This is a genomic window from Arthrobacter sp. MAHUQ-56 (assembly GCF_019710585.1).
GTDB lineage: Bacteria > Actinomycetota > Actinomycetes > Actinomycetales > Micrococcaceae > Arthrobacter.
Genome location: NZ_JAIFZQ010000022.1, coordinates 1 through 57,671 on the forward strand (window position 1 = coordinate 1; position 57,671 = coordinate 57,671).

General features: G+C 61.8%; 45 protein-coding genes and 2 pseudogenes. 31 read left to right on the forward strand and 16 right to left on the reverse strand.

Annotated features, from left to right (window positions below; all coding sequences use genetic code 11):
- Nucleotides 1-290 precede the first annotated feature (290 nt).
- Nucleotides 291-767: pseudogene (locus tag K4G53_RS18760) on the forward strand (6-phosphofructokinase); the annotation flags it as partial.
- Nucleotides 768-1,567: 800 nt separating this feature from the next.
- On the opposite strand, the gene K4G53_RS21570 reads toward K4G53_RS18760, so the two are convergent.
- Nucleotides 1,568-1,951: an HIT family protein gene (locus K4G53_RS21570; RefSeq protein ID WP_374226188.1), complete on the reverse strand. Its 384-nt coding sequence runs from the start codon at nt 1,949-1,951 to the stop codon at nt 1,568-1,570.
- On the opposite strand from K4G53_RS21570, the gene K4G53_RS21385 reads away from it, so the two are divergent.
- Nucleotides 1,844-2,128, forward strand: a complete 285-nt coding sequence (locus K4G53_RS21385; protein WP_260323845.1) for a hypothetical protein — start codon at nt 1,844-1,846, stop codon at nt 2,126-2,128. The two genes, K4G53_RS21570 and K4G53_RS21385, sit on opposite strands and share 108 nt — an antisense overlap.
- Here K4G53_RS21385 and K4G53_RS18770 read toward each other — a convergent pair.
- Nucleotides 2,114-3,157, reverse strand: coding sequence for an ROK family protein (locus K4G53_RS18770; protein WP_260323865.1), 1,044 nt, complete (start codon nt 3,155-3,157; stop codon nt 2,114-2,116). The genes K4G53_RS21385 and K4G53_RS18770 overlap by 15 nt on opposite strands.
- 315 nt (nt 3,158-3,472) lie before the next feature.
- On the opposite strand from K4G53_RS18770, the gene K4G53_RS18775 reads away from it, so the two are divergent.
- The gene (locus tag K4G53_RS18775; protein ID WP_260323846.1) at nt 3,473-6,628 is read left to right on the forward strand and encodes a glucan 1,4-alpha-glucosidase; all 3,156 of its coding nucleotides are present in this window, start codon (nt 3,473-3,475) and stop codon (nt 6,626-6,628) included.
- 121 nt (nt 6,629-6,749) lie between these two features.
- Complete coding sequence (locus K4G53_RS18780; RefSeq protein ID WP_221387205.1) at nt 6,750-8,612, forward strand: family 49 glycosyl hydrolase; 1,863 nt, start codon at nt 6,750-6,752, stop codon at nt 8,610-8,612.
- Between the two features lie 62 nt (nt 8,613-8,674).
- Here the strand turns inward: K4G53_RS18780 and K4G53_RS18785 are convergent, their stop codons facing one another.
- Complete coding sequence (locus K4G53_RS18785) at nt 8,675-9,907, reverse strand: ROK family transcriptional regulator (protein ID WP_308287934.1); 1,233 nt, start codon at nt 9,905-9,907, stop codon at nt 8,675-8,677.
- 71 nt (nt 9,908-9,978) lie between these two features.
- On the opposite strand from K4G53_RS18785, the gene K4G53_RS18790 reads away from it, so the two are divergent.
- From K4G53_RS18790 to K4G53_RS18830, 9 genes are all read left to right on the forward strand, one after another.
- Entirely contained in the window at nt 9,979-11,277 is a 1,299-nt protein-coding gene (locus tag K4G53_RS18790) for an ABC transporter substrate-binding protein (RefSeq protein WP_221387207.1), read from the forward strand.
- 67 nt (nt 11,278-11,344) lie between these two features.
- Nucleotides 11,345-12,319, forward strand: coding sequence for a carbohydrate ABC transporter permease (locus K4G53_RS18795; protein ID WP_221387208.1), 975 nt, complete (start codon nt 11,345-11,347; stop codon nt 12,317-12,319).
- Complete coding sequence (locus K4G53_RS18800) at nt 12,316-13,227, forward strand: carbohydrate ABC transporter permease (protein WP_221387209.1); 912 nt, start codon at nt 12,316-12,318, stop codon at nt 13,225-13,227. The genes K4G53_RS18795 and K4G53_RS18800 overlap by 4 nt, the downstream gene beginning before the upstream one ends.
- Nucleotides 13,224-14,981: an alpha-glucosidase gene (locus K4G53_RS18805; RefSeq protein ID WP_221387210.1), complete on the forward strand. Its 1,758-nt coding sequence runs from the start codon at nt 13,224-13,226 to the stop codon at nt 14,979-14,981. The genes K4G53_RS18800 and K4G53_RS18805 overlap by 4 nt, the downstream gene beginning before the upstream one ends.
- A 118-nt stretch (nt 14,982-15,099) precedes the next feature.
- The gene (locus tag K4G53_RS18810; RefSeq protein ID WP_374226186.1) at nt 15,100-16,944 is read left to right on the forward strand and encodes a family 49 glycosyl hydrolase; all 1,845 of its coding nucleotides are present in this window, start codon (nt 15,100-15,102) and stop codon (nt 16,942-16,944) included.
- A 272-nt stretch (nt 16,945-17,216) separates the two neighbouring features.
- Nucleotides 17,217-17,492 (forward strand): hypothetical protein, encoded by a 276-nt coding sequence (locus K4G53_RS18815; protein ID WP_260323847.1) that lies wholly within the window; start codon nt 17,217-17,219, stop codon nt 17,490-17,492.
- Nucleotides 17,493-17,585: 93 nt separating this feature from the next.
- On the forward strand, nt 17,586-18,431 hold the full coding sequence (gene ppgK, locus K4G53_RS18820) for a polyphosphate--glucose phosphotransferase (RefSeq protein ID WP_221387212.1): 846 nt from the start codon (nt 17,586-17,588) through the stop codon (nt 18,429-18,431).
- Nucleotides 18,432-19,145: 714 nt separating this feature from the next.
- Nucleotides 19,146-20,843 carry an amidohydrolase gene (locus tag K4G53_RS18825; protein WP_221387213.1) on the forward strand — a complete coding sequence of 566 codons (1,698 nt, stop codon included), beginning with the start codon at nt 19,146-19,148 and terminating at the stop codon, nt 20,841-20,843.
- A 107-nt stretch (nt 20,844-20,950) separates the two neighbouring features.
- The gene (locus tag K4G53_RS18830) at nt 20,951-22,144 is read left to right on the forward strand and encodes an MFS transporter (protein WP_221387214.1); all 1,194 of its coding nucleotides are present in this window, start codon (nt 20,951-20,953) and stop codon (nt 22,142-22,144) included.
- 69 nt (nt 22,145-22,213) lie between these two features.
- On the opposite strand, the gene K4G53_RS18835 is transcribed toward K4G53_RS18830, so the two are convergent.
- From K4G53_RS18835 to K4G53_RS18850, 4 genes are all read right to left on the reverse strand, one after another.
- Nucleotides 22,214-22,948, reverse strand: coding sequence for a DUF2071 domain-containing protein (locus K4G53_RS18835; protein ID WP_308287927.1), 735 nt, complete (start codon nt 22,946-22,948; stop codon nt 22,214-22,216).
- Between the two features lie 271 nt (nt 22,949-23,219).
- Nucleotides 23,220-24,737: a carboxyl transferase domain-containing protein gene (locus K4G53_RS18840; protein ID WP_221387215.1), complete on the reverse strand. Its 1,518-nt coding sequence runs from the start codon at nt 24,735-24,737 to the stop codon at nt 23,220-23,222.
- A 1-nt stretch (nt 24,738) separates the two neighbouring features.
- A complete protein-coding gene (locus tag K4G53_RS18845; RefSeq protein ID WP_221387216.1) occupies nt 24,739-25,962 on the reverse strand; it encodes a CaiB/BaiF CoA-transferase family protein in 1,224 nt (407 codons plus the stop codon).
- 19 nt (nt 25,963-25,981) lie between these two features.
- Nucleotides 25,982-26,872, reverse strand: coding sequence for a fumarylacetoacetate hydrolase family protein (locus tag K4G53_RS18850; RefSeq protein WP_221387217.1), 891 nt, complete (start codon nt 26,870-26,872; stop codon nt 25,982-25,984).
- A gap of 75 nt (nt 26,873-26,947) precedes the next feature.
- On the opposite strand from K4G53_RS18850, the gene K4G53_RS18855 reads away from it, so the two are divergent.
- The 5 genes and pseudogenes from K4G53_RS18855 (at nt 26,948) to K4G53_RS18870 (ending at nt 30,170) form a co-directional block, all read left to right on the forward strand.
- Nucleotides 26,948-27,697 (forward strand): FadR/GntR family transcriptional regulator, encoded by a 750-nt coding sequence (locus K4G53_RS18855; protein ID WP_221387218.1) that lies wholly within the window; start codon nt 26,948-26,950, stop codon nt 27,695-27,697.
- A gap of 22 nt (nt 27,698-27,719) precedes the next feature.
- Entirely contained in the window at nt 27,720-28,979 is a 1,260-nt protein-coding gene (locus tag K4G53_RS18860; protein WP_221387219.1) for a DUF3500 domain-containing protein, read from the forward strand.
- Nucleotides 28,976-29,377, forward strand: a complete 402-nt coding sequence (locus tag K4G53_RS18865; protein ID WP_221387220.1) for a nuclear transport factor 2 family protein — start codon at nt 28,976-28,978, stop codon at nt 29,375-29,377. The genes K4G53_RS18860 and K4G53_RS18865 overlap by 4 nt, the downstream gene beginning before the upstream one ends.
- Nucleotides 29,378-29,405: 28 nt before the next feature.
- Nucleotides 29,406-29,570, forward strand: a pseudogene (locus tag K4G53_RS21575) (helix-turn-helix domain-containing protein); the annotation flags it as partial.
- A gap of 42 nt (nt 29,571-29,612) precedes the next feature.
- A complete protein-coding gene (locus tag K4G53_RS18870; protein ID WP_260323849.1) occupies nt 29,613-30,170 on the forward strand; it encodes an IclR family transcriptional regulator in 558 nt (185 codons plus the stop codon).
- A gap of 26 nt (nt 30,171-30,196) precedes the next feature.
- Here the strand turns inward: K4G53_RS18870 and K4G53_RS18875 are convergent, their stop codons facing one another.
- Together K4G53_RS18875 and K4G53_RS18880 are read right to left on the reverse strand one after the other, a co-directional pair.
- Nucleotides 30,197-30,931 carry a DAPG hydrolase family protein gene (locus K4G53_RS18875; RefSeq protein ID WP_221387222.1) on the reverse strand — a complete coding sequence of 245 codons (735 nt, stop codon included), beginning with the start codon at nt 30,929-30,931 and terminating at the stop codon, nt 30,197-30,199.
- Complete coding sequence (locus K4G53_RS18880; protein ID WP_221387223.1) at nt 30,928-32,226, reverse strand: MFS transporter; 1,299 nt, start codon at nt 32,224-32,226, stop codon at nt 30,928-30,930. Before K4G53_RS18880 ends, K4G53_RS18875 begins: the two co-directional genes overlap by 4 nt.
- A 228-nt stretch (nt 32,227-32,454) precedes the next feature.
- Between K4G53_RS18880 and K4G53_RS18885 the strand changes: the two genes are divergently transcribed.
- Nucleotides 32,455-34,077: a bifunctional 3-(3-hydroxy-phenyl)propionate/3-hydroxycinnamic acid hydroxylase gene (locus K4G53_RS18885; protein ID WP_374226189.1), complete on the forward strand. Its 1,623-nt coding sequence runs from the start codon at nt 32,455-32,457 to the stop codon at nt 34,075-34,077.
- Between the two features lie 940 nt (nt 34,078-35,017).
- Here K4G53_RS18885 and K4G53_RS18890 read toward each other — a convergent pair.
- The gene (locus K4G53_RS18890) at nt 35,018-36,277 is read right to left on the reverse strand and encodes an MFS transporter (RefSeq protein WP_221387225.1); all 1,260 of its coding nucleotides are present in this window, start codon (nt 36,275-36,277) and stop codon (nt 35,018-35,020) included.
- Nucleotides 36,278-36,604: 327 nt separating this feature from the next.
- On the opposite strand from K4G53_RS18890, the gene K4G53_RS18895 reads away from it, so the two are divergent.
- Nucleotides 36,605-37,870, forward strand: coding sequence for an ROK family protein (locus K4G53_RS18895; protein WP_221387226.1), 1,266 nt, complete (start codon nt 36,605-36,607; stop codon nt 37,868-37,870).
- Between the two features lie 119 nt (nt 37,871-37,989).
- Here K4G53_RS18895 and mgrA read toward each other — a convergent pair whose 3' ends face one another.
- The 3 genes from mgrA to K4G53_RS18910 are packed head-to-tail and all read right to left on the reverse strand — an operon-like array spanning nt 37,990 to nt 41,268.
- Nucleotides 37,990-39,039, reverse strand: a complete 1,050-nt coding sequence (mgrA, locus tag K4G53_RS18900) for an L-glyceraldehyde 3-phosphate reductase (RefSeq protein WP_221387227.1) — start codon at nt 39,037-39,039, stop codon at nt 37,990-37,992.
- Nucleotides 39,040-39,097: 58 nt separating this feature from the next.
- Nucleotides 39,098-40,096 (reverse strand): sugar phosphate isomerase/epimerase, encoded by a 999-nt coding sequence (locus K4G53_RS18905; RefSeq protein WP_221387228.1) that lies wholly within the window; start codon nt 40,094-40,096, stop codon nt 39,098-39,100.
- A gap of 2 nt (nt 40,097-40,098) precedes the next feature.
- Nucleotides 40,099-41,268 carry a Gfo/Idh/MocA family protein gene (locus K4G53_RS18910; RefSeq protein WP_221387229.1) on the reverse strand — a complete coding sequence of 390 codons (1,170 nt, stop codon included), beginning with the start codon at nt 41,266-41,268 and terminating at the stop codon, nt 40,099-40,101.
- A gap of 421 nt (nt 41,269-41,689) precedes the next feature.
- On the opposite strand from K4G53_RS18910, the gene K4G53_RS21580 reads away from it, so the two are divergent.
- Both K4G53_RS21580 and K4G53_RS21390 read left to right on the forward strand, forming a co-directional pair.
- Complete coding sequence (locus K4G53_RS21580) at nt 41,690-42,286, forward strand: aldo/keto reductase family protein (protein WP_374226187.1); 597 nt, start codon at nt 41,690-41,692, stop codon at nt 42,284-42,286.
- Nucleotides 42,287-42,351: 65 nt separating this feature from the next.
- Nucleotides 42,352-42,519 (forward strand): hypothetical protein, encoded by a 168-nt coding sequence (locus K4G53_RS21390; protein WP_308287928.1) that lies wholly within the window; start codon nt 42,352-42,354, stop codon nt 42,517-42,519.
- A 401-nt stretch (nt 42,520-42,920) separates the two neighbouring features.
- Here K4G53_RS21390 and K4G53_RS18920 read toward each other — a convergent pair whose 3' ends face one another.
- Nucleotides 42,921-43,598, reverse strand: a complete 678-nt coding sequence (locus tag K4G53_RS18920; RefSeq protein ID WP_221387230.1) for a DAPG hydrolase family protein — start codon at nt 43,596-43,598, stop codon at nt 42,921-42,923.
- Nucleotides 43,599-43,865: 267 nt separating this feature from the next.
- Between K4G53_RS18920 and K4G53_RS18925 the strand changes: the two genes are divergently transcribed.
- The 3 genes from K4G53_RS18925 (at nt 43,866) to K4G53_RS18935 (ending at nt 48,137) form a co-directional block, all read left to right on the forward strand.
- The gene (locus tag K4G53_RS18925; RefSeq protein ID WP_221387231.1) at nt 43,866-45,524 is read left to right on the forward strand and encodes a CocE/NonD family hydrolase; all 1,659 of its coding nucleotides are present in this window, start codon (nt 43,866-43,868) and stop codon (nt 45,522-45,524) included.
- A 279-nt stretch (nt 45,525-45,803) separates the two neighbouring features.
- The gene (locus K4G53_RS18930) at nt 45,804-46,814 is read left to right on the forward strand and encodes an NADP-dependent oxidoreductase (protein ID WP_221387232.1); all 1,011 of its coding nucleotides are present in this window, start codon (nt 45,804-45,806) and stop codon (nt 46,812-46,814) included.
- 243 nt (nt 46,815-47,057) lie between these two features.
- The gene (locus K4G53_RS18935; protein ID WP_221387233.1) at nt 47,058-48,137 is read left to right on the forward strand and encodes an ROK family protein; all 1,080 of its coding nucleotides are present in this window, start codon (nt 47,058-47,060) and stop codon (nt 48,135-48,137) included.
- Nucleotides 48,138-48,772: 635 nt separating this feature from the next.
- On the opposite strand, the gene K4G53_RS18940 is transcribed toward K4G53_RS18935, so the two are convergent.
- Together K4G53_RS18940 and K4G53_RS18945 are read right to left on the reverse strand one after the other, a co-directional pair.
- Nucleotides 48,773-49,705, reverse strand: coding sequence for an alpha/beta hydrolase (locus tag K4G53_RS18940; RefSeq protein WP_221387234.1), 933 nt, complete (start codon nt 49,703-49,705; stop codon nt 48,773-48,775).
- Nucleotides 49,706-49,847: 142 nt separating this feature from the next.
- Complete coding sequence (locus K4G53_RS18945) at nt 49,848-51,071, reverse strand: MFS transporter (protein ID WP_221387235.1); 1,224 nt, start codon at nt 51,069-51,071, stop codon at nt 49,848-49,850.
- Nucleotides 51,072-51,456: 385 nt separating this feature from the next.
- On the opposite strand from K4G53_RS18945, the gene K4G53_RS18950 reads away from it, so the two are divergent.
- The 6 genes from K4G53_RS18950 (at nt 51,457) to K4G53_RS18975 (ending at nt 56,464) form a co-directional block, all read left to right on the forward strand.
- Nucleotides 51,457-52,764, forward strand: a complete 1,308-nt coding sequence (locus K4G53_RS18950) for an ABC transporter substrate-binding protein (protein WP_221387236.1) — start codon at nt 51,457-51,459, stop codon at nt 52,762-52,764.
- Nucleotides 52,765-52,795: 31 nt separating this feature from the next.
- Nucleotides 52,796-53,752: a carbohydrate ABC transporter permease gene (locus K4G53_RS18955; protein ID WP_221387237.1), complete on the forward strand. Its 957-nt coding sequence runs from the start codon at nt 52,796-52,798 to the stop codon at nt 53,750-53,752.
- Complete coding sequence (locus K4G53_RS18960) at nt 53,752-54,588, forward strand: carbohydrate ABC transporter permease (RefSeq protein WP_221387238.1); 837 nt, start codon at nt 53,752-53,754, stop codon at nt 54,586-54,588. Before K4G53_RS18955 ends, K4G53_RS18960 begins: the two co-directional genes overlap by 1 nt.
- A gap of 102 nt (nt 54,589-54,690) precedes the next feature.
- Nucleotides 54,691-55,686, forward strand: a complete 996-nt coding sequence (locus tag K4G53_RS18965) for a sugar phosphate isomerase/epimerase (RefSeq protein ID WP_221387239.1) — start codon at nt 54,691-54,693, stop codon at nt 55,684-55,686.
- The gene (locus K4G53_RS18970) at nt 55,686-56,078 is read left to right on the forward strand and encodes a DUF6379 domain-containing protein (protein WP_221387240.1); all 393 of its coding nucleotides are present in this window, start codon (nt 55,686-55,688) and stop codon (nt 56,076-56,078) included. The genes K4G53_RS18965 and K4G53_RS18970 overlap by 1 nt, the downstream gene beginning before the upstream one ends.
- The gene (locus K4G53_RS18975) at nt 56,078-56,464 is read left to right on the forward strand and encodes a DUF6379 domain-containing protein (RefSeq protein ID WP_221387241.1); all 387 of its coding nucleotides are present in this window, start codon (nt 56,078-56,080) and stop codon (nt 56,462-56,464) included. The genes K4G53_RS18970 and K4G53_RS18975 overlap by 1 nt, the downstream gene beginning before the upstream one ends.
- The last annotated feature ends 1,207 nt before the right edge of the window (nt 56,465-57,671 follow it).

Consider the following 57,671-nt stretch of genomic DNA (forward strand, 5'->3'; position numbering starts at 1 on the left):
TCCGTTCAGGAGCGAACGGGAATTCCGTGCCGGGGCCGAAGACGTGGCAGTGGGCGTCCACCGCGCCCGCCGGAAGTTTGAAGCGGGGCGTGGACGGGTTGCTGTACCAGTCGAGCCAACCCGGCGTCTTGGTAATGGTCGTTTCCATTGGTTCCTTAGCCATTCGTGCGCTGCACAACGAAGCCGTTTAAGTGAACCAAGTTACATTCAATATTGTCAACAATTTATCGCACATTTCTGTTTGCGTTATGACTGCCCCACATAATGCACTGGAGATACCTCAGCAAGGGTCGGCCGGCGCCCACGCCATCCTGATCCCGAAGCAGAAGGTCAGCATCGAGCAGATCACCGAATGGGTGAAGGAAGCCCACGCCCACGCCGCGCACCCCTGGTGGTGGTGGCTGAAGGCTTCGTGCCCGAGCACATGGAGTCCCCGCACTCAGAACGCGGGCTGGACACCTTCGGCCAGCCCCGGCTGGGCGGCATCGCAGTCAGCTCGCCCCCGAGCTGGAAGCCCGCACCGGCATCGAAACCCGCGCGACGATCCTGGGCCACATCCAGCGCGGCGGCGTCCCGTCCGCATTCGACCAGGTCCTGGCCACGCGCCTGGGCATGGCAGCCATTGACTCGGGGGTGGAAGGCTTCTGGGGAACCAGGGTGGCCCTCAAGGGCACGGGCATCCAGCACGTCGCCTTCGCGGAAGCCCTGGGCCAGCTCAAACCGACCCTCAGCGCCGGCCCTACGAAGCAGCAATCCTGTTCGGCTAGCTTCTTTAAGTAGTTGGTCTGCCAAAGCCATCAGGTCATCTGCACTGGTATGAAGATTTCCGATACGTCTACTCGTCCCGTTCAAACGCCGATAACGGATATTCGGTCAACGGCCCTTTGAGGCATGCCCGAAGGAACAGAAGGCCTAGGAGGGTCCGATACGCGTTGGGCACCTTAACGTCAGCGTCAAAGTAGGGCGAAATCCCGTTTCACTGACAGTCACTCCATAGTGCTCTCAGATTCCACCCTGACAGTAGGGGAGGGCGGGACACCCGGGCGTAGCGAACCGAGAACCATAGAAATATTCCGCAAAATCGGGGGCCCTGATGGAAAACCTCTTGGGACAGAGCTGGCTATGTTACCTCTTTCAGCTCATTAGGCATCTGAGAACGGTCCTGAACGCCGCCGACAGGCGCATCCTCCCTGGCCAGACGTTGATGACGTCAGGTTGAGGTGTAGCCAACTCTGGCTAGCGGGTCCGTGGCAGGGCGCAGCGGCAATGTCCACTACTTCTTGAACGGGCCCGCATGTACCAGGTTTTCAGGCAATATACCGGTTGCGATGGCATTGAGCTGGCGCCGGAGCGGGCTCGGATATGTGAGTCGAAGGCTGTGGTCCTTCCACCAAGGTGGGGCGTAATCAGTGCGTTTGGTGATGCCCATAGTGGATGATTTGCGGGGATGGGTTCCGGGTCGAAGTATCCCGAACAGGGAGCGGCACCCCACGCTGCTAAACCGGCCTTGGGGCGCAGCCATGGATCTAGCTTTGAACCGCGACAATCACTACACAATCCTGCGCCGCTAGTTACTCGCGCTGATCTTGTTTAGTTCGGCCTCGAGACGCTCTCCGGCCGCATGATGCCCGACAACCTTTGAGTCACTTTCGGGCCATGTTTCTACTCCGTCTCCCGTCATACGGGGGACGACGTGCATGTGCCAATGATCGACGGACTGACCGCTACCGGGCCCACAGGCGCTGAGAAGGTTGACGCCCGTTGCCGGCAGCGCGCGAAGGATCCCCTGGGTCACCTGCTGGCAAAGCGCTCCAACAGCATCCAGCGAGGTTGAGTCAGCGTCGTGGACCCCAAGGCAGTGCCGCCTGGGTATGACAACGACGTGACCTGGAGCAAGAGCGGCGGATTCGAGCACGGTAAAGGCCAGCGCTGCGCCGGCGTCGGCGACGATTTGAGCAGGCGCCGTACCCATGGCTATCTCGCAAAATATGCAGTCGGCTGGTGGTGGCATGCAGTCGAGGTTACACCTCCGGATCAGCGCGATCCCGGCAACCTGCCGGTGTTGGTACTCGGCGGCCCGTCAAGTGATGAATACGTCGGGTACAACTTTCCATCATGCGGGGTTTAGGTCGAGCAGGGAAGCAAAGGCCTGGTCCAGTGCGACCCGAACCGCCCCGAGCAGAGGGGCATGGCCAACGAGAATTGAGGCAGCGAGACGTGGATGAGCGGAATTAAGTCCGTCCAATTCTTCGTCAAGTGACGGAATGAGGACGTCCCCCGCCCCGGCGGGACCACCGGAAAGCACGATCATCTGTGGATCCAAGAGGGTGGCGACAACGGCAATAACCCGGGCCGTGCGCTCGGTCACCACCTCCAGAACTTCGTAGGCTGCCGGGTCACCCTTCCGGGCTGCGTTGATCACCATCTCGGCATCCACCGCGGCCGGAATCCCGCCGCAGAGGCGCAGAAGCTCGCTGTCATGTGCAGACCACGGTCGTTCCCCGGCAAGTGTTTCGGCTGCGGCTACGGCGCCCAGTTCGCGGCACATACCGCCGATGGCATCTGTGTTTCCTACGCCCTCCACCAATTCCAGGAATCTCATCTCGCCGGCTGATCCGCCACCGCGGATGAGCTGACCGCCGAGGCAGATTCCGGCACCGAGCCGTTCTCCGGAGAGGAGTACGACGACGTCGTCAACGTCCTGGGCGACACCACGCCAGCGCTCTGCGATGACGGCGAGGTTGGCGTCGTTGTCGACGATCAGCGGCCAGTCGAAGTCCGGGCGGAGGGCCAGACGCAGATCCAAGGCGGCCAGCCCGGGCAGGTATGACTCCAGGGCGACCGCGTGGCCGTCCGGCCGTACTGGTGCAGGTACCGCCATCCCCGCTGCCATGACCGAGGACGCTTCCACCCCCGCCTGGGTCAGGACCTCAAGAGTGGCCTGCCGGGCAATCAGCAGGCGTTCGGGTGCTCCGAGATGCTCATCGCGCCATTGTTCGGCCCGTTCGGCGACGATGGTGCCCGCAAGGTCAGACAGGCAGAGCTGCAGTTTGGTGGCTCCGAGATCGATGCCCAGCACATATCCGGCAGCGGAGTTCAGCGCGAAGCGTCGGGATGGCCGTCCGCTTCTCAGGGCCAGTCCGGAAGGTGACTCCATTTCACTCACCCAGCCAAGCCTGAGCAGTTCATCACAGACTGTCAGGACTGTTGGTCTTGAAAGGCCGGTCGCTTCCATGAGGCCCGTAGCGTCAAGCTTTGCACCGGAAACAAGAGCCCCCATAACCGCAGAGGCCGAGATCCTGCGGAGAACCGGGAGTGTTGCCTCTGTTTTCCCCGAACTGTTTTTCAACGCCAACCCCTTGACCGATGCAACCTCTGCTCAACATACTAGTTGAGCATTTATTAACGGCCTTTATATATTTCTCACCCGTGTTTCCGGGGAGGATCAGAGTGCCTAAATCCCAGGAGAGCAATGAAGCATCACCTTAGAACGACCTGTGCTGCGGCAGCCCTCGCGGTCGCAGCGTCGGCGGCCGCCTTTAGCCCCGCCAGTGCCCAGGCAGAACCGGCGCCGGGCTCGCCGGGAGCTTCTGCAACATGGACGAAAGGCGATAAAGAAGGCGTTGGAACGTCCGTCAGTACGGTGTCGAAAGTCTGGTACACCCTGACAGAGGGCACTCTGAGCGAGGTTTACTACCCGAGAGCAGATACGCCCAACACCCGCGAACTTCAGTTCGCCGTCAGCGACGGTTCCCGTTCCCAGCGTGAAAATGAGGATACGACCCGACGGGTGGAGCTCGCCGACCCACAGGCGCTGAGCTACCGGCAAATCACTGAAGACAGCGCCGGCCGCTGGCGGCTGACAAAGACTTATGTAACGGACCCTCAGCGGTCTGCGGTGATGCTCGGCGTCACTTTTGAGGTACTAGACGGCGGCGACTACCAGCTCTTTGCTCTGTTCGATCCTTCCCTGGCCGGAACTTCTGGCGGAGACTCCGGCCGGACGGTGGGTGATGCCCTGGTGGCAGAGGACCTCTCCATTCCGGATACACCGGTCGCCTCCGCCCTGGTGTCGAGCTCAGGGTTCAGCGCTACCAGCACCGGGTACGTTGGTACCAGCGATGGCGGAGCGGACCTTGCCGCCGACGGGAAACTAGACGGCGCATACCCCGAGGCGGGGCCTGGAAATATTGCCCAGACAGGAAGGATCCCCCTGACGGGGGCGAAGACGGAATTCTCCCTTGCCCTGGGCTTCGGTGCCAACGCGGAGGAAGCGGTCAACACCGCAAATGCAAGCGTGAGCCGTGGTTTCCCCAAGGTTTCCAAGGACTACACCAAGGAGTGGAAGAAGTACCTGCAGTCCCTGGACAAGCCGGCCAAGGCCTTGGATGGTGAACTCCGGACGCAGTATGACGTATCCCTCATGACGGTCAAAGCCCATGAGGACAAGACCTTTCCGGGTGCCTGGATCGCCTCACTGACGACGCCGTGGGGCCAGGTGGCGAACGCTGAGCAGCATCGCGAGGGTTACCACGCGGTGTGGGCGCGTGACATGTACCAGTCGGTCACTGCCCTGCTCGCCGCTGGGGATACTGACGCCGCCCGCCGCGGCGTGGAGTGGCTTTTCAAGTACCAGCAGCAGCCGGACGGGCACTTCCCCCAGACTTCCAAGGTGGACGGCACCGTAGGCCAAAACGGCATCCAGCTGGACGAAACAGCCTTCCCCATCCTGCTCGCGAACCAAATCGGCCGGACGGACGCTGACTTCTACGCGAACGAACTCAAGCCCGCCGCGGACTACCTGGTAGCCGCCGGGCCCAAGACCCCGCAGGAACGCTGGGAAGAAACCGGGGGATACTCAACATCGACCCTCGCTTCACAGATTGCCGCATTGGCAGCTGCCGGAGACATTGCTGAGAAGAACGGTGACGCCGGTTCCGCAGCAATTTATCGGGCCACCGCGGACGAGTGGCAGCGCAACACGGAAAAGTGGATGTTCACGACCAACGGACCGGTCGGTGACGGCAACTACTACTTGCGGATCAGCGGAAGTGGCAACCCGAACGACGGTGCTGCCCGTGACTGGGGCAACGGCGCAGGCGTTCATCCGGAAAACGCTGTGTTGGACGGCGGCTTCCTTGAGTTTGTCCGGCTCGGCGTGAAACCCCCGGCAGACGCCCACGTTGCGGATTCCATTGCCGAAACAGACGCTTCCATCTCGCAGGAAACTCCAGGCGGCCGCATGTGGCACCGTTACACCTACGACGGATACGGCGAGAAGGCCGACGGTTCGCCCTGGGACGGCACCGGCGTCGGACGACTTTGGCCGCTGCTCTCAGGCGAACGGGGTGAATATGCGCTGGCCAACGGCCAGGACGCACTGCCTTACCTGGCAACGATGCATTCCGCGGCGAACCAGGGTTTCATGATCCCCGAACAGGTCTGGGACCAGGATGAACCCACATCTTACGGTCACGAATTGGGCCGCAGCACCGGTTCCGCTTCCCCTCTCTCCTGGGCGATGGCGCAGTATGTCCGGCTCGCTGCGGGCATAAAGAATGGCTCGCCCGTTGAGACACCGAAGAACGTTGCCCAGCGCTACGCCTCAGGCGCCGTCGGAAAACCGGCCCTGACAATCAATTCGCCCGCCCAGCTCACCACCGCAGACTCCGCAAACACCACGGTCTCGGGCACCACGGCGGCAGCCAAGGTCTACGTTTCCGTCAACGGCAATATTGTCGAGGCGCCGCTTACCCCTGCCGGTGACGGCACTTCAACCTTCTCAGTGGACCTCGCCCTTCCGGCAACCAAGAACACAGTGACCGTAGCTGCCGTCGGTTCCGACGGGGGCACGGCCGTCGAGAGCCGGACGGTCCTGCACTACGGCAGCCGGATCGGCGGGCTGCAGGACCCCTCGGGAGACGACAACGGGCCTGGCACCTACACCTATCCGACCAACCCGGTCTATGTGCCCGGAGCCTTCGACCTCACGGGAGTCGACCTCTACGACGCCGGCGATAACTATGCCTTCGTGACCACTATCGCCGGTGACGTCACCAACCCCTGGGGCGGGCAGGGAATCTCCCACCAGCGGATCAATGTCTACCTCAGCAATGGAAAGGCAACCCCCACACCTGCGCTGCCAGGCACAAACGTAAACGTTGAGAATGCCTGGGACTCCGTCATTGTCACCGATGGACGCTTTGACGGTGCAGGCGTCTACAGCCCAGACGGTACCCGCACCTCACCGGTAACACTGTTGACGGTGCCCGAAGCCCACCAGATCGTCACCATGGTGCCCAAGACCGCACTCGGTAACCTTGACCCTGCCTCGGCCAAGCTCGCTGTGGCCATGTTCGGTAACGCCGAGTCAGGTGAAGGCGTCGGCAACGTCCGGCCCGTCTATGACGGCGCCTACTGGGCTGCCGGCGACCCGTCGTGGATCAAAGAGTGGCGCTTCGGCGGCGGTGCCGGTGTCTTCGACGGTGGTATCGCCTCCCGGGACACGGACACCAGCGATCCGAACGCACTCGACGTGATTGTCCGTGACGGCCAAAGCCAGGCAACGGTTCTTGACTGGCACACAGCCTCGCCCGCGGTGATTCCGATGGTTGGACTGAAACCCTAACCCTCAACCCCAAGGCGGGGCCGGAACCTCCGGCCCCGCCTTTCCCATCTATGCCCGCATTGGAACCAGAAAAAAGACCCAAACAGTTACAACCGCAATGATTTCAGAACAGGGGAAAGCAATGAAGCATTACCTCCGTTTATTGGCCTCAGCGTTTGCGCTGCTGCTCCTGCTGCCGGCCGCCGGCCAGGAGCCAGCAGCCGCAACAGAACAGACCGGCTTCACCGCCTCAGGACCCGAGCTGCGGACCTGGTGGCACAACAACTATGAGTACAACCCCACCTCACCCACCCAGAACGGCAACGTGCGCCGGTCATCTTTCTACGAGGTGCAGGTTGCCACAGCTGCGGCGCCTGAAACACGCTACGACTCCTTCGCGTATATGAGCATTCCCCGCAGCGGGAAGGGGAAGATTGGCTACACAGAACCGGACGGCGCAAAATTTTCTTCCTCAGCGAACCTCTCCATGAGCTGGTCCAGCTTCGAGTACTCCACTGCCGTTTGGGTGGACGTGAAGCTGACAACCGGCCAGACAATTACATCGGTGGACCAGGTTTCGATCCGTCCCAGCAAATACACCTTCGAGAAACACCTTGTCGACGCGAACACGGTCCGGATCAAGGTTCCCTATTCGCTATCGGGCTACCGCTTCTCAGTCGAATTCGAGCCGCAAAATTTCACCGCCTACAACGACATGTCAGGAACTGCGGGGGTGTTAACTGAAAGCGGAGGCGGGGACCACCGTGCCATCCATACCGAGCCCCGGAACTCCATGATGATCTTCGCCGAGCCAACCCTGGGCGGCGGCGAGGCGGACCGATTGATTCCCACCGCCGCGTCCGGAACCATCAACTACCCGCAGGAAGGCCTGGTCGACAACCTGGGCTCGGTCACCGAGGAAATCATCTACTTCAGGCCCGGGACCTACTACATGGGATCGGGCCACCGTGCCTCCATGCCGCCCAACGTCAAGTGGATCTACCTGGCCCCCGGGGCATATGTCAAAGGTGCCTTCTATTTCCCCAGCTCGACACAGGGCGTCTACAAAGTCACCGGGCGCGGGGTGCTCTCCGGCGAACAATATGTCTATGAGGCCGACACCACCATCAGCGGGTATCCGCACTCAACCGGTGCCAACTGCCACAATACCTGCGTGAAGATGCTCGAATTCAGTTCGTCGTCCACCATGCAGCAGTACTTGGACGTCGAGGGAATCACCATCAGCGAGCCGCCCTACCACTCCTTCGTCATCTATGGGCCCCAGAACGCCTATGACATGGAAATGCGGGTGGACAACTACAAGCAGGTGGGCAGCTGGTACTGGCAGACCGACGGCATGGAACTCTACAAGGGCGGGCGGATGAACAATACCTTTTTCCACTCCAATGACGACGTCCTGAAGCTCTACCACAGCAACGTGACGGTGGATAACACGGTGATCTGGAAGAACGAGAACGGCCCGGTCATCCAGTGGGGCTGGGCGCCGCACAACATCGACAATGTGGTCGTAACCAACACTGACGTCATCCACAACCGCATGTATTGGAAGGACGTCAAATACAACACCTGCATTATCAACTCCTCCTCCCACTACGCGGACATGGGATCCAGCACCACAGCAGACACCGCCAAAACCATCAGCAACTTCCGGCTGGAGAACATCACCGTGGAGGGCATGACCAACTGCGCCGTCAGGATCTATGCGCTCTCCAACACCGAGAACATCCACATCAAGAACCTGAACATTGGCGGCTGGAACGGGCTGGACTACGGCTCCCAAGTGAGCCACCTGAAGCGTTATTCGGACACCGCCAACAACAAGGTCTGGCTGGGCAACGAAACGATTGACAGCAGGGGCATCAAGCTCGAGAACTACACCGTCGGCGGGGTCAAGATCGACAAGACCACAACTAACTGGAATGACACGCAGTTGGGCCGTCTGGGGTTCGACCCGGAAAACTGGGATAACTGGAACGCATGGTGACTCTGGGGTCTTCGTGACCGAAGCGCCTCCATAACGGGCCGGGGAGCTGACGCTCCAAGGGCTTACACCCCGGGCAGTGTGCCGTGCACAAACGCCTGGATGGCCAGGACAGCGGCGCCACGGCACCAATCAACGTTGTTCTTGGTTCCGAGGACGATAGGAGGCGTCGAGGCGCGCGGGTCGCGGTCCTTGGCAATACCTTCCCGCATGGCGTCGGCGACAATGTACGCGAGCCGCACGCCTTCACCGGCGATGATGATCCGCTGTGGAAGCGTCAGGTTACACACGGCGGCGATGAGCCGGCCAAGTCCCCGACCTGCGTCCTCCGTCACACGTCTGGCCGCGGCGTCACCGGCTTCCGCGAGGTCCAGTGCCTGCTCGTAATCCACCCGGTGTCCGAGTGCATCTGAGACGTGGCGGGCGATGGAATCTGAATTCAGGACGCTGGTAGCGCAACCGCGGTGACCAGCGAAACACAGAGGCCCTGCCGGATCCAGCGGCCAATGCCCCACTAACCCGATGCCATAGTCCTCGCCGGTAACGATTGCGCCGTTGGCCACCAGGCCGAATCCCGTACCGGCTCCCAGCGTAATGACAGCGAACCGGTCGTCATCACGCCCCTCGCCGAACCAATGCTCATACTCCGTGAAAGCAACAAGATCATTGTCCACCAGCGTCGGGATGCCGGTGGCCTCACCCACCAGCTTGGCAAGAGGAACTTCGCTCCAGCCCAGGAACGTCGCATCCACCACGTACTCACGGTCCCGAATCAGTCCGCCGATACCGATACCAATACCGTTGATCGACGCGCCTGCACCCAGTTCCTCCGCCAGTTCGGCAATTTGCCGGACCACTTCCGCCGGTTTCTGATCACCAATACTCACGGACTTGTGTCGCTGGATCTCCCCGCGCAGATTCGTTCGGGCCGCGATGATCTCGTGCTCGCGGAGTTTCATGCCTACAAAGTGCTTCGAATCGATGTCTACGTCCAGCAGCCGTGTAGGCCGGCCGACGCGGCCGTCGTTGTGCTCGCCAACCTCCCGGAGCAGGCCACCCTCCAACAGTGGGGCACTGAGCCGGGTCAACGAGCCGGCCGAAAGCTGAAGCCGACGGGCTATCGCCGCCCGGGAAATAGGACCCCTCCGGAGAACTTCGATAGCCACCGGCAGGGAAGCATTTGTCGGAGCAACCGACCACGTTGAGGGGCTCTTCACCGCTCCATCATGGCATGCATAGATATTTTTGTCACAAAAGATATTTTTTGTCTCGCGCTTGCTTAAAGTGACGTTCAGCACTTTCAATAGTTCCGCATCAGAATAAATTGCAGCCCCTAGACGGGGCTTTCTAAGATCAACGGAGCTCACCGATGTTCAACCACGACAAACTCTCGCGGCGGGCCTTCACGGCCCTGGCAACAACTGCGGCCGCCGCACTGGCCCTGTCCGCATGTTCTGCCCCGCAAGCCGCGCCCGAGGCAAAAACCCTCAAGGTCTGGTGGTGGGAAAACGACGACAGCGCACTGGCCACTGGTTGGAACCGGGCGATTGAGATCTTCAAGGAAAAGCACCCGGACGTCACCGTCCAATTCGAACTGAAGACCTATGAGCAGATGCAGCAGTCAGGCCAGCTCCTGCTCGACTCCAACGACGCACCGGACGTGCTGGAGTACCTCAAAGGCAACGCCACCGCCGGCGCCGTCTCGCAGGCCGGCCTCCTGACGGATCTAACCGACGTGGCCAAGGACCGCGGCTGGAAGCTGGACAGCACCGCGCAGGACGTGGGCCTGTACAAGGACGGGGTGATGGGCTCCGGTCGGCGGTACGGCCTCACCAACTACGGCGAATACGTTTCGGTCTGGTACAACAAGGACCTCTTTGCCAAGCAGAACGTGGAGGTGCCTACTACTCTGCAGGAACTGGAACAGGCCATGGATAAGTTCGCGGGCGCTGGAGTCACCCCGCTGGCCCTGGGTTCGCAGGATTACCCGGGCACCCACCTCCTGTACGAACTCGCGCTGGCCAATATGGATAAGAATGCCTGGTCGGCCTACCAGAAGTTCGACGGCGATGTGGACTGGAGTGCGTGGGAAAAGGCTGCGCAGACAGTGCAGGAATGGACGAAGAAGGGCTACATCGCCAAGGACTCCACCGGTATAGCAGCACAGGACGCCGGAAATGCCTTCATCGCCGGGAAATACCCCATTTTCGTTTCTGGTACTTGGTGGGCAGGCAGCTTCGCCGACAAGATCAAGAACTTCAAGTTCGACCAGATCCTCTTCCCGGGCAATGACCTGCACCCCGGTTCCGGCGGAAACCTCTGGGTAGTGCCCGAGAAGGCACATAACAAGGAACTTGCTTACGACTTCATGGAAATCACCATGAGCCCGGAAATCCAGAACCTGCTCGGCAACAAGGGTGCCGTGCCGGTGGCTGCCGACGAGGGCGCCATCACCACCCCTATCGGAAAACTCACCACGCCGCGGTTCAACGAACTGCTCAACAGCAACAACGGCGGTGGCCTGGGCTGGTACCCCGACTGGCCCGTTGCCGGACTCAATGACGTCCTGGTAGCCCAGAGCAGCGACCTCGTCCAGGGCAACGTCACCCCTGAGAAGGCCGTAGCGAACATCAAGGCCGCCTACGAACAGGGCAAACCCAGCAAGTAGGCCCCGCACCAAACACCGCTGGCGGCGCATCCAGGAGATGTGCCGCCAGCCCTTAAGGACACACATCATGACCGCAGTCACCCCGTCCCCACCAGGCACCGCCGCCCGAAAGCTGCAACGTAGATCAGGAACCGCGCGGCGAAATGCGCAGGAGAGCTCCCGCGGATACTGGATTTACCTCCTCCCCGGAGCCCTCGGATTCATCGCCATCGTCGCCATCCCTTTCGGAATGAATCTCTACTACAGCCTCACCAGCTGGCGCGGTGTGGGCACCCCCAAGTTCGTGGGCCTGGACAATTACGTACGGCTGGTGGCAGACCCTGCATTCTGGGCGTCCTTCCTGCACAGCACCGCTTTCATCCTGGCCATGGCCGTCGTTCCCACCGCACTGGGCGTCTTCGTGGCGGCTGTCCTCTTCGACTACATCGCGCCTAAGTTCGGTTCTCGCGCTGCGAGCATCCTCCGCGCCACCTTCTACCTCCCACAAATCCTCCCCATCGCCGTGGCCGGCGTCCTGTGGAAATGGCTCTACCAACCCCAGTACGGAATCATCAACACCGTTCTGGACGGGCTGGGCCTGGGCTGGCTGCAGCAGAACTGGCTGGGTGATGCGGACACCGCCATGCTCGCCGTCATGAACGTCCTGATCTGGCTGCAGATCGGCTACACCGTCGTGGTGTTCATGGCAGGACTCTCCCGCGTGGACCCTGCCCTCTATGAAGCCGCAGAGATCGACGGGGCCGGCTGGTTCCAGCGCTTCTGGAGCATTACGATTCCACAGCTTCGCCCGGAGATCGCCGTCGTGCTCATCACCACATCCGTGGCCGCGCTAAAGGTCTTTGCCCCCATCTACGTCCTCACGAAGGGCGGTCCGGGCACCAGCACCATCGTCCCCGCCTACTTCTCGTACTCAAACTTCTTCACCACCACACAGGTAGGCTACGGCGCCGCCGTCGCCTCATTCCTGGCGCTGCTCGTCACCATCATCGCGATAGTGCTGCTGCGCTACCAGACCCGCAACGCCGAGGGATTCGAAAAGTGACCACCACCGCCCCTGCCACAGATCCGACGCAGGTTGCCCCGGCACCACCGCAGAAAACTGCTTCCGGCACCCGGAGTGCCCGATCCCGGCGCGGCGTCACCGGCTGGACCGTGCTGGTCCTGCTGGCCGCAGCCGCCGTCCTGATGGTCTTTCCGTTTTGGCTGGCCCTGATCAACGCCTTCAAACCGTCCGCGGAATACATCTCTGATGGACCCATCGGCGTACCGACCCAGCTCGACTTCACCGCGATCATAGATTTCTGGATCGGCGTGAACTTCAACCAGAAGCTGCTGAACAGCGTCATTCTCTCCGGCAGCGTTGCCCTGATCGCCGCCACCTTGGGCCTGCTCAGCGCCTTCGCCATCGGCATCGGCCGCATCAAGGGCAGGGTGTGGATCCTCGCCGTCTTCATGCTCGCGTTCACCATCCCGCAGGAGGCCCTGGTCTACCCGCTCTTCGTCCTCGCCCGGGAACTGGACCTCTACGACACCCTAGCCGGTGTAACAATCATCCTCGCCGTCCTGCAAAGCGCGTTCGGCACCTACATGCTCGCCTCCGTACTGGGATCCTTCCCGATGGAAGTCCTGGAAGCGGCGCGCCTGGACGGTGCCAGCAGATTCCAAATCCTTCGAATGATTGTCCTGCCCCTCACCCGGTCGACACTGGCGGTGCTGGTGACGTTCTTCTTCATCTGGACCTGGAACGACTTTTTCCTTCCCCTTGTCCTGCTGCCGTCCGCAGCCAACCAGACCGTGTCCGTCTCGCTGGGCGCGCTCAGCGGCCAATACACCAGTGACCCCACGGCGCTGGCTGCGGCTTCCATGGCCGGTATCCTTCCCGCCCTGATCTTCTTCCTTCTCTTCCAGCGCACCCTCATGCGCGGCGTAAACATCGGAGCCATCAAGTGACCCTCCAGCCGCTTCTACGGCACCCCAGCCTCCGGCCCACCGACGAATGGTGGAAGGCGGCCGTCGTCTATCAGGTGTACCCGCGCAGTTTCGCGGACTCCAACGGCGACGGCATCGGCGACATCCGCGGCATCATCAACCGGCTCGACCACCTCGAGAACCTGGGCATCGACGTCGTCTGGCTCTCGCCCGTGTACACCTCACCCCAGGATGACAATGGCTACGACATCAGCGACTACTACGCCGTGGATCCCACCTTCGGGACCCTGGAGGACCTTGACGAGCTCATTGCGGCAATGCATGCCCGCGGGATGAAGCTGGTCATGGACCTGGTCGTCAACCATACCTCCGACGAACACGCCTGGTTCCAGGAATCCCGTGCCAGCAGAACCAGCGCCAAACGGGACTGGTACATCTGGCGCGACCCCCGCACCAGCCAGGAGCACGAGGCCGGCAATGAGCCGAACAATTGGGGCTCCTTCTTCTCCGGCTCCGCCTGGGAACTGGACGAGGGAACGGGGCAGTACTTCCTCCACTTGTTCTCGAGGAAACAGCCAGACCTCAACTGGGACAACCCGGAAGTCCGCGCCGCCATCTACAAGATGATGAACTGGTGGCTTGACCGGGGCATCGACGGCTTCCGGATGGATGTCATCAGCTTCATCTCCAAGCACCCCGGCCTCCCCGACGGACCCGTGGAGAACGGCACAACCTGGGGCAACGGCATTCCTTTCTACGGATCCGGCCCCCATGTTCACGAATACCTGCAGGAGATGCACCGCGAGGTCTTCAGAGGCAGGGAGACGGAGCTGATGACCGTGGGCGAAATGGTCGATGCGACGCCGGAACTGGCCCGCCTGTACACCGACCCGGACCGCAAGGAACTGGACATGGTGTTCCACTTCGAACATGTCGGCCTGGACCACGGGCCCGGTGGGAAATTCACCCGCAAGGCTCTGGACCTGGTGGAAGTCAAGCGATCCTTCGCCCGTTGGCAGGAAGCACTGGCCGATGTCGGATGGAACAGCCTCTACTGGAACAACCACGACCAGCCCCGTGTAGTCTCCCGCTTCGGCAACGACACCGGGTACTGGTACGAGTCAGCCACCGCGCTGGCCACGGTGCTGCACCTCATGCGCGGCACCCCCTACATCTATCAGGGCGAAGAACTGGGCATGACCAACATGCCGTTCGAAGGCATTGAAGACTTCCGGGACCTGGAAAGCCTCAACTATTACTACGAAGCCCTCACCGGGAACGACGGAAGCGAGGCAGCAGCCGAACTGTTGGCGGGGATAGCCACCGGCGGCCGGGACAACGCCCGTACCCCGGTCCAGTGGGACGCCACACCCAATGCGGGGTTCACCACCGGAGATCCCTGGATACCGGTCAACCCAAACCACCTTTGGCTCAACGCAGCAGCCCAGAGAACGGACCCGGGTTCCGTCTTCAGCTGGTACCGCTCCCTGGTCCGCCTCCGGCACGAAGAACCGGTCGTCATCGACGGGCGGTTTACCCTCTTGTGCCCCGAGGACCCCCAGCTGTTCGTATACACACGTACAAGCGAAACGACCAGCCTGATGGTTCTGGCGAACTGCTCAACGACACCCAGGGCGCTTAACCTGCAGCTTGCCCGCGAGTTGGCCATGAGATGGGTGTCGGCGGAAGTTCTTCTCCATAACCACCCCGAAAAGTCCTGGGACCGACAGGAGCTACGGCCGTGGGAAGTGGTGGTTCTCCGCCGTTCCGCATAGCGACTCCGCAAGCACCAGTCCATCGACGAGAGGAACCATCATGCCCGGAACAGGGCTAGGCCGACTGGCCAAACACGTAACAGCGGCAGCTGCAGTTTTCCTTATCAGCACTGGCGCCGTGCTTCCGGCACAGGCCGCCACGGCACCGGCGGCCGCCCCATCCGGGTTACCTGCCACTCCCAACGCCGAACGGCCCATAACTACCGTCGACAATGGAAACCTCCACACTTGGTGGCACGACAACGGCGTTTTCAGCCCAGCCGCCCCAACGCAAAGCGACCAGGTTCGCCGGTCGTCCTTCTACGATGTGCAGGTGGCCCAGGCCAATCAGCCACAGAAGGCGTATGACGCTTTCACCCACATGAGCATTCCCCGTAGTGGAAAGGGGAAGATCGGCTACACAAAGGAAGACGGCGCTGAATTCTCCTCAGAGGCCGGCCTTACAATGAGCTGGTCCAGCTTCGAGTATGCCAAGGACGTCTGGGTGGAAGTGAGCCTGCGCACTGGCCAGACCATCTCTTCAACCGACCAGGTCCACATCAGGCCGAGCAGCTACAACTTCGAAAAGCAGCTCGTGGATGCAGACACTGTCAAGATCAAGGTGCCATACTCTGACGCGGGCTACAGGTTTTCGGTCGAATTTGAGCCACAGCTGTACACCGCCTACAACGACATGAGCGGCGACAGCGGCAAGCTGACCACCGAAGCCGAGGGCAACCGGCCCATCCACACGGAGCCGCGCAATTCAATGATGGTCTTCGCCGAACCGAAGCTTCGGGGCGAGCAGAAGGAGCGCCTTGTTCCCACCCAGGAATCAGGCAGCATCCATTATCCGGAGCCCGGCGAGGTGCGGGACCTGAACTCGGTGACCGAGGAAATCATCTACTTCCGGCCCGGCACCTACAGCATGGGCTCGGACTACCATGCAGTCCTGCCGTCCAACGTGAAATGGGTCTATCTGGCACCAGGAGCCTACGTAAAGGGGGCCTTCCGGTTCCTCCACGACACGCAAAGCCAGTACAAGGTCACCGGTTACGGCGTCCTCTCCGGCGAGCAGTACGTCTACGAGGCGGACACGAACAACAACTACAACCACCTCAGCGGGGCGTCCAACTGTCACTCGTCCTGTGTGAAGATGCTGCAGTTCGCTTCCGCTGACGCGGAGCAGAAGCTGGACTTGCAAGGCGTTACTGTCGCCGAGCCGCCCTACCACTCCTTCGTGGTTTACGGGAACGAGCAAACGTTCCATATGAACGTGGAGAACTACAAGCAGGTGGGCAGCTGGTACTGGCAGACCGACGGCATCGAGCTGTACAAGGGCAGCACCATGAAGAACACGTTCTTCAACGCTAACGACGACGTGCTGAAGATGTACCACAGCGACGTCACCATCGATAACACCGTGATCTGGAAGAACGAGAACGGACCCGTCATCCAGTGGGGCTGGACCCCGCGGAACATCGACAACGTGAACGTCACCAACACCGCCGTCATCCACAACCGGATGTACTGGAAGGACGTCAAGTACAACACCTGCATCTTCAACTCTTCCTCGCACTGGGAGGACATGGGTTCCACCACAAAAGCGGACCCGAACACCACGGTGAAGAACATGCGGTTCGAAAACACGACAGTCGAAGGGATGACCAACTGCGCCATCCGTGTCTACGCCCTGTCTGACACCGAAAACATCCACATCAAGAACTTCAACATCGGCAGCTGGAACGGACTGGATTGGACTTCCCAGGTCAGCCATCTCAAGCGCTACACCAACTCCGCCGGCGAGAAGGTCACCATCGGTAACGAGCTTCCCGACGGCAATGGGCTCGCCCTTGAAAACTACTCGGTCGGCAGCCAGGTCATCGAGAAGAGCGGCGGAAACTGGTCGGACTATCAGCTCGGCCGACTTGGCTTTGACGGAGAAAACTGGGACAGCTGGAACGCCTGGAAGTCAGCGCCTTAGGGGGTCTGGCAGACCCCAAATGGGTGAAAGTGGGCAGCGGCTTTCCTTGACGCTGCCCACATTCACCCTAAGAAGAACGAGGCCAATCAAACGCCCGGGCGCGCCCCCTGAGCATGAATCACCAGTGGCCGCCAGGCACATATTCGCACGGGAATGCCTCAGCAGTCCGGCCCTGCCGTACAGGACCGAAGACCCGGAGAACGGGTGTACCCCTTGAGATCTATCGGCTTCACCCATTCATCAGGGCTTGTTTCAACACCCAAGGAGGACTCATGTCTGAGCATGTCCATCCACAAGTCAATCCAGACGGCACCATACTCGTGCAAGATCCGCCCCAGGGCCACACCACGCTGTTGGTATCCCTGGATTTTACGACGGACGATCCCGTCACACGGGACAACCAGCTCAGTAAAGCCGTCGACCAGCTAATACCTGCCGCGCTGGAGCGCCGGCACGGAATACTCGTAACGCAACGAAGCTGGGACAGGTACACCATCCAAGTTGATCCCGGCGTGCCCTGCGGCAACATCCACGAAAAGCGATGCTGAATGCGGTTCCGAACATAAGCCACCACCCCAGGGAACCTGTCCGCGGGCTCCCTTCCCCCCGCCTGTCGACCATTGACACGAACGGAAATCGCATTGGACGGAAACCTGGAACGGAATTCTGCGCTGATCGGCATTGATATCGGTGGCACCGGGATTAAAGGAGCCATCGTCAATCCAGCCACCGGGGCACTTCTCTGTGAACCCATCCGCATACCGACACCGCGCCCCGCCACGCCCGACGCCGTCGCCGCGGCGGTGGCACTGATCGAGGAGGAACTTTCGACATTCCCCGGTTGCCCGAAAGCCGGGTCCCCTCTAGGTGTGACATTTCCCGGCATCATTCAACACGGTATTGTGCGCTCGGCTGCCAACGTCGACAAGACTTGGCTCGAGACGCATATCGATGCGCTCCTAACCGCCCGGCTGGACCGGCCCGTAAAGGTCATGAACGATGCTGATGCCGCCGGTCTTGCAGAAGCACGTTACGGCGCCGGTGAAGGCGTGTCAGGCAGCGTGCTGGTGATCACCCTGGGGACCGGAATTGGCTCGGCCTTCATCTTCGATGGCAAACTCGTCCCGAATGCGGAACTGGGCCACCTGGAAATTGACGGATTCGACGCCGAGACGAAAGCTTCCGCTGTGGCCCGTGAGCGGGACCGCCTGTCGTGGGCGGACTACGGCGTGAAGCTGCAAAGATACTTCTCCCACCTGGAGTTCCTGTTCTCCCCGGAGCTCTTCATTGTTGGCGGCGGCATCTCGATAAGAACCGACGAATACCTCCCCAGCCTGAAGCTCCGCACACCTATCGTTCCCGCGGTCTTCCGTAACGAAGCAGGCATAGTGGGCGCAGCGCTGCACATGAGCCAAATGCACAACACGGCCGGCTATCACCGTCCGCGATCCATGGAAACCCCGGTCAGAAAGGCGGCTCTCAGATAACCATGAGAATCGGACTTCTTACCAGCGGCGGCGACTGCCCCGGTCTGAACGCGGTGATTCGGGGGGCCGCTACACAGCCGCGCCCAACAAGGTTTCTCGAGATTTACTCACCGCCGAGCTTCCGTGGACCGGTGGGGGCCCGGCCTGCCCAACTTGCGGGTGCCGGTCTGCCGTCCTCCTCTGGCACAGGACAATCGACGCGACGGCTTGAATCGGCGTCAGAATTGCGCGAAATTGCGTTTTCTTGACGGCGACTCAATGCTCCTCTTAGATCCCACCCTGACAGTGAAGGGGCAGGAAACCGAAGACGGGCAGACCGCGAATTATCTAAGAAGTCCCGAAAATTCGCGGCTTAATGGAAATCGCATGGCGAAGGGCCGGCGGTGTCGCCTCGAGCGGCTCGGGAGGTATTTGAGAACAAGACCAAAGCCCGCCGGTAAACGATTCCTTCCTGGTCAGGCGGCCCTGACGTCAGGTTGGGGTGTACCTGACCTGGTCAGTTTGGCCACGAGCGTGATGCCCCACTGGCACCAGCTGTGCTTGTTGGTCGTTTGGCGTTTTCAATGATGGCATCGGGGATGCCTTCTGTCTCGCGTGGCCATCTTGTGCGAGCGGCATGCAGGAATCTGCAAGAGCTGTGCACGGATAGTCAAAATCCCAGGAAACCGCACACTCTAGTGTTGTCCCATCAACTCACCGCAAGGGACTGGTGCTATGAACAATCAGGCTGATCTTCTTTTGATCAACGGCGTTATCGACACCTTGGACTCTGCGCATGCCCGGGTGGCGACATTGGCTGTCGAAGGCGGAAAGGTGCACTCTGTAGGTGTGGCTGCTGAGGCCGCCGCCGGTCCGGAGACTACCATTATCGACCTTGGCCGCCGCTATGTGATGCCGAGCCTGCTGGATGTGCACAACCACCACATGATTGCTGGCCAAATGGACTTGTTTGAACTGAACGAGCCCCCTACCAAGACACTCACGGAGCTGCTTAGCGCTGTCGCAGAACAGGCGAAACGTCTGGCGCAGGACGAGTGGGTGGTCGGCGGAAGCTGGGGTTCGGGGCTGTTGGCCGAACTGAATTCTGCGGACGCACTTGCCCGCTTTGACGCCGCCACCGGTGGACGGCCAGCTCTGTTGAAGGATGACAGCAAGCACAACCGGTGGGCTAACTCCCGTGCGCTGGAACTGGCCGGTATCAGCGATGGAACACCCGATCCCGAAGGCGGTCAAATCATGCGGGATGGTTCGGGTCGCGTTACGGGTGTTCTGATCGAGGCCGGAGGCGTCTTGGTGGAACGAGCCTTGGCCCGGCTACGGCCAACATCCACGAAGGATCTCGCGCGAGCGGCCGCGCGCGGAATTGAGATCCTCCACTCCTACGGGGTGACAGGATTCCAGGATGCCGCAGCCTCCCTCCAGCTAATGCAGGCGCTGAAGGAACTCGACGACGCGGGCAATCTGCACGCCTGGGTGGTTACCTCCATGCAGGCCAACGACTTCATCTTCGGCACCACCCCCCTTGGTGAGGGCATCATCGCCCACCGGGACGAATTGCGGTCCGAACATCACCGCCCGGATTTCATCAAGATCTTCCTGGACGGCGTCCCCCCGGCAGGAACCGCCGCCTTCATCGAGCCATACCTTTCAGGCGTCGGCTTCCCCGAGTGTCACTGCGGCGGCACCACCATGCCCCCGGAGGAGCTTGAGCGGTGGCTGATGAGCACGGCTGAACGCGGCATCTCCGCCAAAATCCACTGCACCGGAGACGCATCGGTCCGGCTCGTGCTGGATACCGTCGCTAAAGTCCGCCGTGCCGGACACACGGAACCGAAATACCACATCGCCCATGGCCAGTTCATCCATGAGCAGGACATCGATCGTTTCGCCGAGTTGGACGTCACCGCTGACATTTCCCCTTCCCTGTGGTTTCCCGGGGTCATTGCTGAAGCCATCGCCACAGTACTTCCCGCCGACAGGGCCTCAAAGATGCAGCCCAACCGATCCCTGCTCGACACCGGCGCCCGCATTGCCGGGGGCTCGGACTGGCCTGTCAGCGTGTCCCCCAACGCTTGGGAAGGCATTTACGGGCTCGTGACCCGCAAGGACCCGACCGGACAATTCCCCGGTACGCTGTGGCCTGAGCAGGCCATCACCCTCCCAGAAGCCATCAGGATCTACACCACCAATTGCGCCGAAGCTATGGGCGTGGACGACGTCACAGGATCCCTGTCGCCAGGAAAATCAGCAGACTTCATTGTCCTCAGCGACAATCCGCACGAAATTAACATCGAGGACGTTCCGCGCATAACCACGCAGCAGACCTGGTTCGCCGGCCGCAAAGTCTTCGATGCAAAGCTCTCGGAACGCACCGGGGGCGCGCCCGAACGACTTGCCCCGCAGCGAGTCTGACCGCTTCATCTACCCCAGCTCTGAAGCTTCCGGACCGCAGGCACCATTACCCCCTCCCCTCTGACGGCGGCACCGCGCCGCTTCGTCCTGCCCGAAAGAACATGACCATGACCACTGCCATAAAAGCCTCTCCGGGGATCAACGCCTCCGACAGGGGAACGTACACGTATATCGCCGTTTTCAGCGCTGTCCTTTATACCGTGCTGCTAATCGCCCCGGTGATCGCGGGCAAACTGATCCAACAGTTCGGCCTAAGCCCGGTCCAGGTCGGGACGCTCTTTTCGCTGGAACTTGGCGCCTTCAGCCTGGCAACAGTGCCGGCATATCTGTGGCTCCGCCGGATCAACCTGAGAACAGCAAGCTACATTTTCACTGCCGTCGTCATCGCAGGGAACGTCGTTTCAGGATTTTTGGACGATTTCGGCCTCCTGATCGTGGCCCGGGGAGTGACCAGCCTCGCGGCCGGCTCTATCACCGTGATCATCCTGACCCTCAGCGGAAAGACATCGAACCCCAGCCGCGCGTTCGGAATTTTCGTCGTATTCCAGTTGGCCATGGGCGCCCTGATCTTGGCTGTCTTCCCATCATTGTTCGCCGGTGCAGGTGTGGCAGCGATCTACTGGACCCTCGCCGGTCTGGCTGTGTTGTGCCTCCTCGTGGTCAACCGGATCGACGGGGAAGTACTGCGATCATCCTCCCCCGTCGCAGCGTCAACTCCTTCGCGGGTGCCGATCTCCAAGGCAGCCGCCGGAATGGCCGCCGTCCTGCTCTTCTATGTAGCACTAAGCGGCGTCTGGTCATTCATGGCCCAGATCTCCGCCGGCTCCGGAATTGACCTTTCCGCCAGTAGCCTCATCCTTTCCCTGGCCACCGTAGCCGGGATTCTGTCAGCCGTCACGGCGACGGCCCTCGGAGACACTCCGCGACGGAGGATCTACCTGATCGCTGGCTACGTAGGCATGGCACTCAGCATCGCATTGCTTTTTGGCTCACCGGCCCTTATTCGCTTTGCCATCGCTGCGGTGATCTTCAAGTTCGCTTGGACTTTCATCCTGCCCTACCTGCTGTCCACACTGTCCGACCTCTCAAACGGCGGACACCTCATGAACACCACTAATCTGATGATCGGTAGCGGCTTCTCCATCGGTCCCATCGCCAGCGGGGCGATGCTCCAGTCGGGCGCGGGTTCATTCACCGGCATGCTCGCCTTCGCCCTAACGGGCGTTTTAGCGTCATGCGCACTCGTCATGGTCGCACAGCGCCGAACGCAGGCGAACGTAGCGCCCGCCTCGGAGGGCTGATACCTCGCGGAGGGGACGAGTTTCTGTCGGCCTCTCAGTGGAAGAATCCCGAAACAACGCTTCGGTGGCCTAAGTGCTGGCCCCAGCATGTTCGGTGCCAACCTGCATACTGACAGACGCACAAACTCCCGCCCCACGCAGTAGGTCCCCCGCCATTTTCGTTCGCCGGTAATTGGGATCGCCAGGGTCAGTCCAGAACCTGGCGGGGCAGCCCGAACTGTGTGCGGACACCGGGGGAATACAACACTGAGTCGGTGGGCGGTGGATTGTGATCCGGCGGCGCTGACCAGTGCGTCTTCCAAGGGGGCATCCGCAGCGTAATACGGTGGCCAGGGCCCGGTGGGCGATGGGCAGGTAAAAGACCCGCCATTCCAAACGGGACATGATCGCGGGAGGCGCCGCGCATCGTCGTGGGGCGGCAATGGGACCGCAAGTACGGCCCTCCGCGGCGCGGGCGGCCAGCACGAACGCGAGCGTGTCGGCGTCCAAAGACCGGAACACCACCCCGTGGCGCCCCGCAGCGTCACGGGAATACAGCCGAACATTGACCTTGGTGAACGTTCCGGCATACGGAACACCCAGTCCAGGCCCCGGATAGGTGCCCGGAACACGGAAACCGATCAGGCCGACCCGGCATACACGTGGCTCCACGCCCCGCGGCATGCAGGGACGCGCTACTGCCAGGGAAATGCTCCAGTGAAGGAATATCACATCAGCCCATGGCTGATGCACCGGCAGCGGCAAAAATCGACGGTCTCCGCTGAGGTCACCTGTCTGGGCGTCAGTATCCGTGCCCCATAGCACTCACAAAACCTGCTGCGACTGGCCCATGTACGCATGCACTCATCGTGCGCGGTTACGCCGCTGGCGGCAAGAGCAGAAGCCGATCCAGATGGTGTAACCGCCACGTGGGCTGCCCGTGATCGCCCCAGCCCAGGAGGAAGAAATTGCTTGGGCGCTGCCGCCAAGATCAGGCTCTCAAGGCGCCAAGTCCCTTCCCTGACGGACGCCGGGTCAGGTCCTGCGTGCCACGTGGAGGTGTGCCTTTGCCCTATGTGGCAGGTCCATCAAGCAGCTAGCTGCCGAGGTTCCGGTACTTGCGTGCCCGCGAGGCCACGAGCTGGGGAACCGGCACGACGGCAACTGACGCGAGTTCGTACTCGATGGCGTGCGCCATTCGGGCGCAGAATTCCCGCGGTTCCAGGGAGGCGTCGTCACGTTCATCGACGATGTGGTCCACGAGCCCATTGGCGTACAGTGACGCCACGTTCACGCCCTGCGCCTGGGCCATCGCCGGGGCGAAGTCGGTGGTGCGGTGGACGATGGCGCTGGCGCCTTCGGGCGGCAGGGGGGACAGCCAGCTGTGCTGAGCGGCGATGGTCCGGTCCGCTGGCAGGAGCGCCAGCGCCGCTCCTCCAGCGCCCTGACCCAGCAGGACTGAAACAGACGGCGATTCCAGCCCGATCAGTTCGTGCAGTGAGCGGGCGATTTCGCCGGCTAGGCCGCCTTCTTCCGCTTCCTGGGAAAGCGCCGCCCCGGCGGTGTCGATGATAGTGAGCAGCGGCAGGCGCAGTTCCTCCGCGAGCTTGGCGCCGCGTCTGGCCTCCCGCAAGGAACCGGGCCCCATGCCGATCGCGCCCTTTCGCAGCGGCCGAGCGTGGCCCAGGACTATGCAGGACTGGGTTCCGAAACGCGCCAGGGCCAGCAGCAGCCCGGGATCCTTCTCGCCCTGCCCCGTCCCGTTCAGCGGAAGGGCGTCCGTGGCACCGTACTTGAGGAGCTGACGGAGGTCGGGACGCTTTGGCTGGCGGGAGATTTCGATGGAGGTCCAGGCATCGACGTCAGCGGGCCGGACTGCCAGCGTCGCTGGCGCTTCCGGCCATGCAGCTGCCCCGGAAGCCCGGCGGGGCATGAGGATGTCCAGTGCCCTGCCCACCAGCGCGGCCAGGTCGCCGTGTCCCACCACGCCGTCGATCAGACCTTTGTTAAACAAGTTTTCGGCTACCTGGACGTTGTCCGGGAACGCTTCGCCTTGCAGTGCCTCGTAGACCCGCGGGCCTAGGAAGCCCAGCAGCGAGCCCGGTTCGGCCACGTTGATGTGGCCGAGGGAACCCCAGGAGGCCATCACGCCGCCAGTGGTGGGATGGCGCAAGTAGACCAGGTAGGGCAGGCCGGCCTGCCGGTGCGCCCGGACGGCTGCGGTGATCTTGACCATCGAAAGGAAGGCCAAGGTGCCTTCCTGCATGCGGGTTCCGCCGGAGGCAGTGCCAGCCAAAAGGGGCAGGCCTTCGGCCGTGGCGCGCTCCACCGCGGCCACGATGCGTTCCGCAGCTGCGTGGCCGATGGATCCGGCCAGGAAGGAGAATTCGCTGACGATTAGCGCCACGCGGCGGCCGCGGATCAGGCCGGCGCCGCTTAGCACGGACTCGTCGGTGCCGCTGCGACCCCGCGCCTTGGCAAGGTCCCCGGTGTACTCTTCGGTCAGGTCGGGCTGCTTCGGCTCGGCGTCCCAGGAGACGAACGAGCCTTCGTCCACCACGGTGTCCAGAAGTTCTGCGGCGCTGAGGTGCCGCACCTTTTCCGTCGCCGGCATGCTATTTCGCCCCCGCGGCGGCGGCAGTACGGGCGGCCGCGGGGCCGAGCCACTCCCGGATGGATCCGCCGTCGGCATTGAGCAGCGGCGGCGCAGTGTGATCTCTGACCGTGGTTTCCGCTGTGTCGCCGGGCGCAAAGAACCGCAGCGGCGGGCCGGGCAGACTGACCGTGCCGAGCAGCGGGTGGTCCACGTCGACGACGAGGCCCTGGGAGGCGACCTGTTCCCAGGCGTAGACCTCGTCAAGCGAGCGGACCTTCCCGGCCGGGATCCCGGCGTCGTTCAGCTTTTCCAGCAGTTCCTCCGCGCCGTAGTCCGCGAAGGCGCGTTCGACGGCGGCGATCACCTCCGCGCGGTTCCGCACCCGTTCGGCGTTGCTGGCGAAGCCCGGGGCGGCTGGGTCCAGGCGGAAGGCGTCGGCGAAGGAGGCCCACAGTTTTTCGCTGCCGACGCTGATCTGGACGCTACCGTCCTTGCAGTTGAACAGTCCGTAGGGGGCGATGGAGGGGTGGTGGTTGCCTTGGGCCTGCGGGACTTCGCCGGCAATGGTAGTGCGGGTGCCTTGGAATGCGTGGACACCGATCAGCGACGCCAACAGGGACGTGCGGACCACCTTGCCGCGGCCCGAACGGACACGTTCAATCAGCGCCGCGAGTACACCAGTGGCCCCGTTCATGCCGGCCAGCAGATCGGCGATAGGGACGCCCACCCGCTGGGGATCGTCGGGGCCGGAGCCGGTGAGGGACATCAGGCCCGCCTCGCCCTGGAGGATCTGGTCGTAGCCGCTGCGCTGGGACTCGGGCCCGTCGTGGCCGAAGCCGGTGATGGAGAGGATGACCAGGCGCTGGTTGAGTTCGTGCATGGCTGCAGTGGAGAAGCCCAACCGGTCCATGACGCCGGGCCGGAAGTTCTCGATCACCACATCCGCGCGCTCCAGCAGACCACGGAGCACGGCCTGCCCGTCGCCGCTCTTCAGGTCCAGGCTGATGGATTCCTTGTTGCGGTTGCAGGACATGAAATAGGTGGACTGCAGGTCGTCCTCGGGGCCGACGAAGGGCGGGCCCCAGCCGCGGGTGTCGTCACCCGTTCCGGGGTTTTCCACCTTGATAACGCGGGCGCCGAGGTCTGCCAGCATCATGCCGGCGTGCGGGCCGGCCAGGGCACGGCTCAGGTCGATGACCGTGTGCCCGGCAAGCGGGCCTTGGGGATGGTCGGCTCTGCTCAATGTGCTGGTTCCTTAACTTCTAGCGAGATGCTGGGAGGGGCAGGGCTTGCACTTCTCGGGCACGGGCATGCCGGGCTTCATTGCTAACAATGGAGTTGCGCAGCGTTCCGATTTTTTCGACTACAACCTCGACTACATCTCCGGGTTGGAGGAGCCATTGGGGTGTGCGGGCGTAGCCGACCCCCGACGGGGTGCCCGTGGCGAGCAGGTCACCGGGGCGAAGCGTGAAGGTCTTGGAGATGTGCGCCAGCGTCTCGCCAACGGTGTAAACCATCTCGGCGGTGTTCCCGTCCTGCACGATCTCACCGTTCACGCGAGTCTGCACCTGAAGGCCATCGCGGAGATCGCCGACTTCCGCGGCCGGGACCATCGGCCCGACAGGGCCGGACAGATCAGCGTTCTTACCCAGAATCCACTGGGATGTAAGCTTCTGTGCCCGGCGGGCAGTGAGGTCGTTAAAGACCGAGTATCCGACGACCGAGGCAAGAGCCTCATCGGAGGTAGCGTCCACGAGTGTCTCACCGACCCAGGCCACAATTTCCCCCTCCCAATCCAGGCCATCTTCTCCGGTCGGGACCGGCACGGCCGCCCCGTCAACGGTCAATGACTGCGACCACCGGGCGAAGAGGGTCGGATACTCGGGAAGTTCCTGATCCTTGAACGAACCCTCGGCCACATGCTTGAGGTAGTTCAGCCCGATGCAGATCACCCTCGCACCAGGTAGTACGGGCGGGACGAACTCAACACTGCCCACGGGCAGCGATTCCTCTGAGGCGGCCGATGCCAGATGCCGGGCCGGTTCGGCCCAGAACTGCTCAAGTCCTGCCAGGACGGACACTGTCTGCCCGTCCTCGGAAAGCGCTGCGACCTCGACGTCACCGGCGCTGCGGCGAATACCAACAATTTTCATGAGTTTCCCTTCATCCTTCGACTATCCTGTCGAAAAGAGCTAAAACATTCGCACCTTTTATGCTTCAATAGGAGCATGACACAGTTCCCTGGCGACGTACAGCCTCCTGTTCAGGATTCCGGGACAGCTCCCGCCCCCATGGATTCGGGCCTGAAGCTGGCCGCGCCGCGTTCGCGGGCCGAGCACCTCGCCGCCGCGCTGGAAGAGCGCATTCGTAACCGCGCACTTGAACCGGGAGCCCTGGTGGGAACCCTCCCCTCGCTGCGGGAAGAGACCGGATATGCCCGGGCCACGGTCAGCGAAGCCGTCCGGCTGCTGCGCGAGCGGGGAGTTCTGGAGATCCGCCCCGGCCGGACCGGAGGCCTGTTCGTTACCGAACCCAGTCCTGTTGTGCGCCTGCGCCATACGCTGCTGACAGTAGGGGAACAGCCCTCGGCGGTCATGGACGCCATTGAACTGCGGGATCACCTTGAGGGGCTGATCGACATCGGCGCCGCGCGGTGCCGCACCCCCGATGACGTCGCTGAGCTGCGCGAACTGGTGCGCAGGATGGAAAACTCCACGGACTGGGACGGCTTCATGCGGGCCAACTGGGCCCTGCATGAGCGGATCGCCGCGATCTGTCCCAACGCCATGGCGCGGGCCGTATACATCGGAACTCTCGGACACCTGTCGTCAACTGCTTCGTCACGCTTCGACGAGGACGAAGCAGCAGCCGCCGCGTACCGGGCGGACCGTCTGCGCGTTCACGCCGAACTCGTCGAGGCGATCGCCAAGGGGGACCTGGCCGCGGTCTGGCACGCCGTCACCAAACACAACAACTAATCCGAGCACGAAGGAGTGCACCATGAGCACCGCAGAATTCCGCCAGTACCTCTTCCCCGAAGGCCATCGCCGCATCGAGGAAGTCAAAGGTCTCGACGCCTACGCCTACCGCCAGGCGGCCCGGAAAGAGGGAACCTTCACCGGCGAACTCATTAAAGGCTGGACCCCGCTGTACCTGAACGAATTCCGTGGCGTCACAGAAAACGGCACCCTGCGGCAAGGGCTGTTCCCCTTCGAACCAGCACTGCCCGGTGAGCATGCTCCCGTCACAGCCATGGTCGCGGCGGCCGAGGCGCTGCTGGCCACAGTCACCGCTGAAGACCGCGAAAAGCTCACCTACCCGGTAGACGCCACCGAATGGCAGACCTGGGCCAATCCTGAATTCATGCAGTTCGACACCGGACTCAGGCTTGAATTCCAGCCCAGACGGGTCCGGGAAAAGGCGCTGGCCCTGGTGGAGGCGTCGCTGAGCCCCGAAGGCTACCAACTGGCGCGCGGCATGATGCTGATCAACGGGTTCCTGGGCGAGGTCGTCGGCCTCGAAAGCGTCCTGAACGAGTTCAGCTACAACTTCGCCATGTACGGGACGCCGGACCTGACCGCACCCTGGGGATGGCAGCTCTACGGACACCACTGCGCGGTCAACTGCCTCGTGGTCGACGGCCGCATGTCCCTAAGCCCGGTCTTCTTTGGAGCCGAACCCAATGAGATCGACGCCGGCCCGCACACGGGCGTCTCCGCCTTCGAAGAGCGCATCAAGCTCGGCACGGACCTCATGGCAGCCCTCTCGGCCGACCAGCGAGCCGCCGCAATAACTTACGAACAGATGGTCGATCCCGCCATGCCGGAAGGACGGGTGCACCCCGGAGACGAGAGGCACCTCGCCGGTGCCTTCCAGGACAACCGGGTCATCCCCTTCGAAGGCATCAAGGTAGCAGACCTCCCCGCCCCAGCTCAGGAGATCGCACTCTCGATCGTCAAACAGTTCGTGCTTCCGCTGCCAGCCGGACCCCGCGCGGCACGGATGCGGGAAGTCCGCGAGCACTTGGACGAGACCTGGTTCTCCTGGATCGGCGGCCACGAACCGGGCGATGTCTTCTATTACCGCATCCAGTCACCGGTGATCATCGTCGAACTGGACCACCACTGCGGCGTCTTCCTTAATTACAGAACACCCAAACAGTTCCATGTCCACACCGTCCTGCGAACCCCGCACGGCAACGACTACGGCCGGTCCTGGGTACGTCAGTGGCAGGCGGCACATTCGGAACTGGCCCGATGAGCAGTCCCGCGGCCGAGGCCAGACACCGGATCGCGAATCTGCTGCACACCTACGTCGCCATCGCGGACCGAAAAGATGTCAACGCCGTCGTGGACCTGCTTGGCAGAGCCAATGTGCAGTTTCCGACGGCAGAGTCCTCTAATCCAGTCGCCGCAAGGGAACTGTTCACCAGACTATGGAGCGCGCCCGAAGGGCACCGGCACGACGTCAGCAACCTGATCGTGCACCCGGGCCCGGAGGATGGGCAGTGGCTGGCCACCGCCCATTACACCCGCTGGCTGCTGGCCGGTGACGCCCCGCTGCTGCATACGCTGGGCGCGTATCAGCTCCTGGTCAACGACGGAGACTGGTCTATTCAGCTGCTGAAGGTCAACCGTGTCTGGACGGCTGGAAGCTGAGGGGTAAAGATGATCCGGTGATGAACCCGTGACGACCCTTTCCCGCGTCAGCCTGGTCCTGGACGCCCTCGCCGAAAGTCGGGGGCGTCTTAGCCTGTCTGAACTTGCCGTCCGCACAGGTCTTCCACGTTCCTCCGTGCACCGGACCATCCAGGATCTGGAGGAAGAGCTTTACGTCGTCAGGACCCCGGGAAGGCCAGGCTATGCTTTGGGCCCAGGGATACTGAAATTCGGGATGGCCGGTCACCTTCATCTGCTCAGCGCCAACCGAGGCAGGCTTGTCTCCTTGGCGCGGGCCACGAATGAAAACGCCGAACTGGCCATTTTCAACGGCCGCGAAGTCGTCATCGTGGACCAGGTCGCCTCTCCGGCAAGGCTCAGGGGCGTCACGAAGGTCGGCAAGAGCTTTTCCCTTCATGCCAGCTGCATCGGCAAGGCCCTGCTCGCGGCACTTCCGCCGGCCCGCGCCGATGAGCTCCTTTCCCCCGAACTTGAAAGGTTCACGGACACCACCATCACCGAAAGGCCGGAGCTGCAGGCCGAACTGGACGTCATTCGTAGGGTTCAGGTCGCCGTCGATATCGAAGAACACGACCGCGGCATCTGCGCCCTTGCCACAGCGATGACCGGCCCGACCGGTGCGCTGCAGGCGATCGCCATCGTCATGCCGACGGCGCGGTTCGCGGCCAAAAGCACGGCAGCACTGGATGGTTTGACAGTGCTGAATCCTGCCATTGATGTGGTGGGTGCGAGGGAGCATTTAGAGCAAAAGAAGCGGGCCGGACTCGGCTGAGTCCGGCCCGCTTCTTTGGGGGGGTGCTACCAGGGGCGGGGGATGGTGAGTTTGCCGCGGTTTTCGGCCACATGGAGGGGCGGCAGGATGCGGGAGAGGAACGTGAATTCGTCGTACGCGTGCTGGAGGAGGTTGGGGGCCAGGGCCTGGTCGACTTCGGCGCTGACCTGTTCGGGAGTCAGGCCGGCGTCGGGAAGGTCGTAGCCGAGCAGGAAGTGGCTGCGCATTACCAGGCCCCATTCGGTGTCCCGTCCGATGTGCAGCAGCCGACCGCCCAGGACTGAACCGTCTGCCCGGCGTGGGGCGGCGTGGCCGAATCCCACGTGGCCGGTGATCGCTGTGGTCACTGCGCCGCTGCTGAGGGCGTTGGAGTAGGCGGAGGCGGTGAAGAACTCTGTGGGGTCGTGGAATTCGATCAGGAGGTCCTGGTCGGGCAGGCCAGTGAGTTTTTCGGTGACGATGTGGGTTGAGCCCGCGGCTTCGCCGGGGATTCCGCCGTTCCAGGCACTGGCGCCGTGATCGATGGGGTGCCACCAGCCGTACTCGCGCGGCCCGGGGCGGCTGCCGAACCACCAGGTGAACATCTCTCCCGTGCATCCGTGCATGTCCGTGCGTGCGGCGACGTGCAGAACGCCGGAGTCCAAGCGTTGGTAGCCGGTTTCGATGGGCATCGGGGACGGGTCAAGAAGCCGGTCGAAGTTGAACAAGCGGTCCTCCAAGGTGGTGAAGGAAAAAGTGGGGTTTTGCTGAATCAGTGTCATGCGGGTACCTCCGAGGCGACAAGCGGCTCGCCCTTGCGGCCGTGAGGATGACGGAACGAAGCGTGAGTGGTCTTCCGGTCGGCGATGTACAGCCCCGTCACAGCAGCAAGGCACACCGCCGCAGCAGCCGCGAAGGTACCGAAGGCATCGTGGAATTCGCCGGCGGCGATGGCAGCCCCGCCGAGGGTAGGACCGAGGAACGCCCCGATGAAGGACGTGCCGTTCGACCAGCCGAGCGCGGTTGCACGGGCCGGAAGCGGATAAATGTCGGACGTGGCGGTGTGGACGAGATTCATTGTGGAGTGCCCGCCGATGCCCATGAGCGAAATGCAGGCTACGGCTAGTGGCGCCGAGAACGGCACGGCCAGGATGCCGACGAGCCCCAGGAGCGTGCACCCTCCGGTGATAACTGCCGCGAGAGCTGCTCCCCAGCGGTCTGCGATCCATGCGGTGGCGAAGGAACCGATCACTGCTGCGCCGGTGAGGACGAAGCTGAACAACAGTGCCACCTGCAGGTTTAGTCCGAGCCCGATCATGGCTTCAACAACCCAAACATTCAGGCCCTGCCAGGCGACCATGTTGGCCACCGCGCATACTGCGATGATCAGCGCGACCATCGCACCCCGGCCTGAGAAGAGGGCCGCCAGCTTATGCCGTGTCGTCCAGGCACCGCCGGCCACCTCAGGCTCGGTGCTGACCGGGAATTTCGTCAGAAGGACGGCAAGCAGAATCGCCAAGGTAACAGCCGTGCCGATGAAGAACATCGGGCGCCAACCGACCGCCGGCAGTACCGGAACGGCGATCAGGGCGGCGACGACGCCGCCGAGCGGAATTCCCGCCATGGTGATGGTAACGACCAGGGACCCGCGCCGGGCAGGAGCATTGTTCCGGGCCACTGTCATGGCGGTGGTCAGCGCCGCACCGAGGCCGCAGCCCGCCAGAAAACGGGCCAGTCCCATGACAACGCCGTCGGGGGAGAGCCCGGTGAGAGCGGATGCTGCCGCGAACACTGTAATCGCTCCGGCAAGGACGGCTTTGCGGCCGAACCGTTGGCCCAACAGCGGTGCCACGAGCGAACCCAGGATGGCCCCGATATACACAACGCCGCCGATAAGGCCGATTGCCTGGTCTGTGATGCCCATGGACTGATCTCTCAGAATGAGTGGGACAACCTGACCGAACACGATCAGGTTGTAGCCTTCGATCACGGTAATAATCATGCACAGCGCGATGATCGCCGAATTCGACTTCCCCGTCTTTGGAGCGTCGGCAGCGGCAGCAGATGGTGAAAACATTCGTGCTCCTCTAATTGGGCCGCACCTCCTCGGGCGGCTCTCCATTGCCATGGTCGAGACATTGTGTGATCCAAACAACAATCCTGTCCCGGGATTCGGGACGGATGATTCCGTGGAACAACCGCTGTCCCGTGGATCGGGACAGTGTGTGAGACGAGTCACGTCAAGATCCGTACGGTGGGATGCAGTGATGCCTCAAGTAGAGGCGTGAGATTGAAAGGCATGTCAATGAAGACCACCGGCGGACCAGGCCTACACAGCGCAGACGTGACCATCGTCGGGTTCGGGCCCGTGGGAAAGCTGCTGGCCCTCCAGCTCGGGCGCCGCGGGCACAGAGTGCTCGTTGTCGACCGCAAGGAGACCGGCTACCCGCTGCCCCGTGCAGTGACCCATTGCTCTGATTTCGCCCGCATCCTGCAATCCGTCGGATTGTCGCCGGACAGGATTCCGGAGGTGACCGAGCCTTACGACGACATGTACGTGTGGCGGAACGGGCAAGGTCAGACACTCGTCGAGGTCGACTGGAGCGGACGTGGGGAATCGGGGTGGTACAACACCTACTTCTTCAACCAGCCTGCTCTGGAGGACCGCCTGGACGCTTTGGTTGAGGATCTGCCCACCGTCACCGTTCTTCGCGGCTGGGAAGCCGGCGACGTGTCCCAGGACAAGGACAGCATCCGCGTCAACCTAAACAGGACCAGCAGCGGCGAACAGATCACGGCCGTCTCCAGCTGGCTCATCGGAGCTGACGGGGCGAACAGTGCAGTGCGCCAGCTGGCCGGCATCGAATGGCATGACGAGGGCTTCTTCTACGACTGGCTTGTCGTGGACGTCAAACCCGGTCCCGGCCTCGATTTCCCCCATGTCGCCTCCCAGCTGTGCGACACCTCCCGTCCGGCCACGATGGTTCCCGGCGGACCAGGACGACGCCGGTGGGAATTCATGCGACTGCCCGGAGAAACCAAGGAAGAGCTGAACCGCACGGAGAAAGCCTGGGAACTACTGGCCCCCTACGGGGTCACCGCCGACAACGCGGAACTGGAACGGCACTCGGTGTACACCTTCCAGGCCTGCTGGGCGACCGAGTGGCGCCACGGACGGATTCTGCTCGCCGGTGACGCGGCGCATCTGATGCCTCCCTTCGCCGGACAAGGACTGGGAGCCGGCGTCCGCGACGCCATGAACCTAGCGTGGAAACTCGGAGCAGTCCTCGACGGCCTCGCCGACGACTCACTCCTGGACACCTATGGTCCGGAGCGTTCCCAGCATGCCATCGCCTTCGTGAAATTCTCCGTGAACCTCGGCCAGGTCATTTGCCTCACCGACCACGAGGAAGCAGCCGAACGTGACGAACGGATGATCGCCGAATGGGCAAGCACCCGCACAGCACCGGCCCCGCCCCGCCCCGGCCTGGGTCACGGACTTCACACCGGCCCGCACGGCGGGGAACTTGCCATCCAAGGGCGAGTCACCAGCTCCGGGAAAACAGCGGTCCTGCTGGATGACCTGTTGGGCGGACCCGGTGTCCTCCTTACCCGGCGCAGCTCCATGCTCACCGACATCTCCGGGGAAGACCAGAAGCGCCTCGGGCTCCTGGAGATCCGGATGGCCAGCCTCGAAGACAACGGCGACGTACCCGCCGGCGTTGAAATTGTTCACGACACTGACGGAACCTATCGCCGCTGGCTGGATTCGCTGGGAACCCCGCATGCCCCGGTCGACGCCGTCCTCATCAGGCCGGACTTCCACCTCTACGGCACCGCCGCCGGCAATGACGCCAAGGATCTCGCCAGGGGCTTCCTCGCAGGACTTCACACCTGCCACCTCGCGGCCGCATCCCAGGAGGCATGATGCGCCCCGTACGGGACTGCAACGCGTTGCCAGGAGCACAGTTCATGTCCGCTACAACGGGTGCACGTATCCAGCGGGACGGTCGATGCCGCTATTCCGAATGGAAACATTCTGTGGGTCCGGCAACACGGCGGTAGCAGCCGGCTCTACGACACGTCATCACGTTACTAGGCGCGGACCCGGGGAACGCGGGCAGGGTTCCTCTACCGGACGGCAGCCAGCTGCATAGCCATCTCGATGGGAACCTGTCCGCCAGCTCACTGAGGGGGCGGGTCAGTATGGCGGCCACCCGGTCCGCCTACGAACCGCAATGACAACTACCCCAGCCGCTTCTTTTTGCAGTGGGATGTTTCCACGGTCTGGTGATATCCAATCTGCCCCCGTTCTCAGCTTCGTAGAGAATCGGGAGTATCCCGAGGGGAACCTAAATCCGTCGTAGCAATGCTGAAGAAGCTTTAGTCCAAGGACGTCCGGAATTGCGTGTTGCACTTCTGCGCCGAAGGCACAGCCTCAGGCAGGTCGTAGCCCACGAGAAAATGGCTTCGAAGCACCACCCCATGGGTGTCTCTGCCGAGATGGATCACGCGGCCGCCAACTACTTCTCCAACTGGCGTGCCGGGCTACGTCATGTCAGTCTCCCGTTCGTCCCCTGACCGCCGCAGAGACCCAACCCTTGGACTGTGCGCCCCTAACAGTTCGGCTGTGACAGCGTCTTCGGATCGTCGAACTGGACCGAAAGGTCGGCCTCGTCGAGCCGGGTCATCTTCTCGGTGACTTTGGGTATTGAAGAATGGCTGTGCGGTCCACCTCATCAAGGGTGCCTAACGCTCCCGCTTTCACGTCCGCCAGGCTACTTCCAGAACGTCGACGTTTGCCAAGCCTTTGCACTACGGTGCAGGTGGGGTGATCTTTTGTCGCTGGTCCGGAGACCAGCTGCCAGTCAGTGGTGTTCCGATTCTAGAACGAACGCTTCAACCGCGGGTAGGGCCGAATCAGAAAGGCGCCGATGCATAAAGCATGCGACGACGAAGAGGACTGTCGCAACAGCCATAGCAGCGCCCGCAAGGACCAGAGATCCACGTGGGCCCACGGTGTGGGTCAAGAAGCCAAACACGGGGCCGCCGACGGGTCCGCCGGCCATGAAGATGGCCATGTATGTCCCCGTGACGCGGCCACGATATTTTGGCGCCGTGTTGAGCTGAACAAATGTGTTGACAGTGGTCACCACTATCATGAGGCCCGCGCCAATGAGGCTGCACAGGGCTGCAAACAACCACAGAGTGGGCATCCAGGCAGCACCGATACATGTCGCAGCAACACCTGCAGTCCCTGCGATCATCACTCCGTAGGATGGCCGGGGGAGTGCCGCGGTTGCCAAAGAGCCAATCATGGCGCCGAAACCAATCGACGATGTGAGAATCCCAAAGCCGTCGGGGCCCGCATGCAGTTCCGAACTGGCCATGGTCGCTGCGAAGATGGCCGAGTTCAGGCCAAAGCAGTTGACGAGAAAGACCGCAGCCATGACAATCAGCGTCGGCTTTTTTCTCCACAGATACGCGAAGCCTGTTGTGAGCCCTCTGCCCTCGTGGCGGATGGGGTGGGCGTTGGTAAGGTTCCGTCGCTTGATCGCGAGTATCGCGACAATGACTCCTAAGAAGCTGCCAGCGTTTAGAAGAAATACCGAGCCGGAGCCTACGGAGGCGATGGCGACGCCAGCAATGGCTGGTCCGACCAATCTGCCAAAGTTGAAAGCCGCAGAGCTCAAGGCAATCCCGTTGGCGAGGCTTGCTCCCGGAACCAGTTCATGAACGAAGGTCTGCCGCGCCGGTCCGTCTACGGCGCCAACGCACCCGAGCAGGAAAGCCAAAACGAAGACGTGCCACAACTTGGCAATATGCATCAAAATAAGCATTCCGAGAATTAGAGCGAGCACGAGTTGGACTGTTTGGGCCCCCAGGAGCAACCTCCTGCGGTCAAAGCGGTCCACTAGGACGCCTGCGATGGGCGACAGGATCAGCTGCGGAATGAATTGAAGTGCGACGACTACGCCCAGGGCGGTCGCGTCATGATCGGTCAACTCGGTCAAGACAACCCAGTCCTGGCCGGTCATCTGCATCCACGAGCCCACCGATGAGACAAACAGTCCGAGGATCCATAGCCGAAAATCGCGGATGGCTAAAGACCGAAAAGTAGTTTTCACGTGCTCGCCGGCTTTTGCTTGTAACCCGGACCTGACACGGGTCCCCGCTTTTGGCCATGCGAATAGGACGCTGGTCTGGCAACTTCGTGAATAACAAGAGCTTCCAGTGAGCACAGGGGGGTTGGGGTTCGATGGATAATCGCTTCGGATGAACTGTCGTCCATACGACTCAGCCTAGCTCCGCAGGGCGTCTTTTGCATATTTGCGGCAATAGATGTCGAAAACCGCAGGATTATTGGCACTTCCCAGCTAAAATGGCTACTAGGGTTTGGTGCTACGAAGTCTTTTGGCCAACACAGAAAGAACCGAGGGTTGGAGCGATAGATCATGGCGAACCACACCCAAACGCTCTCCGCAGTTATCGGTCTCGTACGCTCAGGGACGTCAGTCACCCGCCCAGAGCTCATGCGTCAAACCGGCCTCGGACGAACCGTCATTTCGCAACGAGTAGATGATGCACTGCGGGCGGGAATTATCCGGGAAGAGGAGGACGGTGTTTCCACTGGGGGCCGACCATCTAAAGTCCTTCGGATCGCCCAGGACCGGGGATATCTTTTGGCCGCTGTCTTCGGAGCATCGCGGGCTCATATCGCCATAACCGATCTCGCGGGCGGCATCGTCCACGACCGCGCCATCAACTGGGACATCGCTGCGGGACCGGAGGAGTCGTTGCATAAGTTCTCCGGTCTTGTAGACGAACTGATGAGTCCAGGCATCCGTGAAAACCTGTGGGCCGTTGGGATCGGCCTCCCGGGGCCAGTCAACTTCGCTTCGGGAATTCCGGTCTCGCCACCCATAATGCCTGGTTGGGGCGGGTTTCCTGTTCGGGAAAGACTGGAGGCAGCATTCGGCGTTCCGGTTTGGGTGGACAACGATTGTAATCTGATGGCATTGGGAACGTGGACAAGGACTCACCAAACAGCAGGGGACAACGTTCTTTTCATCAAGGCCGGAACAGGCATAGGAGCGGGTCTGATTAGCCGGCGACAGCTGCATCGGGGGGCTAAAGGTGCTGCCGGTGACATAGGTCACCTGATTATTGCCGAGGAATCTCGAGTGCAGTGCCGATGCGGAAAGTTCGGCTGCCTTGAATCCTTCGCCAGCGGGTGGGCGCTGGCGCGGGATGGATATTCCGCCGCGATTGCAGGCAGAAGCCCATATCTGGCTAAGGCGCTCGAAAACGGAAAATCTCTCTCAGTGATGGACGTAATCTACGGGAGCAATGAAGACGATGCTGCCTGCAGAGAATTAATTCTCCGAGCTGGCCACCTCATTGGTGCCCAAGTAGCGGGTCTGGTTAACGTATTTAACCCGTCCACGGTATACTTGGGCGGGTCGCTGGCACTGACGGGCTCGATCTATCGGGACATCGTCAGGGATGCGGTCATACGGCGCTCTCTGCCCTTGGCTGTCGACGACCTTGTGTTAGCGGAGGTGGCTCTTCAGCACAACGAGGGCGTCTTTGGAGCTGCCGAGCTCGCGCTAGGCGAGCTGTTCCAGCCAGACATGCTGGGCAGATGGCTTCACCAAAAGACTCCGCAGGGCCTGAGCGCTGCAGTCACGAAGGCGCGCGAGCCACGACTGGCTGGCTGAGCCCTAAGACCCTTGAAAAAGACTGCCACTGGGGCGGCCCCTGGGCCCCGTCAGTCGGAACCCAAAACCCTCAACAACAGCTCGCACTTTTGCTTGTTTTGAGCATAAACAGCAGCTCTTTAGCGCGGCTCCGGCGGAACCCTTCTAACGCTGATATCGGATTCGACTGCAAACTCGTCAATGGAGGCAAGCTCTTCCGGGGTGAATTCGAGGTTGTTGATGGCACTCAGGGTGTCCTCTAGCTGTGCGACGCTGGATGCTCCCACCAGTGCGGAAGTGACCGGCGATCCCTTGGGCTGCTCGCGCAGGATCCAGGCGATCGCCATTTGCGCCAGAGACTGCCCGCGACCTTCGGCGATGGCATTCAGCCCGCGAATACGATCCAGCTTTTCTTCCGTCAGGGACGCCTGCGACAGAAAGCGTTCCTTGGCCGCGCGCGAGTCTGCCGGGACACCATTGAGGTACCGGTTGGTCAGCATGCCTTGGGCGAGCGGTGAATAAGCTATGGAACCGGCGCCCACCTGGTCCAGGATTTCGTAGAGGTTCGGCGAACGATCCTCGGTCCATCGGTTCAGCATCGAATACCTGGGCTGGTGGATCAGCAGCGGAGTCCCGAGTTCCTTCAGGATGCCAGCGGCCTCAAGAGTCTGCTCCGGTGTGTAGGAGGAGATGCCCGCATACAGTGCCTTGCCGGAACGCACCGCATAGTCCAAGGCGCTCATGGTTTCCTCAAGCGGCGTCTCGGGGTCCGGGCGATGGCTGTAGAAGATGTCCACGTAATCCAAGCCCATGCGCTGCAGGGACTGGTCGAGGCTGGAAATGAGGTACTTGCGGGAGCCCCATTCGCCGTACGGACCGGGCCACATGTAGTGGCCGGCCTTGGTAGAGATGATGAGTTCGTCGCGGTAGGGTTTGAAGTCGTCCTTCAGGTGCCGGCCGAAGTTCGTCTCGGCGGAGCCATCCGGCGGTCCGTAGTTGTTGGCGAGGTCGAAGTGGTTGACGCCAAGGTCGAATGCCCGACGCAGGATTGCGCGCTGCTCGTCGAACCGCTTATCGTCGCCGAAATTGTGCCAGAGGCCCAGCGAGATGGCGGGAAGCTTGAGTCCGCTGCGTCCTACCCGGCGGTAGGGCATGGTCTCGTAGCGCTTCTCCGAGGCCGAGTAAGTCATGGCTGCCTTTCTGCCGACTGCGCACACACGGTCGGTCCAGAGTTGCTGAAAGAAGCCGTCAGTCTTGGCTGAAGGCGGCGTCGAAGCTGGTTTGGGAGGCGGGGAAGTCGTATTTTTTGAGGGCTGCGAGGGCTTCAGGGGCGCCGTGGAGGCGGTCCATGCCGGCGTCTTCCCATTCGATGCTGATGGGTCCGTTGTAGCCGATGGCGGCCAGAGCACGGAAGGAGGCTTCCCAGGGGACGTCGCCGCGGCCTGCGGAGACGAAGTCCCAGCCGCGGCGGGGGTCGCCCCAGGGCAGGTGGGAGCCGAGGACGGTGTTGCGTCCGGTCTGGCGGATCTTGGTGTCCTTGCAGTCCACGTGGTAGATCCGGTCCTTGAAGTCCCAGATGAAGGAGACGGGGTCGATGCCCTGCCACATCATGTGCGAGGGATCCCAGTTCAGGCCGAACGCTTCGCGGTGGCCGATGGCCTCAAGGGTGCGGACGGTGGTCCAGTAGTCGTAGGCGATTTCGGAGGGGTGGACTTCGTGGGCGAAGCGGACGCCGTTTTCGTCGAAGACGTCCAGGATGGGGTTCCAGCGGTCCGCGAAGTCCTGGTAGCCGGCGTCGATGACCTTTTCGGGGACGGGCGGGAACATGGCGACGTACTGCCAGATGGAGGAGCCGGTGAACCCGACGACGGTGTCAACGCCGAGGGCTTTGGCGAGCCGGGCGGTGTGCTTCATTTCCTCGGCGGCGCGTTGGCGGACGCCTTCGGGGTCGCCGTCGCCCCAGACCTTGGAGCGGACGATGGCCTGGTGGCGGAAGTCGATGGGGTCATCGCAGACGGCCTGGCCGGTGAGGTGGTTGGAGATGGCCCAGACTTTGAGGTTGTACTTGTCCAGGAGCTCGAGTTTGGACTCGACGTAGCCGGGTTCGTCCCAGCGCCAGGCGTCCAGGTGGTCGCCGGAGACGGCGATTTCGAGGCCGTCGTAGCCCCAGCCGGACGCGAGCCTGGCGACTTCCTCGAAGGGCAGGTCGGCCCACTGGCCGGTGAACAGGGTAAACGGGCGGGACATGGTCAGGCTCCTTCGGTTGCGAGGGACTCGCTGCTCACCGCAGTGATAGTGCTCTTATTGTTAGCCGATTCCTCCACGGCGGCCAGGACACGTTGGATTTGGAGACCGTCTTCGAACGAGGGCGACGGTGCCTTGCCTGAGCCGATGGCGGTCAGGAAGTCCCGGATCTGGTGGGTGAATGTGTGTTCCCAGCCGATGATGTGGCCCTGCGGCCACCAGGCATCCAGGTAGGGGTGTTCCGGTTCGTTGACCAGGATGCGGCGGAAACCCTGCTCGCGCACCGGAACGGTGGCATCCAGGAATTGCAGCTCGTTGAGGTCCTCCAAGTTGAAAGTCAGTGCCCCATTTGTGCCGTAGATCTCGATGCGAAGGCTGTTCTTCTGACCTGTCGCCACACGGGATGCTTCGACCGAGGCCCCCATATCGCCGGTGAGCCAGAAAGTTCCCCACGCCATGTCGTCAACGGTCACATTCTCGGGGCCGCTGCGCCCTGGGCGTTCGGCGACGAACGTTTTCAATACGCCGGACGCCTCCAAAATGCTTTGGCCGGTGAGGAACTGGATCTGGTCGATGGCGTGGGAGGCGATGTCCCCGAGGGCGCCGGAGCCTGCGGTTTCCTTCCTCAGGCGCCAGGTCATGGGGGACTGGTCGTCGGCGAGCCAGTCCTGCAGGTAGGCGGCACGGATGTGCCGGACGGTGCCGAGGCGGCCTTCGGAAATGAGTTCCCTGGCGAGGGCCAGGGCGGGGACGCGACGGTAATTGAAGCCGATCATCGACTGCACGTCCCGGGCTCGGGCCTTGGCGGCCGCGGCGGTCATGAGTTCTGCTTCGGCAAGAGTGTTGGCCAGGGGCTTCTCCACCAAGACATGCTTGCCGGCCTCCAGCGCTGCGACGGCAATCTCGGCGTGCATCCAGCCCGGGGCGCAGATGTCCACGATGTCGATGTCGTCCCTGGTGATCACCGTGCGCCAGTCCGTGGCCCATTCTGCCCAACCGTATCTTCCGGCGGCAAAGGCTACCTCGGTGGCGTCCCGCCCCACGAGCACCCTCTGCTCGAAGGCAGGGACATCGAAGAAGCTGGCCACATTACGCCACGCGTTCGAGTGGGCTTTACCCATGAAGGCGTAGCCGATCATGGCTACCCCGAGAACTTTTGGATTTGTTTCGGCCATGAGATTCCTTTTCGCGCGGTGGGTCGATGTAAAGCAAGGGCAGAGGCTCGCCCTGCGCGACTCTCAACGCTAGAGCCGAGAGACACTGAAGACCGTTTCACTCTCTGAAGCATCTTTTGATTCTTCAAGCAAAAGATAGCCTGGTGAAGCGGCTTAGAGCTGATCCACAGGGCCGGTGACCACGTCGAGGCCAGCAGGTCACCCAGAATTTTGATTCAGAAACCCAAGGTAACGATCAAAATACACAAAAGTCAATCAGGTCGCACCTTGCTTCATGTCACCTCCAGCTCGACTTGTTAGCGCACGTCTCGGGCCAACATCGCATGCGTTACAGGAGGGTGGGGAAATCAGGACTGGTCGTCTCGGAGGTCGGACTTGGGGGTAGACGCGGGAGGTGGTGGAGACTGCCCTTGAGCACGGAGTGACCTTCATCGATACCGCAGAATCCTACCGGGGCAATCCCGAGTGCGTCGGAAGCACTACTCGGAGAGGTACTGGAATCCAAGCGCGACCAGGTGATAATCGTCACAAAGTTCGGGCACCACAAAATACGTGCCACCGGCGGCCCGCACTCCGGATCACGTGGGGGTCGTTCGGCAATTCGACTAGCTCTCGAAGGAAGCCTGAGAAGACTCAAACTGACTACATCGACCTCTACCAGTACCACCGGTTCGACCCGGAAACTCCCCTTGAAGAAACTGTTTCAACATTGGCTGAACTCGTACGCGAAGGGAAAATCCCCTATTTCGGACACACGGCCTTCCATGGCTGGCAGATCGCAGAAGCACAAAACCTGGCACGGCTGCATGGGGGCAATGGATTTGTGTCAGGTTCTTATCGCTGGAACAGCGATCGAACGCTGGGCCGAAACCGACATTGTTCCAACAGCGGCCCATTATGGTCTTGGCATATTTCCTTACTTCCCGCTCGCGCAGGGTCTGCTGACCGGAAAAAAATCTCGCCAGACGATACCCAAAGGGTCGCGACTGGGAACGACAACAGAGATGGTCACCGCTGAAACGCTGAAGGTTGTCGGGGGGCTTTGCTGCATGGGCCAAGTCCCGGGGCCTCTCTGTCCTAAATGTGGCTTTCGGCGGGCTGAAACATAACCCCGCTGTGGCATCCGTTATTGCAGGTGCCAGCAACCCACAGCAGGTCATCGCGAACATTGAAGCCGGCAAATGGCATCCGACCGAGGCCGAGTACGCAGAAATAGATGCTCTGAATCCATCCGTGCCGTGGGCGGAATAGGCGCTTTCCCCGGAGTCTCCTTAGACTCTTGATAAGTGCAAGCTCGTCAGTTGGGCCGGCCGAAGACCGTCGTGCGTCCGGCCGCACCCGGGCTCTCGAAGCGAGGAACTTGCCGATCCATTTGCCCATCCTGACGAAGCCTCTCCCAAGGCCCCACTACACTACGCCGACGGTCGCGCCGAGGCCGGCGACCAGGGCGCTGCAGCATGGTCCGGCCTCGTCGCGTGCTCGCCGTGCCGGGCCGGGCGGCACCCTCTGGCTGCGGCGCCCGGCTCGATTCCACCAGAGTCGTCATCGTGCGATTTCCTGCCCGTGCGAATCCTCCTGGAGCGCCTTCGCACCGGGCGGCGCGAGACGAAATCGCGTTTGACTGAGATGAGGTCCGCCCCCCTCTGCGGCGCCTACCAGATCTCAACCCGCGAAGCGTCAGCCGAACCCTCGGCGAGGTACAGAGAGGGGAGAATACGCGAGAGATAGGTGAACTCCTCGTAGCAGTGCTGCACGAGGTTGGGGCCGATCTCGTCTCCCACGGACTGCGCGATCTGCTCCGGCGATAATTCTTTGGTGAGGTCCGAGCCGATGAGGAACCTGCTCCGGAGCACCATTCCCCAGCTGGTGTCCCGTCCAGTATGCAGTAGGCGTCCGCCCAGAAGGTTGCCTTCCGCATCCCGCGAACCGTCGTGCCCGTCGGCGGTGCGTCCTGCAATAATCACCGAGACGTGGCGTGCCTTGCGCGCCGCGGCAAGCTTTTCGGCCGACACCAGGTCGGTCGGCTCAATGAACTGTACACGCAGTGGCAGCCTCTTGAGTTCATTCATGTCCTCGACGATGACGTGCATCGAACCCGGAACGGCGCCCTCGGTTCCTCCAACCCACTCGCTGTGGTGGTGGTCGAACGGGTGCCACCATCGGTATTCACGCGAGAGGGGCCGCGAGGTGAACCACCAGTGGAACATCTCCCCGGTGATCCCGTGCATGTCAGTCCTGACACTCACAAGCAGCGAGCCATCGGCGAGCCGCTCCCATCCGGTCTCCCGGTTCATGGGTTTGGGGTCGAGAACACGATCGAAGTCGAACATCTGGATTTCCTTTCCGCAGACGCCATCGTCGGCCCGGTAAAGTCTAGCAGATTCTGGTCTTAGCCAACATATGTTTGTCAATATGAAACCTTAGTACGGCCATTCCAACTTGTTATAACTCTAGATGGACCTCAAGATCAGGTAACCTCAACCCAGATTTGTCTTTGACATGCTTATCGACGTTGATAGAGGATTGTCTTTCGGTGTTCACCAACATAAGCTACTGCTACCGCAGGGTTTGCTGCGCTACACAGAAAGGACCCGACGATGACGTCAGGTGTGAACCCGGTAGATCGGATCTGGAAGGACGGCGTCAGCCCGTCCGAACTGGGGCTCGAGCGTACTTCATCCCGCGAGGTTTTCGAATCTGGAATGCGCATCCTCTACGATGCCGAAATCCCCATGCGGGACGGCGTCACACTCCGAGCGGATATCTTCTTGCCCGAGAGCGCGACTGATGTCCCGGTGATCGTCGGGTGGAGCGCATACGGCAAGGACCGCGTCCCTGCCCAGTTCTTCCCGGGCTCGGATGTCGACCCGGCCTGGATCTCGGACTACTGCGTCTTCGAAGCGCCAGACCCGGTTTACTGGACGTCCCATGGCTATGCGATCGCGTACCCGAATCCGCGTGGTACATGGTATTCGGGCGGTCAGATGCGGGGGCATCTGAACAAGCATGAGGCACAGGACATCCACGACACCATCGAGTGGCTCGGTACCCAGCCTTGGTCCAACGGTCGCGTCGGCATGTCTGGTGTCTCGTACTTCGCGATAGTGCAGTGGTTCGCCGCAGCGACCAGGCCGCCTCACCTCGCAGCGATCAGTCCGTGGGAGGGCTTCGCGGACCGATACCGGGAGGCCGTTTACCATGGCGGCATCTTCGAGAACGGCCTGAACTCGAAGTGGTGGACCGGGAACACGAAGTACTCAACGAGCCCCACCGAGGATGGTTTGGCCATGATCGACGAGCATCCCCTCTTCGACGACTATTGGGACGAGAACCGGGCGGAACTCGAACGCGTTGACGTTCCTGCCTATGTAGTGGCGAGCTGGTCGGACCAGGGCCTGCACACGCGCGGCACGATCGACGCCTTCAATCGGATCGGCTCCCAGGAGAAATGGCTCGAGGTACATGGTCAGAAGAAGTGGGAGTACCAGTTCCGGCCTGAGAACGTCGATCGGCTCCGTGAGTTCTTCGATCATTTCCTCAAGGGGGACGGTTCAGGCGACCTGGGTTGGCCGCGGGTGAGATATGAGGTTAGAGACGAGTTCGGCACCTCGGAGTGGAAGGCAGCGGACACGTGGCCGCTGCCGAACACTGATTATGCAGAACTGCATCTGGACGCGGCGACGGCCTCGCTACGAACCGTTCCGGTAAGTGCCGAGTCCGACGTTGTCTACGAAGTGGGCGGCGAACACGACCGCGCCTGCTTCGAGTACGAGTTCGACCGCCCCACGGAGATGACCGGCCATGCCGCAGCGCACCTCTGGGTCGAGGCGCTCGACTCGGACGATCTCGATCTGTTTGTCGCTCTCGACAAGATCTCACCGAACGGCACAGTCGCCAAGTTTGGCTTCTTCTCGATCTTCGATGACGGCCCGGTGGCGCTCGGCTGGCTCCGCGCCTCGCATCGAGCGCTGGATGAGACCGAGTCCAAACCATACCGCCCGGTGCACAAGCACACGTTCCGCGATCTGCCGGGCGTCGGGAACCCGGTGGAAGTACAGATCGAAATCTGGCCGTCGTCGACCTCTTTCGAGCCGGGCGATCGTCTGCGGCTCACCATCGCCGGGCGCGACACTTTCAGCTACCCGCCAGGGGCGCACGTGATGGCACACACCGAAACAATCAACAAGGGCCGTCACCGTGTGCTCAGTGGAGGCGAGCACGGCAGCCGGCTGATCATCCCTGTGGTCCGGCGCTAGGCCACAACCCTCGCCCGCTCACCGAGAAAATTTTCGGGCACGGCTTCGATTCGATTCGAATGCCGGTGCGACCGGGGGCCATCGAGCAGGATCTCTGCGGAGCGGGCGAGGCTCTCCTCGTGGACGGCGGCCGCTAGGCGCAACAAGTCCTGCTTTCGTCGAGACGGCCCGGTTCCCGAAGTTTTGGCTACCAGGAACGTTATTCTGGCTATGGGCAACTTATTATAGAAGATAGCGAATCAGGCGGGCGCATGAAGGCTGAGAGGACGGGACCCCCACGTGAGAGGGCAAAACTTTTCGAAGGGAACGGCCGACCGCGCCGGCGGTTCAATGAGGGCCGTTACTTATGCCGAGTTCGGAGGTCCGGACGTGCTCGTGGTTCGAGAGATCGACGTCCCTCAGGTCACCGCCGACGAGGTCCTAGTGAGGGTGCGCCACGCTGCGGTGAATCCTTATGATATAAAGATCCGCTCGGGCATGCGGAAGGAGGCAGTGGACTTTAGTTCACCCATGGTCCCTGGGCTCGAGCTAGCTGGGCATGTGGTCAGCGTCGGATCAGGTGTAAGCGGCCTCGCCGTAGGTGACGGCGTATTTGGCTGGGCCACGAGTGGCGCCCATGCCGAGTATGCCACCGCGCGCGTCGTGGAGATCAAGCCGGACGGCCTGGACTGGGAGACGGCTGCCTCTCTCTCGACGTCGGGGAGCACCGCGCTCAGGGCGCTCGACGCCCTGGATCTTAAAGAGGGCGAAACGCTCCTGATCCACGGCGCCTCAGGGGCAGTCGGATCGTTGGCAACTCAGATCGCTGTCGCCAACGGAATTGCCGTGATCGGGACAGCTTCTGCAAACAACGGCGACCTGGTGCGCAAATTGGGTGCCCTGCCCGTGCTCTACGGTGAGGGTGTGTTTGACCGTGTTCGGGCGGCCGCGCCGCAGGGTGTGGATGCGGTCTTCGATGCGTCGGGCGCCGGGGTGCTTGGTGGCTCCGTTGAGCTGCTCAGCGGGCGGTCCCACAGAGTGATCACCATTGCCGACACTTCGGCCGGACAGCACGGCGTGCGATACTCCTCCGGCGGTCCCCAACGGAATACTCGAGAAGCCCTTCGGAGAATCGTTCGGATTGTGCAAGACACAGCCATCGTGCTTGCCGCGCCGAGGCACTTTTCGCTCGAAGAGGTACAACGCGCACATGAAGCCGTGGAGCGTGGCGGCACGCCGGGCAAGGTCCTTCTCGATCTTGAGCAGGACGCCCTGCCAGCGGTTGAAATGTCCCCACCAGTGAGCTGTTAAGTTGGAGTGGGTTTCCTTGTACCCGAGACACCAAAAGAGAGCAGGCTGAAAGTGTCCCAGTTAGACGTTTCATGGCAGAGCGAGGCCTCGTTCGCCGAGACAAACGCGAACGACTCCCTCTGCAAGGTCATCAACCTCGTCAGGACTGGGCGCGCGACAACCCGTCTAGCGCTCGAGCAGCTCACCGGACTAGGTCGGGCGGCAGTGCGCCAGCGCGTCGAGCATGCCATCACTCTCGGATACTTGGCTGACGCTGACTTGGGCCCCTCCGCCGGCGGACGTGCGCCGCGCAATCTCGCGTTCGTGGCGGACCGCGGCCAACTGCTGCTGATCGCGTTCGGTCTCAGCAATGCCACCGTGGCGATCGCCGACCTCGCCGGTAACGTCATCTCATCGCATCACGAAGAATGGGACATCGCCTCAGGTCCAGACGCCACGCTCGAACATGTCGCATCGGCCCTCGAGTCAATGAAAGGATTCGACGCCCAGCGTGTCTGGGGCGTTGCAATGGGCGCACCCGGCCCGACTGACTTCCTCCGCGGTCGCCTGGTGGCGCCCCCAAACCTCCCAAGCTGGAACGAGTACGATATTCGCGGTTGGCTCCAGACGCGCTTCCATGCCCCTGTTTGGGTCGACAATTATGTGAACGTGTTGGCCATTGGCGAGCTGAAGCGGCACCCCGCCGTCCAAGGCGAGAATATGCTCTACGTGCGAGTCGGAACTGGAATTGGTGAAGGTCTCATATTCGGGGGCCAGATGATCCGAGGAGGGAACGGTGCTGCAGGGAACATCGCGCATACTCCGGTCCCCGGTTCGAGAGTCCCTTGCCGCTGCGGAAAGTTCGGGTGCCTCGAGGCGGTCGCCGGAGGCTGGGCGCTGGTTCGCGATGCCACCGACCTCGCGGTGAGCGGGAGAAGCCAATGGTTCGCAGAGAGGCTGGAGGCAGCGGGACGTCTGCGGAGCGAAGACATCATCCAAGCGGCCAAGGAAGGCGACTCAGCAGCTATTGAACTGCTCGGCGTTTCCGCACGGGCGGTCGGTGACACCGTTGCCTTGCTCGTCAATCACCTCAATCCCTCGCTGATCGTGCTCGGGGGCAGCATCGCCGCAAGCAACGAATTCTACTTGGCCGCGATTCGCGAAGCCGTCTACCGAAGCGGGCTCCCGCTGGCGACGCGCGACCTGACCATTGCCGTGGGCGCCGGCGATCCGATCTCCGGCGCCGCCAGTCTGCTGGTCGATCAGCTCTTCGAGCAGACCTTCCCTGCTTGGGTACTCGCAGGGTCTCCAATCAACAACAATGCGGTCGAACTGGCGGGCTGAGCGATGGAATTACCGGCCAGGATCCGAGGACTCCCCGCATCTGATCTCCGGCATTAGTCTGGGTAGATACAAGACAAGTCGATGACTTCGAGGAAGACATCTCGCGTTGTCTTGAACCCTAATACCATGCGGGGCCGGTTGTTCATTCAAAAGGCGATGGTCCGGAAGGTAGACGGGGTCGCTGGGGATCTTGGTTCCCCCGGTCGAGGTCAGAACCCCCGACCCGTTGCAGCGGGCACGCATTCCCTTGGAGAACCCCCTCCGCGGATGGACGCACGCCGCTGAAGCTCGCCGAGGACGATGTCCCGGGGCCCGGTCCGATATCGTGGCACTCGGATAGTTTCGCGCCAATGACCGTCAGGAGTCCGACCGCCTCAAGTTCGGCAATACCGAGGTGGACTGGTACGGGATGCCCGGCGTCACAATCCACTACAACCGAACTGAACGCGGTGTCGAAAGGATCCAGCGGGCCGGCGCGAGCTCAGCGTCGCAGCCAGCGCCCTTGGCGACCCGCTGAGGGTGGAGGTCCAACGCTCGCTCAATCGCTTTCCCAGGCGCACCCGCAGAGCTCAGTTGGACAAGCTGATGAAGGCTGTTGCGAACTAAATCGCCCGATCGAAGAATCCATTACCTCTTCAGCTGACAGTCGGTCGCGCCCATGACGGCACCGCATCTGACAACTGGCTTGCGAGGAACCTCGCCGACCGCTCGATGATCGGCTCTCGATCCACCCCTTTGAATACATGGTCGGCTCCCTCGATGATCTGCAGATCAGCAGAAACGCCCGCCCCCCGGAGCGCCTCCGCAAACTCTGTGCTCTGCTGGTAGGGAACCACGCGGTCGTCTCGCCCGTGGATCAGCATAAACGGCGCGGCGGCCCCAGAGACGTGGTTGGTCGGTCCCGCCCAAGCTGTTCGATCGGGCTTCTGCTGCAGCGCTCCTCCAACGAGCAGCGATTCGGGCGAGTCCGCGCTGTTGTGGGGAATGCCACCATTGAGCTTGGCCTGCTCGTCCATGCGGCTCAGATCCGTCGGCGCGTACCAGACAACAGCTGCCTGGACCTCGGTCGACTCACCCAGAACGCCGTCCCCGCCCTCCAGTTCCGTGACGGTCGTGTTGAGCCCGAGGAAGGCTGCGATGTGACCCCCGGCCGACTCACCCAGCACGCCGATCGCATCGGTGCTCACACCCAGTTCGGAGCCAAACCGCCGCAGCCACCGCACGGCCGCCTTGGCATCGTTGACGCAGGCGGGGAAAGGCGCCTCGCCGCTGAGCCGGTAGTCGATGCTCGCAACGGCGAGGCCTGCGTTCAGCAGATCTCGCCAGATCGGACCGCTCACCCAGTTCTCATGACGCGAGCCGTTTCGCCATGCGCCGCCATGAATGTAGACCACAAGCGCCCTTTGGCCAGATGTGGGAATCATGAGGTCGAGCTCTAGCGGCCTGAATCGATCGATCTTCGCGTATTCGATGCCGAAGTACGTGAGCACACCGTCGCCGCCTCGATGGGCAGGCCTGAGGTCCGCCAGAAGGTCGAATCGTGGCGGAATGAACGGTTTCTCGTCCATGGTCACTTCCTTGTCTTGTCATTAGTCTTGTCGGACTTTCTGCCTAGTCCAACACGGTGCGCGTCGATCTTGGTCGTCCGTTCGCGGGCAACGTTTTTGCTGCGGCGAGGCACCACGGGGTTGGCGGTGCAGCTGCTTCGAGTCAAGTGGACGAGTCGGGGACGAACGAACTCTCGTCCCCGGTCGCCAACCGGGGTGCGGTGGCGACCGTCCCGAGCGCCTTGAGTCTGTGCTCGCTCAACGTCCGTGTGCCGAGAACGCATGTCAGGCCCACGGACGCTACCGCAGCCAGAATCAAGCAGAGAAGGAACGCGGACCCTCCCGAAACGGACACCGCTATTTGACCAATGGCAGCCCCGAGCAGGAACTGGGCCACCCCGCTGCCGGCGGACGCCAACCCTCCGGCGCCCAGTGAGGCTCCGGATAGTTGCGTTAGGTAAACCAGCGTGGGGAAGACCAATGTGTTCCCAGCGATGAGGCCGAAGAAGCCGGCCCAGGCCAGCCAGGCAACTCCGACACCTGTGCCGATCACGGCAATCGCGACGCCGATGAAAATGATAGATACGCCGATTCGAAGCACCAGAGCCGTGCTGAGACGGTGGATCAAGCGTGTGCGATAGATGACCGCGATAAGGCTGCCCGAAAGCGCGTTCGCGGTCACTAGGGTGCCGTAAACCGCCGGCGGCAGCCCAAAGTATGTGACGGTAATGCTCTCGGATGCGCCCAAATACGAGAAGAACACCGCTGAGACCGTCACGGTGACGATGCAGGCGATCCGGAAGACCGGCATCCGCAAGAGCTCGATCGCGGCTTTGCGGAAGGCGAGCTGATGGGGTTCGCCTTGAACAAGGCGTCGGGTCTCCGGGATTCCGGTGGTGCTCATTCCGACCATCACCGCCCCGAACACGACGACGCACCAGAACATCGACCGCCAGTCCGCACCGAGGAGGAGAACGAGCGTGCCGATGGCCGGCGCAACTACCGGTGCGGCACTGTTAAAAATGCCCAGGGACGCGAACTTCTTCGCTGCAAGCTGTCCGCGGTGTACATCCGACACCACGGCCCGGGACAGTGCCGTGGGCGCTGCGCCGAACAGCCCCTCTATCGATCTCGCGATGAGGAAGACCGTGAGGTTCGTCGAGAGCGCGCACACGGCCGTGGCCGCTACGAATATGAGACCGCCCACAATGATCAGTCGGCGACGGCCCACCCGATCGCTTAGCGGGCCCCAGATGAGGAACCCTACCGAGAAGGAGATCAGGAACGTCGTCAAGCTTGCCTGCGCGGTTACGGATCCCCCTCCGAGGTCGGCCGACATCGATGTGAGGCCCGGCAGGTAGAGGTCGGTGGCGAGTGGGGCGACCACGGCGCACATCACCAGCGCAGGCATAGAGGGGAGCGGGACATCATGGTCGGAACGTCGACTGAATCGGCTCACTTACTTCCTTCCATGTTTCTCAGGCGCCGTGAGGCGCCGTGTCGTCCTCTGGGCGAACCCTGTTCGGGACCGTGTAGGAGTTGTGAGGCTGAGATGTCCATGCGTGTCCCGTGGGTCCTAATAATGCATGCAAACTCTATTATGGCCTATACAGTCGTAGTTTTGGCTCCTAACTATAAACTTAAGTTGCGTCCAAACTTAAGCCATGCTCTACTGAACCCAGATGTTCGATGCGGTGCATCGAAACGTCGACACATCGATTCGGCCAACCGGCCGGTGACAACGAGGTCTCCCAAAGAGGTGTTGATATCCAATGACGCAGCAAAAAACCGCAGGGCTCAGAGCACTTGTTGCTGGAATCGGGGTGGCGGCCGCGGCTTGTTCAGCGCTGTCAGGCTGCTCCGCGCCGGCCAGCCCGAGCAGCAGCGATCCCAACGCGCCCGTGACGCTTACAGCCGCCATCCAATCCCAGGACAGCGGCAAGAAGTATTACTCAGAGCTGTTCGACCAGATCCATCAGATGCATCCGAATATCACGATCCAGATCGTCGAATACCCCTCGGACCAGCTCGGAACCGTGACCACCACACAGCTCGCTGCGGGAAACGGTCCTGACATCATTTACGGCTCTCCGGGCACTGGAAACACGAACGCGCTCGGTCTCTACGCGAAAAAGGGGTACCTGCTCGATCTCGCCAGTCAGCCATGGGCGACGGCGTCGATCCCCGAATCCAGTAAGCCGCTCTTCTACAGCGGCGATGCGCTGTTCGGCTTGCCGGTCGACACCGTCGCGGTGCCTTTGACAGTCAACAAGACGGCATACGACAAACTGGGTCTGACGATACCGAAGACCTACAGCGATCTGCTCGCCAACTGCACGAAGGCGCGCGATGCAGGCACTGCCCTCATCAATATCCCCGGCGCCTTCCCAGCGAACGCTGCCTTCTCAGCGCTGGAGATCGCTGCCAGTCGGGTGTACTCAGAGAATCCGAATTGGGACCAGGACCGTGCCAGTGGAAAGACCACTTTCGAGGGCACGAAGGGCTGGATCGACACATTTAGGGTGATCCAGGAGATGTATAAGAAGGGCTGCATGCAGGACGGTGCGGAGGGCGCCGGCGGACCTCAGATTTTCCAGAGCGTCGCCTCGGGCCAGACTCTCGGCATGTTCGGTCCCTCAGCTGTCTCCTCGGGCCTGATGGCGGCCGACGCGAAGAACAGCTACACGTTCACCGCTTTCCCGGGCGACAGCGAAAGTCAGACCTATGTCTTCGCCTCTCCATCCGATGCTTTCGCGATCAATGCCAAGACGAAGCATAAGGACGCCGCTCTCCAGGTGCTGGAGGCCATGACGACGAAAGAGGTGCGAGACAGCTTCGCTCAGAACGCCGGGAACGTCTCACTTGAGAGTACCCTCAACGGCGCCGCCACGACGGACACATTCAAGGAGATCTCCTCGCTGATCACGGACCCGAAGAAGTCAGGCCCCCTGCCGAGCTTCAGCTGGCCGAACGGCAACGTCTACTCAAAGCTGGGGTCCGGCGTGCAGGGGCTTTTGACGGGCCAAGTCACACCGGAGGACCTCGCCAAGCAGCTCGACGCAGCCTGGGCCGGCAAGTAGCCCCCGCTCAAACCCAAGCACGGAAGACATCATGACAACGCATTCCTCCGTTGACGAAGGGAACCTCGCCCCCGAGACCATAACGAGTCTCCGGGGCGGGGACCCCGCCCGCCGCCGGCCCTACCGATTTCAAGCAGCGAGCTGGTGGTGGCCCATCCCCTCGCTGGTCCTTGTACTCGCGTTCGTGTACGTGGCGTTTGCGTCAGGGGCCTTCCTCTCCTTCACCGACTGGCAGGGTCTCGGCTCCTTCAACATGGTCGGACTCGACAACTTCCTGCGGTTCTTCCACGACCCACAGGCCATTGCGACGCTCGGCCGCACGCTTCTCGTCGCCGCAGAGTTCCTCGTCGCAAACAACCTGCTAGGCCTGGGATTCGCGCTCGGGCTCAACCGCACCTTGAAGACCCGCCACTTCCTCCGAACCATCGTCTTCCTTCCGGTCGTCCTGAGCCCACTCGCAGTCTCCTACGTGTGGCTCTTCATCTTCGACCAAAAGGGCCCCGTGAACGGACTCCTAAAGTTCGTCGGCCTAGGGTCGTGGGCAAAGGCCTGGCTCGGAGACCCGACGTGGGCACTGTGGTGCGTTGTCATCGTCCTTGTCTGGCAACACATAGGCCTCACCATGGCGATCTATCTCGCCGGCCTCGCAGGGATCCCGCCCGAGATCGAGGAAGCGGCAGCCATCGACGGTGCCGGCATCTGGAACAGGCTTGCCCACGTGACCCTCCCGCTCCTTCAGCCAACTATTGTCGTGGCGTCGACCCTGCTCCTGGTGCGCGGACTGAGCATCTTCGACCAAGTACTCGCACTCACAGGCGGCGGACCCTTCGGGGCCACGGAAACCCTCGCGACACTCGTCTACACGACGACCTTCACCAACGGCGAGTTCGGTTACGGCGCGTCGATTTCCCTCCTGCTGACCATTCTGGTTGCCGTTTTCGCCGTGGTTCAGTACGTGCTCCTCAACGGAAGAAAGCGGCAGCCCTGATGTTCAAGTACACCGGCAAGACCCTCACCCGCGAAATCCTAATCTTCGCCATCGGCATCGTGTTGATGATTCCTTTCTTCTTCCTGGTCAACATAGCTTTCAAGTCCAACGCAGACGCGCTTGTGTCGCCGGCAATCGCACCCCCAAACCCAATCACCGGGGAGTCATTCGCGACCGCATTTGCAGGCCAGGACACTCGCAGCATCCCCCTGGGAGCGCTCAACAGCGCGATCATCACCTCTGGAACCCTTCTCGTTCTCATCTCGCTCGGCTCCATCACCGCATATGCACTCGACAGGCTCACCGGCCGCCTTCGCGGGCTCATGTATGGAATCTTCTTCCTCGCTGTGCTGCTCCCCACCCAATTGGGCGTCGTCCCCCTGTACGTTGCCATGCGTTCAGTCGGGCTGACTGGAACACATCTAGGGATGATCGTTCTCTACTCTGCACAGCTGATGCCGCTTGCCGTCTTCCTGTACTCGGGGTTCGTCCGTGCGGTGCCCCGCGAGTATGAACAGGCCGCCCAGATTGACGGGGCGGGGAAGTTCAAGACCTTTTCTCGCGTCATATTCCCCCTCCTCGCTCCTGCGACGGGAACGGTCGCGATTATGTGTGGCCTGATTTGCTGGAATGACTTCTTCAACGCCTTGATCTTCCTCAGCGGGACTCCAACGGCAACGCTTCCCGTCGTGGTCTACGGTTTCGTCAGCACCTCACTGACGAACTGGAACGTCGTCTTCGCCTCAGTCGTCCTTGCGATGGCGCCCGCGCTGGTCTTCTACCTGCTCGCCCAGAAGAGGTTCATGCAGGGCTTCGCAGGCGGCATCAAGAGCTGAGCCCTGAACCTCCATAGCCCTGTTCGGCGATTATGCCTCGCCGCCTATCAGGACCCGCAGCATCCCCGACAACCTGATTCCCACAGACAGGAGCCCGACCCCATGACAAAGCATTCCATCAAGCGAGGAGTAAGCCTTTACTCCTTCCAGGAGGAGTATTTCCTGCGTCGGCTGACGCTCGAACAATGCATCGAGAAGTCGGTCTCTGTCGGTGCTCTCGGCATAGAGACGATCGCCGAGCAGATGATGCCGGGCTTCCCCCGCCTCAGCGACGATTTCTACGCGAAGTGGCATGGCTGGGTTGACCAGTACGGCTTCGTGCCGACTGCCCACGACATGTTCGCTGAACTCAAGCTCTACAAGGATCGGCCTCGTCCGGTCGACGAGATGGTTAACGAACTCCGCCTCGACATCGACCACACGGCAAAGCTGGGCGCCAACATCATCCGCATCCTTGCGCTCACCCCTCCCGAGGTTGTCGACAAGGCGGCTGGCTACGCCGGTGATCGAGGGATCAAGCTGCTCACCGAGATTCACGCACCGCACCGCTTCGACTCGCAGTGGATGGAGGAGGTGATGATGGTGGCCGAGAAGTGGGGCGGCGAGGTCGTCGGACTGATGCCCGACTTGGGAGTGTTTGTCGAGAGGCTGCCTCGCGTCGTGTGGGAGCGCGCGTTGCGCGATGGCGCCGATCCGAAGTTCACCGCACACGTTGTCAACGTCTACGACAGCGGAGAAGACACAAGCGGCCTGCCTCAGAAAGCTCAGGACCTCGGGCTGTCACCCGCAACAGTCGGCATCGCCTGGGCCGCGACTCGGTACATCAATGAAGATCCGCGCAGCATGCTCGAGTACATGCCGTACATTCACCACATCCAAGCCAAGTTCTACGAGATGGTGGATGACGATCACGAGTATTCGATCCCCTATGACAAGATCGTCTCGACTCTGATCGAGGGCGGATACGACGGGTACCTGTCGAGCGAGTACGAAGGCAACCGCCACATTCAGGACGCCTATGGGGTCGACTCTTTTGAACAGGTGCGCCGTCATCACGCCATGATGGCAAAGCTCCTCGGCGAGAAGGACGCAGCCTGATGTTTGACCGTTATGTGCTCGTCCCCAACTCTCTCCATAATGAGATAATTGACGGCCAAGTAGTCGGATTCAGCGTGAAGGTTCGTGCCGGCTACTACCGCGGATTTCGGCTCGCGCTACTCGAAGACCTGCAGCTGACCGTAGACGGCCTCACTTTCGAACGCAAGGACCTCGCGCTCGAGGTTGGAGGCAAACCAGCGCGCCCTCTGGATGATCTTGAGACCGAATACGAGCAAACCTGGGATTTCGGCGCCCCCGCGACCCTCCACGTCCGCAAACCCGGTGGGCTTGAGCCCGGAGCACACTCCGTGATTGCTTACGAGCGGATCAGAGTCTCGTATTTCCCCCTCCCCGCCGAGTACACCCTCGCTGATGTACAGGTGGTGGCCTGATGTTCGATCGCTATATCGTCACCGAAGACAGTCTCCGGAATGTCGATGACGGGACCGCCGGGTTTGCATTTGGTATCCGCTGTGGCTATTACCGTCGCCTTCGACTTTCGATGATCGAGGACTTGCAAGTCGTGGTCGACGGAGAGGAGATGCCTCGCGAGCAAATCCGCTTCTCACTGCCGGGAGGGGACTTGCGCTCGATTTGCGAGCTCAAGGATCTGCACGACGAGGCCTGGGAATTCGGTGACGTGGCAACCATCACCGTGCAGCGGCCGGGCGGCCTTCCTAAGGGCGCTCACGCACTGACTTTCTCACAGCGCTTTCGGATCTCGTACGCGCCGGTGCCAACAGTTCAGACGCTGGCCGTCGTGCAAGTCGTCGAGTAAGAGGCTAGTCAGCATTCGTCGGCAGCGCTTGGGGGGGTGACCGGTGAGTGGCTAAACGCGGATTCTTCGTCGGGCAGGGGCTGGCCCAAGCCGTCCGACAGGCATGCATGGGGAGGCGGGCGCCCGGGAGAAATCCAGTTGCCGCCTCCCCGCTTCGCCGCATGCGTACCCATGCTTTCGTCAAACGGCCTGGCAACACGCTGTTTCGCGGGCCGCCACGGGCCGAACAAACATCCGGAGGGTTTCAAGGGCTTCTAGGCTCGACTTCGGACGGACACAGCGCATCAACCCGTCCACCTCCGGCTTCGCCGGAGCCCCTCCAGGAAACTGGAACCTTGAACAGAACGTACGCCGTGACGATCACCCAGCCTCACGAGCTTCAGGCTATCCCCTTGTCACCTGCAAAACTCAGACGTCTGCCCGGGCGCCGGAGGCCCCTAGGGATGATCTGACTCGATGATTACGAACAATAGGCTCTTATCTGGGCTATTGGACTGGCCAATTCGATATGGCGATAGGAGATCTGACGTGACGGACTGGTGCGAACTCATACCAGGTGATGTCGTCCTGCTGCTCGGCCCCACGGATCAGCACGGTTACAAGGGGACTGTTGACGCCATGCTGGCGGACGGCACCATAATTTGGCTAATTCTCGAAAGCGGAGGCGGACGGAGACTATTCCATCGCGTCGATGGGTACCAAACCCTGATAGATCCTGCTAGGACTGCATCAGAGGGGTCCCAAACATATCCCATAACTCCCGGCGTCGGCGCGCCACCCAACACGCACCCCGAGGGACCGGACCAGCGGCCCCACATTACCAGGCTAGCGAGTGGTTCGACGTATCGAAAGACCTGCAATGACACGTTTGGGTGATCCATGAGTTCAAGAACACAGCCAACAGTGAGGATCCGGGTCAATGACGACAACAGTTAGTCGTCAACAACACCGAGGTCGGATCCGATGACGCGCTCCACACGAGCGACCTCAATTCCTCCAGTCCCAAGGCTGGAAGCATTCTCAGCGCACGAGAACATGGGCACCATGGGCAATCAGGGCGCCCATTCCGTGATGCTGCTGCAACGAGGTTTGTCGAGCATCCCGGTCTTCAGGGGCACAGGGACAGTTGGCCGATGACATCGGCCAACAAAGGGGAGTGAGCTCATCGGAGCCTTCGTTACTGGCCCTGAAAGAGGAGAGAGGCCGG

What these genes read in the sequence shown, in the direction of transcription:
- K4G53_RS18770 (WP_260323865.1), bottom strand. Translation starts at nt 3,157, where the DNA reads ATGGAGTCACCTTCCGGACTGGCCCTGAGAAGCGGACGGCCATCCCGA.
- K4G53_RS18775 (WP_260323846.1), top strand. Translation starts at nt 3,473, where the DNA reads ATGAAGCATCACCTTAGAACGACCTGTGCTGCGGCAGCCCTCGCGGTC.
- K4G53_RS18780 (WP_221387205.1), top strand. Translation starts at nt 6,750, where the DNA reads ATGAAGCATTACCTCCGTTTATTGGCCTCAGCGTTTGCGCTGCTGCTC.
- K4G53_RS18790 (WP_221387207.1), top strand. Translation starts at nt 9,979, where the DNA reads ATGTTCAACCACGACAAACTCTCGCGGCGGGCCTTCACGGCCCTGGCA.
- K4G53_RS18795 (WP_221387208.1), top strand. Translation starts at nt 11,345, where the DNA reads ATGACCGCAGTCACCCCGTCCCCACCAGGCACCGCCGCCCGAAAGCTG.
- K4G53_RS18815 (WP_260323847.1), top strand. Translation starts at nt 17,217, where the DNA reads ATGTCTGAGCATGTCCATCCACAAGTCAATCCAGACGGCACCATACTC.
- K4G53_RS18825 (WP_221387213.1), top strand. Translation starts at nt 19,146, where the DNA reads ATGAACAATCAGGCTGATCTTCTTTTGATCAACGGCGTTATCGACACC.
- K4G53_RS18830 (WP_221387214.1), top strand. Translation starts at nt 20,951, where the DNA reads ATGACCACTGCCATAAAAGCCTCTCCGGGGATCAACGCCTCCGACAGG.
- K4G53_RS18840 (WP_221387215.1), bottom strand. Translation starts at nt 24,737, where the DNA reads ATGCCGGCGACGGAAAAGGTGCGGCACCTCAGCGCCGCAGAACTTCTG.
- K4G53_RS18850 (WP_221387217.1), bottom strand. Translation starts at nt 26,872, where the DNA reads ATGAAAATTGTTGGTATTCGCCGCAGCGCCGGTGACGTCGAGGTCGCA.
- K4G53_RS18855 (WP_221387218.1), top strand. Translation starts at nt 26,948, where the DNA reads ATGACACAGTTCCCTGGCGACGTACAGCCTCCTGTTCAGGATTCCGGG.
- K4G53_RS18860 (WP_221387219.1), top strand. Translation starts at nt 27,720, where the DNA reads ATGAGCACCGCAGAATTCCGCCAGTACCTCTTCCCCGAAGGCCATCGC.
- K4G53_RS18865 (WP_221387220.1), top strand. Translation starts at nt 28,976, where the DNA reads ATGAGCAGTCCCGCGGCCGAGGCCAGACACCGGATCGCGAATCTGCTG.
- K4G53_RS18870 (WP_260323849.1), top strand. Translation starts at nt 29,613, where the DNA reads ATGGCCGGTCACCTTCATCTGCTCAGCGCCAACCGAGGCAGGCTTGTC.
- K4G53_RS18875 (WP_221387222.1), bottom strand. Translation starts at nt 30,931, where the DNA reads ATGACACTGATTCAGCAAAACCCCACTTTTTCCTTCACCACCTTGGAG.
- K4G53_RS18880 (WP_221387223.1), bottom strand. Translation starts at nt 32,226, where the DNA reads ATGTTTTCACCATCTGCTGCCGCTGCCGACGCTCCAAAGACGGGGAAG.
- K4G53_RS18885 (WP_374226189.1), top strand. Translation starts at nt 32,455, where the DNA reads ATGAAGACCACCGGCGGACCAGGCCTACACAGCGCAGACGTGACCATC.
- K4G53_RS18895 (WP_221387226.1), top strand. Translation starts at nt 36,605, where the DNA reads ATGGCGAACCACACCCAAACGCTCTCCGCAGTTATCGGTCTCGTACGC.
- mgrA (WP_221387227.1), bottom strand. Translation starts at nt 39,039, where the DNA reads ATGACTTACTCGGCCTCGGAGAAGCGCTACGAGACCATGCCCTACCGC.
- K4G53_RS18905 (WP_221387228.1), bottom strand. Translation starts at nt 40,096, where the DNA reads ATGTCCCGCCCGTTTACCCTGTTCACCGGCCAGTGGGCCGACCTGCCC.
- K4G53_RS18910 (WP_221387229.1), bottom strand. Translation starts at nt 41,268, where the DNA reads ATGGCCGAAACAAATCCAAAAGTTCTCGGGGTAGCCATGATCGGCTAC.
- K4G53_RS18920 (WP_221387230.1), bottom strand. Translation starts at nt 43,598, where the DNA reads ATGTTCGACTTCGATCGTGTTCTCGACCCCAAACCCATGAACCGGGAG.
- K4G53_RS18925 (WP_221387231.1), top strand. Translation starts at nt 43,866, where the DNA reads ATGACGTCAGGTGTGAACCCGGTAGATCGGATCTGGAAGGACGGCGTC.
- K4G53_RS18940 (WP_221387234.1), bottom strand. Translation starts at nt 49,705, where the DNA reads ATGGACGAGAAACCGTTCATTCCGCCACGATTCGACCTTCTGGCGGAC.
- K4G53_RS18950 (WP_221387236.1), top strand. Translation starts at nt 51,457, where the DNA reads ATGACGCAGCAAAAAACCGCAGGGCTCAGAGCACTTGTTGCTGGAATC.
- K4G53_RS18955 (WP_221387237.1), top strand. Translation starts at nt 52,796, where the DNA reads ATGACAACGCATTCCTCCGTTGACGAAGGGAACCTCGCCCCCGAGACC.
- K4G53_RS18960 (WP_221387238.1), top strand. Translation starts at nt 53,752, where the DNA reads ATGTTCAAGTACACCGGCAAGACCCTCACCCGCGAAATCCTAATCTTC.
- K4G53_RS18965 (WP_221387239.1), top strand. Translation starts at nt 54,691, where the DNA reads ATGACAAAGCATTCCATCAAGCGAGGAGTAAGCCTTTACTCCTTCCAG.
- K4G53_RS18970 (WP_221387240.1), top strand. Translation starts at nt 55,686, where the DNA reads ATGTTTGACCGTTATGTGCTCGTCCCCAACTCTCTCCATAATGAGATA.
- K4G53_RS18975 (WP_221387241.1), top strand. Translation starts at nt 56,078, where the DNA reads ATGTTCGATCGCTATATCGTCACCGAAGACAGTCTCCGGAATGTCGAT.